The 57,671-nt window shown below is 45.2% G+C and carries 55 protein-coding genes (2 of these 55 running past the window's edge); 16 read left to right on the top strand and 39 right to left on the bottom strand.

What is annotated here, in order from left to right; translation table 11 throughout:
• Positions 1-213 carry the 5' end (the start) of a VanZ family protein gene (locus PGL01S_RS09560; protein WP_127493863.1) on the bottom strand. It extends 726 nt beyond the left edge of the window, so only the first 213 of its 939 coding nucleotides appear in the window; its start codon is at positions 211-213; the stop codon falls past the left edge of the window.
• A 215-nt stretch (positions 214-428) separates the two neighbouring features.
• Complete coding sequence (locus PGL01S_RS09555) at positions 429-869, bottom strand: MerR family transcriptional regulator (RefSeq protein ID WP_127493861.1); 441 nt, start codon at positions 867-869, stop codon at positions 429-431.
• Between the two features lie 168 nt (positions 870-1,037).
• On the opposite strand from PGL01S_RS09555, the gene PGL01S_RS09550 reads away from it, so the two are divergent.
• On the top strand, positions 1,038-1,889 hold the full coding sequence (locus PGL01S_RS09550) for an aldo/keto reductase (RefSeq protein ID WP_127493858.1): 852 nt from the start codon (positions 1,038-1,040) through the stop codon (positions 1,887-1,889).
• Positions 1,890-2,066: 177 nt separating this feature from the next.
• Here PGL01S_RS09550 and PGL01S_RS09545 read toward each other — a convergent pair whose 3' ends face one another.
• Positions 2,067-2,975: a LysR family transcriptional regulator gene (locus PGL01S_RS09545; protein WP_127493856.1), complete on the bottom strand. Its 909-nt coding sequence runs from the start codon at positions 2,973-2,975 to the stop codon at positions 2,067-2,069.
• A 161-nt stretch (positions 2,976-3,136) separates the two neighbouring features.
• Between PGL01S_RS09545 and PGL01S_RS09540 the strand changes: the two genes are divergently transcribed.
• Positions 3,137-3,964: an SDR family NAD(P)-dependent oxidoreductase gene (locus PGL01S_RS09540; RefSeq protein WP_127493854.1), complete on the top strand. Its 828-nt coding sequence runs from the start codon at positions 3,137-3,139 to the stop codon at positions 3,962-3,964.
• 118 nt (positions 3,965-4,082) lie between these two features.
• Here the strand turns inward: PGL01S_RS09540 and PGL01S_RS09535 are convergent, their stop codons facing one another.
• The 4 genes from PGL01S_RS09535 to PGL01S_RS09520 form a co-directional block, all read right to left on the bottom strand.
• A complete protein-coding gene (locus PGL01S_RS09535) occupies positions 4,083-4,961 on the bottom strand; it encodes a class I SAM-dependent methyltransferase (protein ID WP_127493851.1) in 879 nt (292 codons plus the stop codon).
• Positions 4,962-5,396: 435 nt separating this feature from the next.
• A complete protein-coding gene (locus PGL01S_RS09530) occupies positions 5,397-6,311 on the bottom strand; it encodes a phosphotransferase (RefSeq protein WP_127493849.1) in 915 nt (304 codons plus the stop codon).
• 262 nt (positions 6,312-6,573) lie between these two features.
• Positions 6,574-7,107, bottom strand: a complete 534-nt coding sequence (locus PGL01S_RS09525) for a hypothetical protein (protein WP_127493847.1) — start codon at positions 7,105-7,107, stop codon at positions 6,574-6,576.
• A 463-nt stretch (positions 7,108-7,570) separates the two neighbouring features.
• Positions 7,571-7,897: a winged helix-turn-helix transcriptional regulator gene (locus PGL01S_RS09520; protein WP_244935557.1), complete on the bottom strand. Its 327-nt coding sequence runs from the start codon at positions 7,895-7,897 to the stop codon at positions 7,571-7,573.
• A 230-nt stretch (positions 7,898-8,127) separates the two neighbouring features.
• Here PGL01S_RS09520 and PGL01S_RS09515 point away from each other — a divergent pair, with 230 nt between their 5' ends.
• Both PGL01S_RS09515 and PGL01S_RS09510 read left to right on the top strand, forming a co-directional pair.
• Positions 8,128-9,138 carry an LLM class flavin-dependent oxidoreductase gene (locus PGL01S_RS09515; protein ID WP_127493843.1) on the top strand — a complete coding sequence of 337 codons (1,011 nt, stop codon included), beginning with the start codon at positions 8,128-8,130 and terminating at the stop codon, positions 9,136-9,138.
• A 28-nt stretch (positions 9,139-9,166) separates the two neighbouring features.
• Positions 9,167-10,087 (top strand): NmrA/HSCARG family protein, encoded by a 921-nt coding sequence (locus tag PGL01S_RS09510; RefSeq protein WP_127493841.1) that lies wholly within the window; start codon positions 9,167-9,169, stop codon positions 10,085-10,087.
• 154 nt (positions 10,088-10,241) lie between these two features.
• Here PGL01S_RS09510 and PGL01S_RS09505 read toward each other — a convergent pair whose 3' ends face one another.
• The 5 genes from PGL01S_RS09505 to PGL01S_RS09485 form a co-directional block, all read right to left on the bottom strand.
• Positions 10,242-10,622, bottom strand: coding sequence for a DUF6262 family protein (locus PGL01S_RS09505; protein WP_127493839.1), 381 nt, complete (start codon positions 10,620-10,622; stop codon positions 10,242-10,244).
• The gene (locus tag PGL01S_RS09500) at positions 10,615-12,729 is read right to left on the bottom strand and encodes a tyrosine-type recombinase/integrase (RefSeq protein WP_373864153.1); all 2,115 of its coding nucleotides are present in this window, start codon (positions 12,727-12,729) and stop codon (positions 10,615-10,617) included. Before PGL01S_RS09500 ends, PGL01S_RS09505 begins: the two co-directional genes overlap by 8 nt.
• The gene (locus tag PGL01S_RS09495) at positions 12,713-13,867 is read right to left on the bottom strand and encodes a tyrosine-type recombinase/integrase (protein WP_127493837.1); all 1,155 of its coding nucleotides are present in this window, start codon (positions 13,865-13,867) and stop codon (positions 12,713-12,715) included. Before PGL01S_RS09495 ends, PGL01S_RS09500 begins: the two co-directional genes overlap by 17 nt.
• 271 nt (positions 13,868-14,138) lie before the next feature.
• The gene (locus PGL01S_RS09490; RefSeq protein WP_127493835.1) at positions 14,139-15,068 is read right to left on the bottom strand and encodes an SPFH domain-containing protein; all 930 of its coding nucleotides are present in this window, start codon (positions 15,066-15,068) and stop codon (positions 14,139-14,141) included.
• A 3-nt stretch (positions 15,069-15,071) separates the two neighbouring features.
• Entirely contained in the window at positions 15,072-15,497 is a 426-nt protein-coding gene (locus PGL01S_RS09485; protein WP_015846462.1) for an NfeD family protein, read from the bottom strand.
• Positions 15,498-15,759: 262 nt separating this feature from the next.
• On the opposite strand from PGL01S_RS09485, the gene PGL01S_RS09480 reads away from it, so the two are divergent.
• Positions 15,760-16,044, top strand: a complete 285-nt coding sequence (locus PGL01S_RS09480; protein ID WP_127493833.1) for a hypothetical protein — start codon at positions 15,760-15,762, stop codon at positions 16,042-16,044.
• Between the two features lie 542 nt (positions 16,045-16,586).
• Here the strand turns inward: PGL01S_RS09480 and PGL01S_RS09475 are convergent.
• Together PGL01S_RS09475 and PGL01S_RS09470 are read right to left on the bottom strand one after the other, a co-directional pair.
• A complete protein-coding gene (locus PGL01S_RS09475) occupies positions 16,587-17,684 on the bottom strand; it encodes a helix-turn-helix transcriptional regulator (protein WP_164775429.1) in 1,098 nt (365 codons plus the stop codon).
• A gap of 420 nt (positions 17,685-18,104) precedes the next feature.
• The gene (locus tag PGL01S_RS09470; protein WP_127493829.1) at positions 18,105-19,589 is read right to left on the bottom strand and encodes a DHA2 family efflux MFS transporter permease subunit; all 1,485 of its coding nucleotides are present in this window, start codon (positions 19,587-19,589) and stop codon (positions 18,105-18,107) included.
• Between the two features lie 141 nt (positions 19,590-19,730).
• Between PGL01S_RS09470 and PGL01S_RS09465 the strand changes: the two genes are divergently transcribed.
• On the top strand, positions 19,731-20,633 hold the full coding sequence (locus PGL01S_RS09465) for a TetR/AcrR family transcriptional regulator (RefSeq protein WP_164775428.1): 903 nt from the start codon (positions 19,731-19,733) through the stop codon (positions 20,631-20,633).
• Between the two features lie 584 nt (positions 20,634-21,217).
• A complete protein-coding gene (locus PGL01S_RS09460; protein ID WP_244935556.1) occupies positions 21,218-22,054 on the top strand; it encodes an AraC family transcriptional regulator in 837 nt (278 codons plus the stop codon).
• A 72-nt stretch (positions 22,055-22,126) separates the two neighbouring features.
• On the opposite strand, the gene PGL01S_RS09455 is transcribed toward PGL01S_RS09460, so the two are convergent.
• The 3 genes from PGL01S_RS09455 to PGL01S_RS09445 are packed head-to-tail and all read right to left on the bottom strand — an operon-like array spanning position 22,127 to position 25,559.
• Positions 22,127-23,752, bottom strand: coding sequence for a type 2 periplasmic-binding domain-containing protein (locus PGL01S_RS09455; protein WP_127493825.1), 1,626 nt, complete (start codon positions 23,750-23,752; stop codon positions 22,127-22,129).
• A gap of 36 nt (positions 23,753-23,788) precedes the next feature.
• Entirely contained in the window at positions 23,789-24,670 is an 882-nt protein-coding gene (locus tag PGL01S_RS09450; RefSeq protein ID WP_127493823.1) for a carbohydrate ABC transporter permease, read from the bottom strand.
• 10 nt (positions 24,671-24,680) lie between these two features.
• Positions 24,681-25,559, bottom strand: coding sequence for an ABC transporter permease (locus PGL01S_RS09445; protein ID WP_127493996.1), 879 nt, complete (start codon positions 25,557-25,559; stop codon positions 24,681-24,683).
• A gap of 389 nt (positions 25,560-25,948) precedes the next feature.
• On the opposite strand from PGL01S_RS09445, the gene rpmG reads away from it, so the two are divergent.
• The gene (rpmG, locus tag PGL01S_RS09440) at positions 25,949-26,098 is read left to right on the top strand and encodes a 50S ribosomal protein L33 (RefSeq protein WP_015844858.1); all 150 of its coding nucleotides are present in this window, start codon (positions 25,949-25,951) and stop codon (positions 26,096-26,098) included.
• A gap of 235 nt (positions 26,099-26,333) precedes the next feature.
• Here the strand turns inward: rpmG and PGL01S_RS09435 are convergent, their stop codons facing one another.
• The 6 genes from PGL01S_RS09435 to PGL01S_RS09410 all read right to left on the bottom strand — a co-directional run bounded on the left by PGL01S_RS09435 (position 26,334) and on the right by PGL01S_RS09410 (position 34,068).
• Complete coding sequence (locus tag PGL01S_RS09435) at positions 26,334-26,858, bottom strand: hypothetical protein (protein ID WP_127493821.1); 525 nt, start codon at positions 26,856-26,858, stop codon at positions 26,334-26,336.
• Between the two features lie 354 nt (positions 26,859-27,212).
• Positions 27,213-29,210 (bottom strand): YjhG/YagF family D-xylonate dehydratase, encoded by a 1,998-nt coding sequence (locus tag PGL01S_RS09430; protein WP_127493819.1) that lies wholly within the window; start codon positions 29,208-29,210, stop codon positions 27,213-27,215.
• A gap of 23 nt (positions 29,211-29,233) precedes the next feature.
• On the bottom strand, positions 29,234-30,694 hold the full coding sequence (gene gucD, locus PGL01S_RS09425; protein ID WP_174806539.1) for an alpha-ketoglutaric semialdehyde dehydrogenase GucD: 1,461 nt from the start codon (positions 30,692-30,694) through the stop codon (positions 29,234-29,236).
• A 16-nt stretch (positions 30,695-30,710) separates the two neighbouring features.
• Entirely contained in the window at positions 30,711-31,619 is a 909-nt protein-coding gene (locus PGL01S_RS09420; protein WP_127493814.1) for a fumarylacetoacetate hydrolase family protein, read from the bottom strand.
• 98 nt (positions 31,620-31,717) lie between these two features.
• The gene (locus PGL01S_RS09415; protein WP_127493812.1) at positions 31,718-32,473 is read right to left on the bottom strand and encodes an IclR family transcriptional regulator; all 756 of its coding nucleotides are present in this window, start codon (positions 32,471-32,473) and stop codon (positions 31,718-31,720) included.
• Between the two features lie 179 nt (positions 32,474-32,652).
• The gene (locus tag PGL01S_RS09410; protein ID WP_127493810.1) at positions 32,653-34,068 is read right to left on the bottom strand and encodes a family 43 glycosylhydrolase; all 1,416 of its coding nucleotides are present in this window, start codon (positions 34,066-34,068) and stop codon (positions 32,653-32,655) included.
• A 362-nt stretch (positions 34,069-34,430) separates the two neighbouring features.
• On the opposite strand from PGL01S_RS09410, the gene PGL01S_RS09405 reads away from it, so the two are divergent.
• Positions 34,431-36,227: an ABC transporter substrate-binding protein gene (locus PGL01S_RS09405; protein WP_127493808.1), complete on the top strand. Its 1,797-nt coding sequence runs from the start codon at positions 34,431-34,433 to the stop codon at positions 36,225-36,227.
• A gap of 22 nt (positions 36,228-36,249) precedes the next feature.
• Here the strand turns inward: PGL01S_RS09405 and PGL01S_RS09400 are convergent, their stop codons facing one another.
• From PGL01S_RS09400 to PGL01S_RS09390, 3 genes are all read right to left on the bottom strand, one after another.
• Entirely contained in the window at positions 36,250-37,446 is a 1,197-nt protein-coding gene (locus PGL01S_RS09400; protein ID WP_127493806.1) for an acyltransferase, read from the bottom strand.
• A 277-nt stretch (positions 37,447-37,723) separates the two neighbouring features.
• Positions 37,724-38,608: a HAMP domain-containing sensor histidine kinase gene (locus PGL01S_RS09395; protein ID WP_164775427.1), complete on the bottom strand. Its 885-nt coding sequence runs from the start codon at positions 38,606-38,608 to the stop codon at positions 37,724-37,726.
• Positions 38,609-38,754: 146 nt separating this feature from the next.
• Positions 38,755-39,462, bottom strand: coding sequence for a response regulator transcription factor (locus tag PGL01S_RS09390; RefSeq protein WP_127493801.1), 708 nt, complete (start codon positions 39,460-39,462; stop codon positions 38,755-38,757).
• Between the two features lie 193 nt (positions 39,463-39,655).
• On the opposite strand from PGL01S_RS09390, the gene PGL01S_RS09385 reads away from it, so the two are divergent.
• From PGL01S_RS09385 to PGL01S_RS09365, 5 genes are all read left to right on the top strand, one after another.
• The gene (locus PGL01S_RS09385) at positions 39,656-39,910 is read left to right on the top strand and encodes a thioredoxin family protein (RefSeq protein ID WP_164775426.1); all 255 of its coding nucleotides are present in this window, start codon (positions 39,656-39,658) and stop codon (positions 39,908-39,910) included.
• A 24-nt stretch (positions 39,911-39,934) separates the two neighbouring features.
• Complete coding sequence (locus PGL01S_RS09380) at positions 39,935-40,627, top strand: cytochrome c biogenesis CcdA family protein (RefSeq protein WP_127493797.1); 693 nt, start codon at positions 39,935-39,937, stop codon at positions 40,625-40,627.
• Positions 40,628-40,646: 19 nt separating this feature from the next.
• The gene (locus PGL01S_RS09375) at positions 40,647-41,291 is read left to right on the top strand and encodes a peroxiredoxin-like family protein (protein ID WP_127493795.1); all 645 of its coding nucleotides are present in this window, start codon (positions 40,647-40,649) and stop codon (positions 41,289-41,291) included.
• Positions 41,292-41,695: 404 nt separating this feature from the next.
• Entirely contained in the window at positions 41,696-43,153 is a 1,458-nt protein-coding gene (locus PGL01S_RS09370; protein ID WP_127493793.1) for a hypothetical protein, read from the top strand.
• Positions 43,154-43,322: 169 nt separating this feature from the next.
• Positions 43,323-43,928 carry a TVP38/TMEM64 family protein gene (locus tag PGL01S_RS09365; RefSeq protein WP_127493791.1) on the top strand — a complete coding sequence of 202 codons (606 nt, stop codon included), beginning with the start codon at positions 43,323-43,325 and terminating at the stop codon, positions 43,926-43,928.
• A gap of 163 nt (positions 43,929-44,091) precedes the next feature.
• Here PGL01S_RS09365 and PGL01S_RS09360 read toward each other — a convergent pair whose 3' ends face one another.
• The 8 genes from PGL01S_RS09360 to PGL01S_RS09325 form a co-directional block, all read right to left on the bottom strand.
• Complete coding sequence (locus tag PGL01S_RS09360) at positions 44,092-44,664, bottom strand: GNAT family N-acetyltransferase (RefSeq protein WP_127493789.1); 573 nt, start codon at positions 44,662-44,664, stop codon at positions 44,092-44,094.
• Positions 44,665-44,699: 35 nt separating this feature from the next.
• Positions 44,700-45,845 (bottom strand): Gfo/Idh/MocA family protein, encoded by a 1,146-nt coding sequence (locus tag PGL01S_RS09355; RefSeq protein WP_127493787.1) that lies wholly within the window; start codon positions 45,843-45,845, stop codon positions 44,700-44,702.
• A 281-nt stretch (positions 45,846-46,126) separates the two neighbouring features.
• Positions 46,127-47,086, bottom strand: a complete 960-nt coding sequence (locus PGL01S_RS09350; RefSeq protein ID WP_127493994.1) for a HAMP domain-containing sensor histidine kinase — start codon at positions 47,084-47,086, stop codon at positions 46,127-46,129.
• A 145-nt stretch (positions 47,087-47,231) separates the two neighbouring features.
• Positions 47,232-47,921, bottom strand: a complete 690-nt coding sequence (locus tag PGL01S_RS09345; RefSeq protein ID WP_127493785.1) for a response regulator transcription factor — start codon at positions 47,919-47,921, stop codon at positions 47,232-47,234.
• A 108-nt stretch (positions 47,922-48,029) separates the two neighbouring features.
• The gene (locus PGL01S_RS09340) at positions 48,030-48,509 is read right to left on the bottom strand and encodes a class I SAM-dependent methyltransferase (RefSeq protein ID WP_244935555.1); all 480 of its coding nucleotides are present in this window, start codon (positions 48,507-48,509) and stop codon (positions 48,030-48,032) included.
• 401 nt (positions 48,510-48,910) lie between these two features.
• On the bottom strand, positions 48,911-49,216 hold the full coding sequence (locus tag PGL01S_RS09335) for an ArsR/SmtB family transcription factor (RefSeq protein ID WP_127493783.1): 306 nt from the start codon (positions 49,214-49,216) through the stop codon (positions 48,911-48,913).
• Positions 49,217-49,257: 41 nt separating this feature from the next.
• A complete protein-coding gene (locus tag PGL01S_RS09330) occupies positions 49,258-50,022 on the bottom strand; it encodes an SDR family NAD(P)-dependent oxidoreductase (RefSeq protein ID WP_127493781.1) in 765 nt (254 codons plus the stop codon).
• 222 nt (positions 50,023-50,244) lie between these two features.
• Positions 50,245-50,868, bottom strand: a complete 624-nt coding sequence (locus PGL01S_RS09325; RefSeq protein ID WP_127493779.1) for a TetR/AcrR family transcriptional regulator — start codon at positions 50,866-50,868, stop codon at positions 50,245-50,247.
• A gap of 147 nt (positions 50,869-51,015) precedes the next feature.
• Between PGL01S_RS09325 and PGL01S_RS09320 the strand changes: the two genes are divergently transcribed.
• Together PGL01S_RS09320 and PGL01S_RS09315 are read left to right on the top strand one after the other, a co-directional pair.
• Positions 51,016-51,918 (top strand): ABC transporter ATP-binding protein, encoded by a 903-nt coding sequence (locus PGL01S_RS09320; RefSeq protein WP_127493777.1) that lies wholly within the window; start codon positions 51,016-51,018, stop codon positions 51,916-51,918.
• Positions 51,911-52,693: an ABC transporter permease subunit gene (locus tag PGL01S_RS09315; protein ID WP_164775425.1), complete on the top strand. Its 783-nt coding sequence runs from the start codon at positions 51,911-51,913 to the stop codon at positions 52,691-52,693. The genes PGL01S_RS09320 and PGL01S_RS09315 overlap by 8 nt, the downstream gene beginning before the upstream one ends.
• Before the next feature lie 249 nt (positions 52,694-52,942).
• Here PGL01S_RS09315 and PGL01S_RS09310 read toward each other — a convergent pair whose 3' ends face one another.
• The 5 genes in view from PGL01S_RS09310 to PGL01S_RS09290 are tightly spaced (at most 46 nt apart) and all read right to left on the bottom strand, a layout consistent with a single transcriptional unit that may run on beyond the window.
• Positions 52,943-54,058 carry a glycosyltransferase family 2 protein gene (locus PGL01S_RS09310; protein ID WP_244935554.1) on the bottom strand — a complete coding sequence of 372 codons (1,116 nt, stop codon included), beginning with the start codon at positions 54,056-54,058 and terminating at the stop codon, positions 52,943-52,945.
• 46 nt (positions 54,059-54,104) lie between these two features.
• Complete coding sequence (locus tag PGL01S_RS09305) at positions 54,105-55,631, bottom strand: phytoene desaturase family protein (protein ID WP_127493773.1); 1,527 nt, start codon at positions 55,629-55,631, stop codon at positions 54,105-54,107.
• Positions 55,628-56,134, bottom strand: coding sequence for a glycosyl-4,4'-diaponeurosporenoate acyltransferase CrtO family protein (locus tag PGL01S_RS09300; RefSeq protein WP_244935553.1), 507 nt, complete (start codon positions 56,132-56,134; stop codon positions 55,628-55,630). The genes PGL01S_RS09305 and PGL01S_RS09300 overlap by 4 nt, the downstream gene beginning before the upstream one ends.
• A gap of 32 nt (positions 56,135-56,166) precedes the next feature.
• Complete coding sequence (locus PGL01S_RS09295) at positions 56,167-57,564, bottom strand: aldehyde dehydrogenase family protein (RefSeq protein ID WP_127493771.1); 1,398 nt, start codon at positions 57,562-57,564, stop codon at positions 56,167-56,169.
• Positions 57,557-57,671, bottom strand: the end of a protein-coding gene (locus tag PGL01S_RS09290) for a phytoene desaturase family protein (protein ID WP_127493768.1). Its footprint extends 1,382 nt past the window's final position; the window shows 115 of its 1,497 coding nt (coding positions 1,383-1,497); its start codon lies beyond the right edge, outside the window — the gene reads right to left on this strand; the stop codon is at positions 57,557-57,559. The genes PGL01S_RS09295 and PGL01S_RS09290 overlap by 8 nt, the downstream gene beginning before the upstream one ends.

Genomic DNA, 57,671 nt, shown 5'->3' with positions numbered 1-57,671 from the left:
GAGGTTTCCAAATCCTACAAAATCCATCAGGGTAGGATGTAGAAGATCCGATATACTTGGCAACTTAAAGAAATCGTCCGGTAAAAATATAAAGGTGTAGCCCGTCGTTTGCTCTGCGGCGCCTATTCTACCGAAAGCGAGAAATAAAAAATAAAGAATCAAAATAGTATAGAGTACGGTTATGGTAGAAATAATCTTACGGTGTTGTGACATGGTTAACTCCTTTCCATCCTTCACATAGGTCAATAAAAAACATCTCTACTATAAAGACGCAAAAATTTATTGTTTTATAACGTAATCCTGTCCTTTTCTTCAACAAAAATGGCAACTGATCATTGATCAGCTGCCATTTTGCTTACTTATTAATGGAAGACGCTTATTGTATGTCCGAGTTTATTATTCAAAGGGGTTAAGTCTCTTGTGATATCTTACGTTTTTTGCGAGTAAAATACGTCACTATGCATATGCTTGATTTTATCCCAGTTTCCAGGATTCATCGTGTCTGGAGAGCGGTGCTCCAGAATGGCCTGATATAGCAGGGTTTTTTGTTCCAAATGGGCAACGTGCTGTTTGGCTTCTTCAAGCCTAGCGATTGCCTCCTTTTTATGCTCCATCATGAGTGAATAGCGTTGCGAGAGGGTCGTATCCCCTTCAAGACAGAGATCAACGTACATTTTGATAACTTCAATCGGCATCCCGGATTGCTTGAGGCATTTGATGCCATGCAGCCAGTTGATCGATTCATCATCAAACATCCGAATATTGTTTTTATTACGTTGTACACTTGGAACCAGACCTTTATCCGTGTAAAAACGTACTGCGTGCTCGGTGAGTCCCGTTATTTGAACGGCTTCTTTAACTGTATACACGTGAAATCCCCCTTGAAAAATAAATAGTATAACAGCTTGACTTCGTGTAACACGAAGGTTCTAAGCTTAGTGTAACGCAAACGTGTCGTATCTGAAACCTCGCTGCAGCGTCCGATTTAGGAAGAGCGCCGTTTGCTGTTATACATTTGAACACGGGGAGGAATTACAATGCAATCCATAACATTAAACAATGGCGTGAAAATGCCGATCATCGGCTTCGGTGTTTACCAAGTACCTGATGCTGAAGAATGCGAGAAAGCCGTATATGAAGCGCTGATGGCTGGTTACCGCCTAATCGATACTGCCTCCGGTTATCTGAATGAAGAAGCGGTGGGCCGTGCGATCAAGCGCAGCAATATACCACGTGAGGAGCTGTTCATTACAACCAAGCTTTGGGTTCAGGATGCCAACTACGAGAGTGCCAAGCTGGCGTTTGCCAAATCCCTGAAGAAGCTCCAGCTCGACTATCTGGATTTATACCTTATTCACCAGCCTTTCGGCGATTACTATGGAGCTTGGCATGCGATGGAAGAGCTGTACCGTGAAGGCAAAATCAGGGCAATCGGGGTGAGCAATTTCCTGCCTGACCGTTTGATGGACCTTATCGTGCATAACGAAATCGTGCCCGCCGTCAATCAGGTCGAAACGCACCCGTTCTACCACCAGATCGAGAGCTCCGCATTTATGAAAGCGCAGGGAGTACAGCACCAGTCTTGGGCACCTTTGGCTAAAGGACTGAACAACTTGTTTGGGAACGAAGTACTGGTCTCAATTGCAGAAAAACACAACAAGTCCGTCGCTCAAGTCGTGCTTCGTTGGCTTGTTCAGCGTGGAATCGTTGTAATCCCGAAGTCGGTAAAAAAAGAACGGATCGTCGAAAACTTTAACATTTTCGATTTTGAATTGAGCACGGACGACATCGAACAAATTTCCACTCTCGATACGCGAAAAAGTCTTTTCTTATCGTACCGTGATCCGGAAGTTGCAAAGATGATGGGGAACTGGAAAGTCGATCTGTAAACTTGATTAAGCGAAAACTCAACATGCATTATCTTCATCTAAAAAAAGGACAGGGGTACCGTATTAGTTAAGAAATTTCAGCAGCCGGTCATTATTGACCGGCTGCGTTTCTAATTGAGATATCGTTCACCGATAGCTCCAGCTCCAGTCACCAACTTCTACACATTGCACCTCGAATCACTCAACCTTAGCTAGAACATTACCTTGCATTTCTTTTATGATTTCTAAGAATTGATCAACTTCCTGGGATGGATGTAATGGATATATCAAACCATATGGAATCTCTATATCCAAATCACTAGGGATCGTCACCAAAGATGGATGAATATCTGCCCAGGCCTCCAATGTTAGCATAACCGTATTACTTTCCTCGCAGCGATTAAACACATCAAGATCATAGAGACGCGGAACATCCTTAATTCGTATTTGAGGATGATTCATGATCAGGAAATCACGTATGTCATGAATGATCGCACTCTCGCCGCCGTTCACTATAGCCAATCTTTCCCCATACAAATCTTTGACAGAAAGTGTTTTTCTTGAAGCTAGCCTATGTTGCCGAGATACGGCAAAGCAAACACGGTAACTTCCCAGCTTAAGCATACGGTAGTAATCCTTCAAGTTATCTGTAAGAAATGGCCCCGCAATGATATCGAGTGATTGGCCAATCATGCGATAAGTGGTTGGGAGTGTATGTGCGTCATCTTCGAAATGAACGATGTTTATTCCGAATTGCGGGTATAGGGCGCCAATTCCATTCCACAATTCTATCAAAACATTACAGGGGTTAAGCATAGAAGTGCCCACCCGAACCATATGCCGATTGGTCTGTGCGGACTGATGCATACGGATAAGAGATTCTTGAAAATACTGCAGCATAAATTCTGCATCTTTGATAAAAGTTATTCCTGCCTTTGTGAGCCTGACACCGTGGTTGGTACGGATAAATAGTGGGATTCCAGCTTGCTTTTCCAACAAATTCATTTGCTTCATCACAGCGGTTGAAGAAATAAAAAGCTTTTCGGCTGCCTTAGAGAAGCTTCCGGACTCCGCCACTTGAACAAAAGTCTTCAGTTGCTCAATCATTCAGGAAGGCCCCTCCTTTTGTATAAACCATAAGTTAATACCATGCTAACTTATTTGAAATTCCGTATCAAGCTACTAAGCCGTAACATTAGAGGTGAACAAAAGAGAAAACAGAAGCTTTAAAAATACTACACACAGGAACGGCATTGGAGGATAATACTATGGAAAAAAAAGTCTGGTTTATTACAGGAGCCTCTCGCGGATTAGGGCGCATCTGGGCAGAGGCCGCACTCTCTCGCGGGGATATGGTTGCCGCGACCGCTCGCACACCGGAAAGCATCGTCGACCTTAAGGAACGTTTTGGAGACGCTGTTCTCCCCTTAGCGCTCGATGTAACGGATTCTCGTCAGGTCGAGCATGTCGTTCAGCAGGCTCACGCGCATTTCGGCAGGCTGGACGTCGTCCTAAACAATGCCGGTTATACGCTGGTTGGCACGACTGAGGAGGCTAACGAATCCGACGTCCGCGAACTATTTGACGCCAATTACTTTGGTACGCTTCGTGTCATCCGAGCTGCCCTGCCTCTGCTTCGACTACAGGGCAGCGGGCACATTCTCGGCGTATCAAGCGCCATGGGAATTGTTGCGGCGCCGCTCATTGGTTTCTATTGCGCTTCCAAATGGGCAGTCGAAGCGCTGCACGATAGCCTCGCTCAAGAGGTTAAAGGCTTCGGCATTAAGGTCACGTTGCTCGAGCCGGGCGCCTTTGCCACCGACTTTGGAAGCCCCTTGTCCATGAAGACATCACAAGTAATGGAAGTTTACGCTGAGCTTCGAAATCGGGTATCCACTCGTTTATCGACCGAAGAACGTGGCGATCCGAAGGCGACGGCCGAAGCGATTCTTCAAATCGTAGACGCCGAGGACCCACCTCTGCGGTTTGCGGTCGGCGCTGGGGTCTTGCCTTTGGTGCGCGAAACCTATGCCGATCGTTTAGCCACTTGGGAGACATGGGAAGCTGTCTCGAACGGAGCGCAAGGAAAGCCATAAGCCATCGGTAGTTTCGAATTCAACTCCTCTGCCCATTAGTTGAGAAACGTCAGCAGCCGGTCATTATTGACCGGCTGCTGTGAGAAACTGAATCGTACCGAGGGGCTTAATGAGTTTCCTATCTTTCAATGATTCCTGAAGTTATCTTCATACTTGGTGCATACGACAAAAAAACATCATTGTTAAAAGCTACCGACAAGGAAGATTCCAGCCTGTGTTCCTTTTGCGCTTCTTCAAGGGCAGCACCACGGTCCACCAAATTCTTAATAAACGGCTCTTCTTCCCCCGGATCAGCCCCGAAGCCATCTTCTTTTAGAGAGTTGTAAAGTACACTGTTTTTTTCAAAGTCAGAATTGGGATCTAAAAAATTTACCCTGTCGCTGACTCTACATTCGATTTGTCTAACCCCTAACTGGCTTAAATAAATAGGCAACTTAATTCCTATATTGCCGTCTCTCCCACTCCGTTGCGCATCCCTTTCATATAACTCCTGGAGGAACCCCAATTGCACTATATCTGATAGTGCATGACCTTCAAGATGATAGCTTGCCATGCTTGAGATCCAATGAGGCTCAAAGCAAATTATTCTGCCTCGATTCACCAAACTATCTATCATTTTTTGTAGTATTGCCTTTGGATTATCCATATGCAATAAGAAGGCATGGCAAACTACAACATCGTACGTTTTATTAAAATCCATTTCTTGAATATCACCAAGGATAAATTCTGTTTGGAATGGTGCGTTTCGAAAAATCTCTCTAGCTTGATCAATTAGCTTATCACCAGCATCTATACCCGTATACGTAGATCCCATAGGGAGTAGCGACATTAGCTTGGTTCCCAAATACCCATAGCCGCAGCCAAAATCGATGATTCGAACAGGCTTGTTGATATTCCAAACAGAGCTTATAAGGAAGTTTAAATAATCATCATTGTAATACAACCATCTGGTCTTGCTTAAATAATCAAATTTATCGTTCCAATAGTAATCTTCCATTCGGTTATCTCCTTAGGAGCAAAATAAATACAGGGCCTATGAGCAATCATTATCACTTTTACATCGCGCCGCGTTCGCATAATTACAATACAATTAATGCAAAAAAAGTAATAGACTTATGCTATTTTTTTTATAGAGTAGTATATATCCATGGCATTTATAGCAAGTCCTTTTAACCAGCACATAATGGTGTCCGTTTTACTTTTGAATGACCAGACCTATACTACGCAAAAATGGCAGCCGATTAAAAGATCAGCTGCCATTGTTTTGTTCTGAACTAACGTTTCCCATTTAGCACAACGACTTACTCTGTTAAATTTCGTGTTCCTCAACATAAAGCGGCATCAGAGAAGGCAAATCACACCTTATCGCGGCCTTTAAACAACAAAATGGTGCCGATAGCCATAGCCCCATAGCTACAACGAAATAATGAGCCTAATCCGACAGTGCTCGCATGATGTTGGATTTCGCCTCTGCCGCAATGGCTTCATTTCCGTCATCCACCGCTTGCATCAAGATCAGTACGGGGATATATACCGCGATCAGCCGAGCCAACAGCTTCGTTTCCTCGTCCGCTCCTCCGTAAGTTTCGAAAAACACGCCGCGAGCGTAAGGTGGTAAAAAGCTGTAAGCAACGCTCAAATCGCAAGCCGGATGGCCTACGCTCAGATCGCCCCAATCAATGATGCCGGAAACAATTCCGTTCTCATTCACAAGCATATTTTTGAAATGAAGATCGCCATGTAGCAGTACATTCACCGCCTCGACACGGTCCGTTTGTAGCCTGCTAATATACGCTTCGATCACACCGGACTCCTCCGGCGACAAGTGTTCAACCACCTTCGATAGAAAGCCCTCCAATTTCACTTTGCGCGATGCTATGTCCGTCAAGCTTCGATGATCTTGCTGAACTCCGCACTTCAGCGCCGCCTGCACCGGAAACTCATGCAATCTCCGCAAAAATTTCGCCAACGTTTCTGCCGATAAAGCCCGGCGTTCTTCCGTCAAACCGATGGGAAAATCTCCTGGCACGTAGGCATAGCCAAGAAATGGTGCCGGGTATTCCTCACTTTCTTCGCCATAAAATAACGGTCTCGGATAGGGGATGGTCATATATGCCTCCAGCTTCGGCAACAGCTTCCCTTCCATACGAATCGAGCCAACTGCAATCGTTCTTCTTGGAAACCGGAACACGTACTCGTCACCGATGAGAAAAACCGTATTGTCCCAGCCCCAGCCCAATCGCTTCACTTGCTTCGATGACAGCTGAGGGAATTGTCTGCCGATCAGCGTCCGCGCCTGCTCTTCGTTAACCTCCCACTCCGCATCCCATACATTCGTTCCTCCCATAAAATGTCTGCCTCCTCGTTCCTTACTTTATTTAGACGTTTACATTCCCTGGAAGTTACGCATAACTGCCCTTTAATTGAAAAACGTAAGCAGCCGGTCAGTATTGAACGGCTACTGAACTGTTTATGTTGAGCTACCTTCTCCTCCATAATTTGTTGCGTTAACCCTCTTTTACTCCATAAAAACGGCAGCGGATCTATAATCTGCAGCCGTATTATGCATGCTTTGAAACTAATGTCTCCCGTTAGTTGAAACCGTTTACTTATTTCCCTTTTCCGAATCCAAATAAAACCTTGCCTGTCATCGCATCAATTACGGTACTACTAATGTCCAAAGGTTGTTTTCCTGGTCTGGTGTCTGGTTTGTAGTCGTCTGGAAGCAGTCCTTTTAATGTGATTATCCAGACAGGTATTTCCGATATTGACTTTTTATTTTTCAATATTGGATTTGCTTCCATTGCGTCAATTGATAATGCACCTAATCCAACATTAGGCGCCGTTATTAGACCGTATTCAATATAAATACCTTTTGGTTGTATTGCGGTTTGACGCAATAAATCTTCAGCTATTCTACGCACTTCAGTTTTACCTGTTTTAGGGGCTATTTTTGTTGAGTTTAATGTAATACCAAGTTCTTCTAATTCTTTCTCGTCATAAGCAGAAGTATAATAAATGGGAGTAGTCGGTGACGATTCAGAATTGGACGAGGCACTTTCCACTTTACTCGCTTTATTTGCGCATCCTGACAGCGCACAAATTATCATTAAAAGTATAATGAACTTCTTGATACTAATCATCCCCCGTTCACAATTGTGCCTTTTACAATATCTTTTTGACGTTGGTATTATAAGGAAGGTTGCGTTAAACTGCCTATTAGCTGAACTGAGAGGAGTCATAATTATCCTGAATTGAAGAGTAATTTGGTAGGCGGTGTCTTCAAATTTTCAAAAACAAGTCTCCACGCTAAACTGCCCTTAACGTAATGAAGCTGCCGACCAGCGCCAGCAGCTTCTCCAGGTTATTTACTCAACTAACGTTCTCCGTCCCACCCACAGTCTACAACTATATTTTTTCAGTTTATCAAGACCTAAATTTAGATAAGTCAGATAACATAAAGGGTTCCACATATTATACATGACTAATATGTGGAACCCTTTATGTTTAACTATCGTTCAAATATGAGAAACGAATCCCCTAACAGTAACGTTAATCGTGTTTAGCGACTAAAAAACAAGTATATCAAGTAATTATCGAATGGGTTTAATCCTTCAAATTATCTTCCCCCCAATTATTCATTGCCTGTATAATTGGAAAAAATTTTAATCCTAAATCTGTTAATGAATACTCTACTCTTGGCGGTACTACCTTGAATACTTCACGATGAATTAATTTATCCTGCTCCAGTTCCCTCAACTGTTTTGTCAACATGGCCTCAGTAGTCTCTGGGAAACATCGACGGATCTCTCCAAAACGTCTAGGCCCCTCTGAGAGATACCATAGTAGTAAGAGTTTCCATTTCCCTCCTAAAATTTGTTGGACTTTTGTTAAACCACAGTCAGGTAAATGGAACTTCGTATTGTTAGTCACATTTCTCCTCCTAAAATAGCCTAATGAAATCTCATTACTATCAAAATACATAGTACCTATCAAAAATAACAGTACTTGTTATTATCACTCATAAGAAATAAGGTAATAGTACCACGTTTGCCGTGGTTTTAAAATAATTTGTTTCACGATGGAGGAATGGAAATTGAGCATTTAGGGTTCCTTTTCAATATGGACGCGGAAACAATCAGTAGAAAGGAGGTAGGCAGAACGTGGTTCAACGTTTATCTATATTGGATATGGCTCCAGTCGATCATGAGACATCAGCCAAACAAGCTTTAATAAATTCGGTTAATCTAGCGAGCAAAGGGGAAGAACTAGGTTACGAACGCTTTTGGGTCACGGAGCATCATAATCTTTCCTCCGTAGCCAGCGCTTCGCCCGAACTATTGATCGGTCAAATAGCTGCGAATACGCATCGCATACGGGTTGGTTCAGGTGGCGTCATGCTTCCCAATCATTCTCCGTTAAAAGTAGCTGAGAACTTCAAACTACTGGAGACGTTTTACCCAGATCGCATTGACTTGGGTGTGGGCCGTGCACCTGGAACTGACAGTAAAACTGCGCTTGCCTTACGGCGCTCTAAGAATTCATTAAACGCAGATGATTTACAGGAATTGCTTCGTGAATTAAGAGGATATGACCATCTTTCGGAGTCGTTGTCCGATGATTCATTTGCCCAGATCATTGCGATGCCACATGACGCACCACTTCCGCCAATCTGGATTCTGGGGTCCAGCCCTTATAGTGCCCAACTTGCTGCAATTAATGCAGCCAACTACTCTTTAGCATATCAATTTAATCCTGCAGGGGCAAAAGAAGCCATCTCATTGTATCGCAAGCTTTATCAAGCAAATCATGGAGTGTCAGCACCAGATGTTATTTTAGGCGTTTCAGTAATCGGCGGCGATACGGATAAAGAAGTAGAATATCAACAAAAAATCCTAAGTTTAAAATTTTTACAAAGCTTAGGGTACTTCAACGGTTTTGATCCACTGAAGGCACATGAGTTACGGTTTTCTGAGGCTCATCATCAAGCTGCACAATCGTTTTTATCTACGCTAGTAATAGGTACGTGGAGCGAATTAAAGCCGAAATTGGACTTCTTGGCGGATACCCTAGGTGTCCAAGAACTCATCGTGTCAACTGCCCAAGAAGGCTTTGATACGCGATTAAAACTGTATGAGAAACTTGCTGAGCTCTATAATCTAAAACCAAACTAAAAATATACCCAAGAAAGGTGATATCAAAATGAATAATCAAAAATTGATTTTAGTTACGGGCGCTACTGGATTACAAGGCGGTGCAGTTGCAAATGAAGCATTGAAACAGGGATTTAAAGTTCGTATTTTAGTTAGAGATAAAAATTCTACTAAAGCCCAAGCACTTATTCAAAAAGGGGCAGAAGCTGTAATAGGTAACTTCGATGACCCAACCTCTTTGGAAAATGCTATGAAAAATGTCGATGCTGTTTTCTCAGTGCCGATTTCTGGAATAGATACCAATGAAACAGATCGAGAGAGAAAACAGGCATTTGCATTAATTCAAAGTGCAATAAAAAGTGGCGTAGAACAATTTGTGCATACATCCGTTGCAGCCACAAGCAGATATACGCAATTTCCAGAATGGGGAACAGGTTACTGGTTTGAAAAGTATTGGACAGATAAATGGGATATAGAGGAAGCTGTTCGTTCAGCAGGTTTTCCTTTATGGACTATCGTGAAACCAGCATGTATTATGGAAAATTTCACTTCTGAAAAATCTGCATTCATGTATCCTGACTTACAACAAGGGGAAATAAAAACGGTTACGTTTGCGGATACACCTATAGATCACATTGCAATTGAAGATCTTGCTTCTTTTGTTTGTGCAGCCTTTGCAGATCCTAAAAAATTCAATAAACATAATATTGAGTTAGCTGCCGAATCGATTTCATATAAAAAAATTGCCGAGATCATCTCGGAAGTAACAGGAAAACAACTTAAAATCACAACACTTGGTATTGAAGAAGCATTAGAGCAAGGAATACATCCATTAGCTGTACGAGGTGAGCAATGGAATAACGTAGTTGGTTATAATGTAGATATTGATTTATTGAAGACTTACAATATCAAATTAACTTCGTTTAAAGAATGGGCAGAAAAAAATAAAGACAAGTTTAAAATAAATTAACCGCCATTTAGTTGAAAAAAGCAGCCGCCCATTGTGAGCGGCTGCTTTCACATTTGTAACGAGTTAAGGTTTTTCTTCTTTTTAATAAGCACATTTTTATTATTACTTTTCAATTAAACTACCAGTTAGCTGAATAAAGGTAACAGACATTCCCTCAAATCTTTTGATAGACCTCTGCATAGGAAAACTTAAGCTGTTCTCGCAACTTTTTATTTTCATCTTCGAGCTTCTTCATCTTTCGTTTTAACGCAGCAATGATGGCGTCCTTATTGTTTTCATCCATCTCTTGCTTGATTTGTTTTGGTGTCGGTACTAGAGATTGCTGCTGACGAAGCGATTCAATGCGCACACGTATCTCAGGATTGTTATAGAGCGTTGCTTTGCTTACGCCAGAATCAGTTGCTACACTATTAAAATTGATGCCCTCTTTGGCTTTTACAAGCCGTCTAATCGACTCATCCACTCTTTGTATGGTTTTTGCTTTGCGAGCCTCATGAACCTGCTTTAAATGCGCTCTGCGATCGTAATCAGACATGTTTTACACCTTGCTTTCCTTTGATACGCTCCACTCGCCCAAAGACGATGTTGCCTTTCCTGATCGTCTCATAGATGCTGGTCAGACGATCAAGGTTCTTTTGGTTTTTCTCCGCAATTTCGTCGCGGCCGTATTGTTTGGCAACTTCTATCATTTTTGAGGTGGATTGAATATGAATTTCGTACTTAGGTAAGTCCATATCAGAGAGACCTACAGCTAAGTCTTTACAAGGGCTGCCGCCGTTACAAGTTAAACAGGGGGGTTCTTCCGCGTATGGGCAATTTCCGTTTACACGGGCCCGACAAGAGCCGTAGGGATTATCAATCGCATTTAGCTTTTGATCACGCCAGAGCGTTTCCAGGATATCGTATGGGATATCTTCATCCTTATGGATCTCATGTATTTTCCCATTCATATCAAAGCTAAATACGCCTTGTTTGACAACTGTTTCAAACGCCCTTCGCTTAGTATTGTCCAGAAGTTTGGCATAGCGCATTGTCATCTCAGGAGATGCATGCGCCAATAACTCTTGAACGATTAATATATCTGCCCCGCCGTTGAGCATCTTAATAGCATAGGTATGACGAAATTGATGAGTTTTAAAGTAGAATACGTTTCCGCATTCATCAGTGATGTTCGCATTTCTTGCCAGACAATTCAATTTCTCTCCAACCCAGAATTGAGAATATGGTCTGCCTTTTCTGGAACCGCGAAATCGAATAAAGACGTATTTATCCGGATTGTTATCCTCATTGCTGTTCTCAATTGATTTTTTTATTAAAGCCGCTAACATATTAGCTAATTCATCATCAATTGGGATACGATGGCCCTTCACATATGTCTTTTCAATATCAGTTTCAATGTAGTATTTTCCATTGATTCTTACTAAACAATCTTGTGTTAATCCCAATACATCTGAGATACGCAAACCAGTCTTGAATGCTATCCATACCAGAGGTTGGACCTCTGGATGCAAATAATTTAAGTTAGCAAAAAGTTGTTCTAATACATTTTCCGGTATGTAATCAATTTGATCGTAAGGTTTCTTTTTACGTTTTGGTCTGTCTTCGGGAAAAAGCAGTTGTCTTGTATTCGTTTTAGGAGCGATGTCATATTCATAACGCTGAATGTCATCCAAAAACTTACTTACGGCTGATAGATTGTATTTAATGTATGATTCAGGGTTTGAATTACGTCTTGTAAGCTTTTTTGCACTTTGGTGAAGCGATTCAATATATTTTAAAATATGGCTTCTTTGAAGATCTCTTAAGTCATTCCATAAAGGCTCTAAGTTGCAAATGAAGTTTAAGAATCCAGGAATAACATTCATATAAATTACTGCAGTAGACCAAGAGAAACTGTTCTTGTTTAAAAGACGTTGTTTAAGGTACCCTTTAACATTACTCCGTATTAAGGGGTTCCATATTTTCGAGAAGTCAACAAAATGTTGAGATTGTGACTTAATATAATTAATCCCATATGTAGCATGCAAAGTACGGATGTCCCAACGTTCTTTATCCCACTCCTCGCGAGTATCAATAAGTTTAGATATAGTAGAATGCATATGTCTTAAAAAGTTGGTAATTGAACATTTGACTATTTGTTCACCGTATACGTCATGTTTCCTTATGGTTTTTGTAAGAATATTTTGATTCTCCAACCAGAACAACCACTCCTGGTCCGCCTTATCAATGTTCAAATCTAGCAAAGATTCTAGTCGAGGATGTTTTTCATTAAGAAATCTTGTGAGACGGTTTATGTTTGTGAAATTAGTTCCGAATAAGCTTGAAAAAGACCATTCATCACTAAATAACTTATTGAACACAACATACTTCATTTCAAGATTAACAAACGGATTATTAAAATCGAACCGAATGTTTTTATTAGATCGATTATATTTGTTTCGTTGATCCTGAAAATTTGTTATTGAACCTATTATTCCTACAGTCCAAGTATTTTCAGTCAAGAAATAGGGGTCCTCAACTTTGTGAAATGACACGGATCCATCATCATGAACTAACCTCTCTTGATAGCTGGAAATCTCTTGTTCAAGCCGATTATAATGCAACCTAATCGCATTGACTTGTCTTTTATTCTGTAACACCACTGTCAGTTATCTCCTCTGGTTGTATATTGCCAAGCTGAAATGCATGCTGAGCTTTTTCCCAATTCTCACGAATATCTTCTTCCGATGGATGGACATACATGTTCATAGTTGTTTGAATATTGGCGTGGCCTAATCGTTCTTGTACTTGTTTGATGTCTTTCGTTTGACGGTAGTATATTGTTGCATGCGTGTGCCGCAGCAAGTGAGGGTGAATATGCATCCCCGTTTTCTTACGCAGCACTTTAAATAAGGCGCGTACATCACGGTCATTCATCGGTTGTCCCACTCGGTTTCCCCGTAGTTTAACAAATACGAAATTCGTATCGATTTCAAGATCATCAATCACGTTGTATAGGTAGTCGTCGTATAAATCCATGAGTCCCTGCGAAACAAACAATTCCCGTTCACCCGTCTTGAGTTTAGCTCCATTCTCCAATTCACCGCGGTCCGTTAAACGTATTCGATGACCATTCTTATGATCGAATACGAAGTCTTCCATGAAGAGTGATAATGCTTCCCCGATACGTAGTCCCGTTTCAAACAACAGCTGAATCAACAATCGATCACGAACGTTCGTTGTGGACTCGTAGATGTGTTCGACCTCCTCCTTATGCAAAGCCCTAGGTTTTCTTCTGGGTTCTTTCAGCTTTAAAACGTTCTTATTCGTCGGTTTTCCTTCATTGACATGATGTAGGAATCCCTTATATTTACTACGACCTCCTCTAAATACCTGTCTTACCAGTTTATCTACCATATCGTTTTGGATCTCTTGAATACGGAAAAAGTAATCATATAGGTTTGTTACCACTGTGATTAAAAGATTCACTGATTTTTCTGTTCTTTTCGCTTCAATCTGATGTAAAGGAGTAACTTTCCCACTTTCAAACGGATTACGCAACCACCCTACAAAGTCAGCAAGATCCTTAACACCTACTTCTTTATAATCTAACTTCTGCTCTTCAAGATAAGTGAAATACTGTTTTAATGCATAGCAATAAGTCTTAAGTGTGTTGTTACTTTTACCTGTCTGATCCAGGTATTTTAAATACTTCATCACAGGAACAACTGGAACACCTACCTCATCCAACAACAAATATCTCTTTTTATTATCATTAAGAATTACTTCTTGGACTCTCACAGCGCCACTCCCAACGAAAGCATTTATCCTCAATATATTAAACAATTTATATTATTTTTTTAAGCCATAGTTAATAATTCTTTTGAACAAAAAATAGAGGAGATTAGCTCATATAATGAACTAACCATCCTCTATTTACGTTACTACAATTAACATGGTCTAATACTATATTTTTCAGTTTAATACTTTATTTTTTCAAGACAGCAGGTCACAATTGTGACCTGCCATGGCTGTTTTTTGTGTGTTTTGATTGTGAATTTTACACTTACATTCATTTTTGCACATCAAAAATCTTGCTGATCATACCGACAGATCCCAGCGCATTCATAACCTCGGTCGGAACAAAGATCGTCGACGCCTTCCCCTCTGCCATTTGCGCTAAGGCTTCGAATGACTTGTAAGCTAAAATTTGCGGATCTAAGCCTGCCTCTTTGATTGCTTCGATCCGAGCCCGCTCCGCCTGCGCGACATGTCTTATCGCTTCCGCTTTCCCCATCGCTTCAAGCTCCTGCGACTTCTGCTTGGCTTCCGCGTCCAAGATTTGCCGCTTCTTCTCGGCTTCTGCTGCCAAGACGACAGCTGCTTGTTGGGCTTCTGCGCGCAGAACGGTCGCCTGCTTCTCCCCTTCCGCCTGCAAAATGCTGGCGCGCTTCTCACGCTCCGCTCTCATCTGCTTCTCCATCGAATTTTGAATATCCGCTGGAATTCCCAACTGCAAAATTTCTACCCGATCAATCCGAACGCCCCAATTCTCCGATGCATTATCGAGCGCCTGCCGCAATTCTGCTTGAATGCGGTCACGGTTGGACAATATTTCGTCCAGCTCCATCTTCCCTATCGTGGCTCGCAGGGCGGAAGCGACAATATTGTGGATCCCTTCCACATAATTCGCAATGCCATACGTTGCCAGCTTCGGATCGACTACTGTAAAAAAGGTTGCCAGTTCGACGCCGATGGCCACGTTATCCTTCGTAATCACCGATTGCGAAGGTACTGTTTCCTGCTTCATACGAAGATCATGACGGATCCGAACTCTGTCGATAATCGGAATGATGAGATTTACCCCGGCATGCAGCGTGTTTGAATATTTGCCTAACCTCTCCACAATCGCTACCGATTGCTGAGGGATTATGCGAACGCCTCTTGCAATAATGACAACAACAATCACGAGTATGATAATAAATACGATTACGCCTGTCATTTATTATCGGCTCCTTTCTACAATCAGTTTTGTTACGCCTAACCCCTTAATTCGCACTTTCTCCCCCTTGCTTATCGATTCATCCGCGACGGCCGACCATATTTCACCGTTCACGCTGACTAGTCCAATCTCGCCGCGTACAATATCTTGCACGACAAAGGCTTCTTGGCCGATCAGCCTTTCTTTAATCTCTGGCATCTTATCCGTTGAAGTAGGAATGACTTTGCGTATAATTGGAATTAACCATACGTACATCAGAAATGCTGAGCCCACGAAAACAAAACATTGCACTAGAAATGAAGTGTTTACGAACACCATACCTAGCGCGATGAGAGACGAAATGGAGAGCAACAGAAAATAAAAGGTACCTGTATTCAGTTCAATCAACAAGAAAATAGCGAACAGAATAAGCCATCCGATCCAAAGCATAGTCCCCCTCCCTTACATGATTCCATAGTACATGGCTATGTGAGACAGGAATAAAGTATGCAGTAGACTACCTAATCCATCATTGCAAGTGGGATTTCCGGCGAAAACATACCTTTGGACAATATTACCAACATTTTCCTAATCATTGGCATCGGAATGCGCATTACAAATAAACATAACCAGCCATTGACGTCTACTTGCACCCCCTATATAATGGCGTTAAATCAGCAGAGGGGAATGAGTTCATACGAGGGAACGATTAATGAATCTAGAGCAGCGCCTCACGAACCAACATCATATGGATTTATTTTTACACACGAAGCACACGATCAAAGCCATTGATGATTTGTCTGAGCAGCATCGGCTGCTGAGCGCCGCTCATGCAATCAGCGGCTATAAGATTATCGGCGACGAAGAAGTTCTGTTCTACGATACACTAGCGCTAGTGAAAGAGCAGATTTTGCTGACGTTGGAGAGGACATTGGATGACCTTGAGCACAAAGGAGACAAATATCACGAGAAGAATTTTAAAGATGGTGTGGAGTGACAAACACGGAAGTTGTGTCTTGAATACTCCGGCCGTATATCCAGGCGACGATGAAGCATTATTAGAGCAGCCGTGGCAGGTCACATCATGACTTGCCACGGCTGTTTTTTTGTGTCCCTTTGTGAATCACACTTTAAGAGCGCTTCTGGAGGAGATTAATGTGAACCGCACAAAAATCATTGGATTAAGTCTATTAGCGCTTGGAATTCTTGTTTTGAGAAAATAAAGTATTAGACTGCCCCCTAAAAACGGAACAGCAGCAGTCATGGACGTGAAAATAAAGTCCTAGACTGCTGCTGTTTTTGAACTAACGTTCTCCGTTAGGGAGCTTAACGCCGTTGCCTAGTCTAGAACTTTATTCTCACAATCGAATACTTTATTTCAGTCTAATTTTTTATTTTCCCAAGACAGCCGCAGTCTGTGTATTGTTGGCTCGCAATGAACCGAAATTCAAAACAAAAAGCTACCAAATTTCAAGCCGGTAGCTTTTCAGATCGCAGACGGTCTATGCATCACCAATCTCCGTTCTCAGATATACATATCTACTTTACTTTATTTAATAAATTCGTCACCATTCTGCTCAATGTACCTTGATCGACGAAAGGAGCAAGACTTGCCAGCAGATCCGGGCTAAGATGTTCACCTTCAACTCCACCAATCAACTTCTCGAGATTTTCCCTGTCCAGAAAAGGTGCGAGGCTTACGATCCGGTTCGCATCGATGGTGCCATCTACAACCCGGTCTACCAAACGACCTAATGTTTCTCTGCTAATAAAAGGTGCCAGCCCTTGGACGGAATGCCAGCTCAAGCTGCCCTCTTCGGCTACTTGTACCAACCGATCCACTTGCTCCCTACCCAGGAAAGGTGCGAGGCTTACGATCCGGTTCGCATCGATGGTGCCATCTACAACCCGGTCTACCAAACGACTTAATGTTTCTCTGCTAATAAAAGGTGCCAGCCCTTGGACGGAATGCCAGCTCAAGCTGCCTTCTTCGGCTTCTTGTACCAACCGATCTACATGTTCTCTTCCAAGAAACGGGGCAATTCCAACAAGATTGTGCACTTCTAAGGAACCGTCAATCGATTTATCTACCAGTCGGCTTAATGTGTCGCTGTTGACGAACGGAGCGAGTCCAGTAATGGCATTCCACTCAATTTCGCCCTCTTCTGCCTGACGAACCAGTTCATCCAATGTATCTGCTCCAAGGAACGGAGCCAGCCGCATGATCACGTCTAACTTAAGGACGCTGCTGTCTAATCGTTCTGTAACCTTATGCAGAGCGCTTGCCTTTACAAACGGCGCTACTTGTACAAGCTCTTCCACCTTCACCTTTCCGGTATTGACCATCTCTGCAACTTGTACCGGCCTGTTCTCTGCGATCTCCTTAACGATCGTTCCCAGGTGCTGGTGCTCTCGATTTTCTGCGTTGTCTTCTGCATTTAAGATGTCGTCTACTGTTTTGCCGAATAACCTCGCTAACTGCGGAAGCGTTCCGATATCCGGTAGCGAGTCACCCCGTTCCCATTTCGATACCGCTTGATGACTTACATTCAGTTGATCGGCAAGTTCCAATTGGGTCAGATCTTGGTCTTTGCGAAGCTTCGAAATATAAGCTCCAATTTTACGCAAGTCGAGCATCGTATACCTCCGATAAAAGAAAATGTACAGTGCGCACTGTCCAAAACAGCATAGCATTTCCGCAAACCCAATCCTATCAAGCGCTGGTTGAATTGTCACATCCGCTTTATTCAACTGCCGGTAGAATTGTCCAGATTGAAAATCGCCAGAGAGGGTAGGCATATGATTCTGCATCATCTGCGAGATCTGGAATCCACATACCCTACACTACTTTTGTCACCTATCATTTAGTTTTTTCTACAAATCATTTCCGTTATCCTGTCAAATCGTTCAATAAAAAACAACTGCCGATTGATGTAGGACTGTGTAGCAAGATCAATAACGGAGACCGATTATTCTGCCAGCAGGTCGCTAACACCAGATACAAAAAAGGTTGAGCAGAAGGAATTCCTTCTACTCAACCTCTTCGTCAACCAACGATTAGTGACCCATCATCATAGCCGGATCGACTTGCTCAACATCCGGAACTTCCTTCTGTGGCTTCGGCTTGCGAAGGAACAGACTGAACAGGATACCGAACAGAACCAGACAGAACGACAGCAAGAACGTGTCGCTGTATGCGCTGACTGCAGCATCCACTGGATTGCCGTTGGCACCAAGCGTCTTCATATGATCCGCTGCGCGTGTTGTCATGTAACCAGTCAGGCCAGCGACTGCGAACGACGTAACGACTTGCTGCGCTGCTGTCGTAAGCGGCGTAACGCGTGTCACGAGGTGACGAGGCGCCGAGTTCAATACGTGCGTGTTCAGTGACATCATCGACAGACCCATACCGCAGCCGATCATGAACAGCGGAATGAGGACCATGATAAGCTTTGTATCGAGAGCGATGTTGTGGAGCAGGAACATCGCGCCACTTACGAGAGCCAAACCGACAATTGCGAGTGGACGCGCGCCGATCTTATCAAACAGACGACCGCCGATTGGCATGAAGATCATCGAGCCGATCGCTTGCGGAAGCATGATAATCCCTGTTTCCAGCGGCGTGTAATTGCGAATCTGCTGCAGGAATACTGGCATCAGAATCATCGCGCCGAACAGCGCAATTTGAACGATCCAGACCAGAAGCGTGCCGCGAGTAAAGTCCGATGAACGGAACACGCGCAGCTCAAGCAGCGGCTGCTTATGACGCAGCTCAACAAAGATAAACAACAGTAATGCTATGCCGCCGACAATAAGCCCCCACAGCGTGTTTTCCGCTGACCAGCCCACACGTCCGCCCTCGCTTACGCCGTAAGCGAGCGTTGCAAATGCGATTGGGGCAAGAATCATACCAATAATGTCCAGAGCAGGTGCTTTACCTTGCTCGAAATTCGGCAAATACTTCATACCAACGAACAGAGCGACAATACCGATTGGCAAGTTAATCAAGAAGATCCAGTGCCATGATACCGCGTCAATCAGCCAGCCCGACAGAATCGGACCCAATGCTGGAGCAAGCAGCATCGGTATACCTAGCATACCCATAACCGAACCGCGCTTCTCCTGAGGAGCAAGTCGGAAAATAATCGCCATACCAATTGGCATAACCATACCGCCGCCAAGACCTTGAATGACGCGGAAGATGATCAATTGTTCTACCGTTTGTGCCGCTCCGCAAAGAACGGAACCGAGCGTGAATAGCGCAATTGTAATAAGGAATATCCGTTTCGAACCGAATTTATCGGTCATCCAGCCGGCAAGTGGTATTACCGCCGACAATGCAAGTGTATAACCAGTGAACGTCCATTGCACCGTGTTAATCGTCGCGTCAAACTCCGTTTGAAATTTCGCCAGCGCTACGTTAACGACTGTGCTGTCTAGAATAACCATAATCATACCGACGATGACGGCCATGAGCGGGGCAATAATGCTCTTGATCGAGAATTCGGATGATAATGATGCCGCTGCTGTTTGCTTAGACATCTTTCTACCTTCTCTCCATGAAAATTCTTCTCTTTACTTTCATGACCGAAGGTTTTTATTGAAAACTCATCAGTCATGACATACAATATTCTCATCAAAAGACATTCCGTTGTCAATCTTTTTTTGAAGAGGGGAACTACCATGAGCTTGCTTAAAGAGAAAATCATCGGATCGGCCATGCAAATCTTCTCGAAAAAAGGCTACGCGGCCACTTCCATCCAAGATATCGCGAACGACTGCGGCATAGCCAAAGGATCATTATATAAATTTTTTGCATCTAAAGAGGACTTGCTCGTTGAGGTGTATCGTTCCCGGACGCAGGTGATGTTCGAGGAGTCTGATCGAATAAAGTCGAATCCGGAGCTGTCGCCGCGAGAGAAATTCGTGCTGCAGACGCACCGCCAGTTTGAATTTTTTCTGGAATTTAAATACAGCATAAAGGACTTCTACGAACTGCCCATGAAAGAGGATGGCGCCTTCTCCAAATTTCTTCAACAGATGCGCTCGCAAATGCTGGTTAATTTTGCTGAGCTGATGATTAGTGTATACGGGCCGGAAATTGAGAAAAACAAATGGGATTTAATCGCCCTATACACCGGTATTCTCAAGGAATATATGATTATGACCACACTCATCAGCAGCCCGTTCAATTATGCTCGTATGGCGAATTTCGTCGTTGATCGTATGGATGAGATGGTCGCAGGCATTAAGAAGTCCACACACGAGCCGATCCTAGATGCCGAAGTCATGTCACAGTTCGTCGCAAGAGGGATGAAAGGCTGTCACGCGCCAGCCGGCGAGCAGCTGCATGCGACGCTGACCAAGCTCATGACCAGCATTGAAGAGCTCCAAGTGACGAACGCCCGCAAGTCCGAGCTGCACGAAGCGGCCCATCTGCTGCAAGAGGCAGCGGCTGACGAGTCGCCGCGGATGGTGCTCGTTCGCGCTTTGCTCGGCCTGCTGCAATCGCAGCATGAATTGGTCGCAATTGCCTCGCAGCTTGAGAGACTATATGAGTCCAAACATACGAAATTGCTCACATGATGGTAAGCCCATCAAACAGTTGCAAGCCCAGACTCGGGTCAGCCTGGGCTTTCTTGTGCCACTGACATAAACCGAAAAGAAATTTTAAAAAAACTTAAAAGACGCACCCTTCTCTGATTCTGTCTATTTTTGATGTTACTTCAATGAATTTTCATGGTAGTTTAATAACTCGTGCATTCCCGGGGATCATGGGATTGTATAGAAGTTCTTATCCTAATACGGCTCTTTAAAAGGTAAGCCTGGCTATATACTTTTTTACATAGTCTCTTAGTGTTGGATTGTGAAATACTTTCATTGCAACCATTGATGGTAAGCTCTTCTCGATCATTTCATCTATCTGTTTTCGTCTTGCTCCGATTCAGCAGAATTTGTACCAAGGCAACCTGAAGCAGCAATAGGAATTGGTGAAAATTATCTGATCGGATAGAAACACCGTTTGAGATCATGCACTATAACCCGAAAGATGGACACTTTGAAAAGTGACCGTTCTTTCGGGTTCTTTGCTTTGCCCAGCAATTTACGATGTTTTCCCCCTCTTTGTCGAAATGTTATAATTGATCATGCGAAAGGAGGGGCTTACCTATATGATGTACCGCCATTATTTTTTGCCACGCTTCGAGGAATTCGATTTTTTTTGTTTTCCTCTTGCCCTCGGGAAATACACGCGGCCAAGTGATCAGGATGTCAATCGCGAAACGGGGCTTAGAGATTTCAGTTTGCACCTCGTTGTTGCAGGCAAGGGATATATCGAGCTGGACGACACTGTCCATGCATTGAAAAAGGGCGACGTCTTCCTCCATTGTCCGCAGCAGAAAATGCGCTACTACACCTCCGAAGACGATCGTTGGGAAATCTATTGGCTGCAGTTTAACGGAAAAGGACTCGCAGATTTTTTACTGGAGAGAGGATTTCGCGAACCGTCCATATGGTATATGAATGATTTCACGATGCTGGAGCAATCCTGGCTCGAGCTGCTTGATGAAATTGAACGAAACCAGTTCTCGCGGCCGGCCAAAATCTCCGCTCTGACTTACGCCGTGCTGATTGATTTCATGTGCAATGCGATTCCGTTTTCCAATAAGAGAGGGACTCAAAATGTCGACCGGATTATTCAGCTCTTGCCCTCCATGCAAAAAAACGCCCATCTTCCTTATATTCTGGAAGAATGGTCGGATAAGGTAAATCTGACGCCGAACTATTTCTGTAGCCTGTTCAAAAAGGTAACCCGGATAACGCCTCTCGCCTACATAACGAAATGCAGAATTCAAAACAGCAAACATAAGCTTCTCGCCGACCCGCATATGTCTATCAAAGAAATTGCAATCGACTCCGGGTACCCCAGTGTCAGTTATTTCAATAAAATATTTATGGAGATGGAGGGCGTAACCCCGGGAGAATTTCGCAAGACTCACTTAAAATGAAACTAACAAATCTGATGAAAAGCGCCGCAACCGCAAAGAAGGGGCTGAAGTAGGCTTCGGCCCCCGAAATGGCTATTGATTTAATTTATCGTTAAACATCTTGACAACTTCTTCGTAGTCGCCCATCTTCTTCAACTTATTCTGGAAATCATCCCACTCGGAGAATTTCATTTCCCCTTTGATAAACTTAATCATCGATTCGTTCACGTATGTGTCAATAGGAGTCATGATGCTAGCCTTCTTATCGTTTTCGTCTTTCGTAAATACGACACGCGGCGCAAAATCGTTAGGGGAAACTGCATCTTTTGCATAGGTTCCATTTGCGACCCAATAGCTGATTTCCTCTGCTTTCCCATCATGGTAGAACGTAGTAATGCTGCCCGGATCGGTGTATTTGGCGAGTTTGTCTTGAGGTGTCCATACGATACCTGCCCGAGCTTTGTTAGTCGTACCCACACCGTACTTGTTCAATTCTTCATAAATATTCGATGCGTTCAAAATATTTGGTGCTAATTCCTTCTTACCGTCTTTAACCACGTACGTGGTCCCTTCGACCCCCCAGTTCATCAGGTCCATCATTTTTTCGGAGTATTGATGATCGATCAGCTTAGCAAGAAGCTCAGGATGTTTCGCTTTAGCGGAAATCACGATACCGGAATCGTTGTTCAGTCCTTTGCCACTCGGCTCGGCCCACTGCTGCCAGCCTTTCCCGTATTTCGAAGACGGGAACAGAGAATTGGTCCATTTCACTGAGGCTTGGTTGTTCGTATTGAATTCGGTAACATATCCTGAAAAAATATCCGGGTACATAAAGGTTTTGCCGGTTGTTGCTTTCGGTCTGGACTGATCCAGATCGTCTGTCATGAAGGCTGGATCCAGCAGTTTTTCCGAATAAAGTTTGTTTATAAATTGTAAAGCTTCTTTAAAGTTCTCTTCTGTCGGGCCGAAAACGAATTTTTCACCGTTATAGTAAATCCCGCTATTCGCATGGAACGAGTTGAAGAAGCCGTTGTAGAGCAGCCACGGTTGGCTGATACCAACCGGATACACATCGGGATACAATTCCTTCAGTTTTTTTGCGGCATCATAAAACTCATCAATTGTTTCGGGAATTTTGATTCCGTTCTTTTCGAAAATATCAAGCCGATATGCCGGATTAAATTGGGACGGTTCCAAGTCTGTCGGATTATTGTAGCCGTCGAAGAAGGCATATATCTTTTTATCCGCGGAGTAAAGATACTTCTCCGAATCAGGCGTTGCTTCTACGAAGGTTTTATAGTTCGGATTTTCATTAACGTATGGAGTAAGGTCTGCAAGAAGCCCTTCCGCACCGTAATCATCGATCTGATCCTTTCCTTGAACAAGCATGACATCGGGAATTTCTCCGCTCGCCAACATCACCTTCGATTTTTCGGTGTATTCATTTCCCCATTGCAAGCGGTTCCACTTAATGTTCAATTTGACTCCCAGATAGCTCTCCATTTCCTTTTGCCATTCTTTTTGAATCAATGTGTCCGCAGGATCGACACCGAATTTAGGAATCATGACTTCGAAGCTTAATTCTTTGACGCTGTTGTTATCCTGTGTATTTGCGCTTTCCTTCGTGGTACCAGATTCAGAGCTATTATTATTGCTGCAGCCAGCCATTAACGTTACTGTCATCATAAGTGCAATTACGATCATCCAACCTTTTTTCACTGTTCAACCCCCCTGTTTACTTGTTAATAATGATGGTCATCCCTTAATAGAACCAACCAATGCGCCTTTGACGAAGTACTTCTGCACGAAAGGATACATACATAGTATCGGTGCCAGCGTCACGATAATCGCAGCCATCTGGATATTCTTGGGATTCACTTCCCTGCCGATTACCATTTTTTGAATGTCCTGCGACGAAGCTCCGCTATCCTCGATGATAAGACTGCGTAAAAACATCTGAAGCGGATACTTACTTTCATCTTTCAAATAGAGCAGCGCATTAAACCACTCGTTCCAGAAAGCGACAATAGAAAACAATGCGAAAGTGGCAAGCAGAGCTTTCGATAAAGGCAAATAAATGCGAAATAGTATCGTAAAGTCGTTAGCCCCGTCCATTAAGGCGGATTCGCGCAGTTCAGCAGGGATATTTTGGAAGAATGATCGGTAAATGAAAACATTGAAAGCGCCGATACAGCCGGGAACAACCATAACCCAAAATGTATCCAACAAGTGCAAACTTCTCATCAACATGTACGTGGGTATCATTCCGCCGCCGAAGAACATCGTCACCGCAAGAAAAACCGTAATGAATTTCTTCAATCGAAAATTTGCAATCGTCAGCGGATACGCCATCAGAGAAGTCATAAGCAACGTTAGCAAAGTTCCCGCTGTTGCGTAAACAATCGTGTTTTTATAGCTGATGTACAAATTGGGCTTCTCCAATATCACTTCATACCCCACGGTGTTGAAGCCTTTCGGAAACCAACCCACATCCCCAAGATCAATATGATCGGGAGAGCTGAGCGATATCGCGATAACGTTCATGAGCGGGTATACCATAACGATGACCAGCAGGATCATGAAGCCATAATTCGCTACGTCGAACAACCGGGAACTGAAACTTTGTTTGTAATGCATCGTTAATCACCTACCATAGACTCGAATCGGAAAATTTTCTTGCTATTTTGTTCGTAATGAAGATGAGACAGAAAGCCACGACGGACAGCATCAACCCTACCGCGGTTGCATACTCCAGTCGTCCGCCCTGCAAACCTTCACGATACACGTAAGTTCCGATCACATCGGCAGTTTCATACGTAGCTGGATTATACATAAGCATGACTTTCGTAAAATCGTTCCCGAGAATACCGCCTACGGCCAATATAAACAAAATGATGGTTGTCGGTAATATGCTGGGCAGTGAAATGTGCTTCATCTTCTCCCAACGATTCGCCCCGTCGATAGACGCAACGTCGTACAGGGTAGGATCGACATTGCTTAATGCAGCCAAGTACAGTATCGTCCCCCAACCGATCCCTTGCCAAATACCCGAACTTATGAAAATGGTTCGAAAATATGGCGATTCCGACAAAAAATTGATGGGCTCCATTCCGAAGAATTCGGTAATATGATTCACTAGTCCGTCCACTGAAGTGAATTCCTTAATCATCCCGACGACAATCACTGTTGAAATGAAGTGCGGAAAGTACGATACCGTTTGTACAAACTTCTTGAACTTCATACTTCGCAGTTCATTAAACAGCAGCGCCAATATGATTGGGGCGGGAAACCCCCACAGCAAGCTGTAGACGCCAAGCAACACTGTGTTCTTAACGGTGCGAATGGCCATTGGATTATCCCAAAATTGCGTAAAATACTTAAAACCTACCCAAGGGCTGTCCCATACCCCTTTGGCCACACTGTAATCCTTAAATGCAATAAGAATCCCATACATGGGAAAGTAGCTAAAGATCAAGACGAGAAGAAAGCCTGGCAAAACCATCATGTATAAATATTTCTGACTCATAAGCGACCGCGCCAAAAATATCCCCCCCTCTCTAAAGAACGAAAATACCTTCCGGCCGGAATGGTAACGTAATATTACGCTCTTTAGGTGAATTGTATACGTTTGCATTATGCATATCAATAAAAATATAAAACGATCTATACAACAATATTACGATTTATAATCGAATAAAAAAATGACTGTAACGCATTTTTTCGTAATGTAAAAGGAGTATCCTTCGGGACGAAGGATACTCCTAAAAATTGTATAAACCTTTCCGCGTTGACTGCCCAGTTGGGCATAAATGAAGTAGTTGATGCTTTTTCATGTCCTAAATAAAAAATGATGATGTGCTGATCACGTGGTTCAGCTCATACATAACATGGTGATAAAGGAAGGTGATAATCATCATGCGAGTGATCATTACTTTAGCATGTACGGAATGCGGTGCCCGTAATTACACGACAATGAAAAACAAGAAAAATAATCCGAGCCGCCTGGAGCTTAGCAAATATTGTCCTTCTCATAAAAAGATGACGCTTCATCGAGAGACAAGATAAATAAGGAAGGGAGCATATCCCTCCGATAGTAACTTAATCAGAATTTGCGTCCTGCTCGCATCAGCATGACCATCATCTCTTCACGGGCCGCTCGGGTCGAACCTGGTTGTGCGCTTGTCGCTTATGTATAGAAGTTCTTGTCTTGAGCAGACGACAAGGACTTCTATACAAAAAATAAAAAAGCCGCAGTTTATGCGACTTCCGTTGTAATCACTAACCTCGTAAATGAAATCCTTTATCCATTATCCGTGAGATTCAGATATTTTCTTACCTTCTCGACATTCTTTCCATTACCCGCTCCAGCAAGCGAATAGTGCCAAACTTTATCGCCAAAGTAATCATTAAAGGCAATATCTAAATCATTTAGGATACGGTACGCATACTGTATAGCTTTCAGGTCCTCACGCATGACACCGAATGTAAGAAGGTCTTGTGCATTTTGTAAATCCTCTCTTAAAAAGTCACTTGAAAGCGGCGGAACGCCATCCAATTTGTCCACGGCATCCTTTAACTGTTCCTTATCAGAATCCGTAAATTGAAATTCCTCATCCGCACCCCAGCCGAGTAAATCATCTAATATTCCATGAACTTCTGCGATAGTTGCTTTAACCTCTAACGGCACCTCATTTAACATAGGTTTACTTTCAGCTCTGATGACTACCCCATCATTCCCATAGTAGGTGCGTTTGGTGTATTGGACGCATAAAACAACGGATACAACAACAATAGCAATAACGGCCAATTCCCCTAGTTTAGACATCTTCACATTCTATCACCAGCCTAATATGTTTCATCGTTTCTATTTAGATTTAATCCACATTTTACCATAATCAACACAAGGCTTAAATAAGGTGTCTTCTTTTTAAATATATTGCGACGAGTTCATCCTTCTTCTGTGGCCAGTGTTATGGAAACTAGACGAAGCAGATTCACTTCTGGGCAATAGCTTAACGACAAAAAGAGCAGCTGCCGCGGCGGCAAACTGCTCCAGGATTATCAGCCATTCTACATGACATGATTTACTATTCGCTATCTCGTTTATCACTTCCGAATCCATTGGTCCCGGAGTTTCCGCTGCCTGCTGCCGTCAACGAAAACAAAGTCGTCTATGGCCTCAATCTGCATGCGGTCCCGATTTTACCTTTGTAAGCGCATTCATTCCGGCCGAGAGGACCTCAAGGATCCGGTCCACATCATAGACGCAGCCCTTCCAGGTGCCTCCGCTTACAGCCTGAAGCGCAGCCCACAGCCGGGTATCATCCGGCAATGCGGGATCCTCAGCCAGTTCGGGATGCTGCGGCCTGGAGGCAAGTATCAAATTTCCCGCCAACTCGGTCTCCGGCTTGTCGCCGCAGCCGACCATATGGACGGTGCCGTCCAGCCGGCGAGTATCAATCCGGATATCGATCCAGTCGCCGGTGCGCAGCCGACCTACTGGCCCTCCGGCGAGAGCCTCCGGTCCGATATGCCCGATACAGGCTCCGGTGGATACGCCTGAGAACCTGGCATCGGTGAGCAGAGAGACATGCTTGCCGTAAGGCAGATGTTTCAGAGCCGATGTCAGCTGGTAGGTTTCTTCCATCCCCGTACCGGAAGGTCCGCGGCCGATCAGCACCAGTACGTCGCCTGCTGCGATCCCGCCCGTCTTGATGGCGCGGATGGCCGAACGCTCGGTTGTGAATACCTTGGCTCGCCCGACATGTCGGAAAATGCCGTTACTGTCGATGACAGCCGGGTCAATGGCCGTCGATTTGATGACCGCCCCTTCCGGCGCCAGATTGCCGGTCGGAAACGTCACTGTTGAGGTTAGTCCCGCCTCTTTGGCTCGCTCTGGGCTGTAGATGACACTGTCCGGATCGATCCCGTCCTGCTCCAGCAGATAGCTGCGCATCTGGCGGCGGCGTTCCGAGCCCTCCCACCAATCGAGCACTTCGCCCAGCGTTGATCCAGTCACAGTGAGTACCCGGTCGTCAATGACTCCGAGCCGTCTCAGATGAAGCATGACCTCCGGAACGCCGCCTGCTAGAAACACGCGGACGGTCGGATGGGGGATCGGTCCGTTCGGCAACACGCTGACAAGTCGCGGAACACTGCGGTTAATCGCGGTCCAGTCGCCTGCGTCCGGTATTGACAGTCCTGCAGCGTGCGCGATCGCCGGAATATGGAGCAGCAGATTCGTAGAGCCGCCGAATGCGGCGTGAACCGCCATCGCATTCCGGATAGCGGCATCCGTCAGCACATGGGCCGATGTAATGCCCTGCTCCGCCATAGAAACCGCAGCTCGCGCGGATTGGCGCGCCATCTCTTCCCAGACGGGTTGGCCGGAAGGTGCGAGTGCCGCGTGGGGCACCGTCAAACCAAGAGCCTCTGCGACCACCTGCGCCGTTCCTGCAGTTCCGAGGAATTGGCAGCCGCCGCCCGGCGTCGCACAGGCGCGGCAGCCGAGGTCCGCCGCTTCCTCCAAACTGAGTTCCCCGTGGGCATACCGGGCGCCAATCGTCTGGATCTTGCCCGCATCCTCCCCGGATGTCGGAGGCAGCGTTACGCCGCCGGGTACAATAATTACGGGGAGATCTCGCATGCTGGCCAGCGCCTGCATCATGGCTGGCAGTCCCTTGTCGCAGGTTGCCACTCCGATGACGGCGGAACGGGTAGGCAGCGAGCGCACCAGCCTCCGAACCACAATCGCCGCATCGTTACGGTAAGGCAGCGAGTCAAACATCCCCGTCGTTCCCTGGTTGCGCCCGTCGCACGGATCGCTGACATAACCGGCGAACGGGATGTGGCCGGCACGGGTCAGCTCGTCAGCGGCTGCCTTCATAAGCATCCCAATTTCCCAATGCCCGGTGTGATAGCCCAGCGCCGCGGGGCTCCCATCCTCGTTCCGGATGCCGCCCATCGTCCCCATGATCAGCACCTGTTTCCCGCCAAGTCGGCTTGGGCTCCAGCCCATGCCGACATTTTGCGTTAGTCCGAACAGATCGCCGCTTGGCGCATGAAGCAATAAGTCTGGCGTCAGCGGGAGCTTGCCCGCAGGCCCAGGCGCATGTGTCTTCACGGAGAAGAAGGTCCCGTTGTCTCCGCCCATTATGGTTCTAATCTGCTCATTCATCCCGAATTGCCCCTCTCGAAGGCCTATGGCTTAATGAAAACGGTCTTGATGGAGGTGAAGAATTCAATCGCAGCCTGCCCCTGCTCGCGTGAATGCGAGCTGGACTGCTTCATCCCGCCGAACGGAGCCTGAAGCTCAACGCCAGCCGTTTCGGCATTAACCCTGACTAGCCCCGCTTCCATATCTTGAACGAAAGTCAATAAATTGCCGATATTGCGTGTATAGATGGAAGCGCTGAGTCCGTATTCGGTATCGTTGGCTACCCGGATGGCTTCTTCCAGACTGTCTACGCGAATGAGCGACAGTACGGGGCCAAAGATCTCATCTTTTGCAATGGCCATATCCGGCTTCACGTCGTCGAATACGGCAGGCGTTACATAAAAGCCGTCGGCGAGCTCAGGCTGGCTCGGCCGTTCGCCGCCGACAAGAAGCCGCGCTCCTTCCTCTTTGCCCTTGCCGATATAGGACATGACGGTATTGAGCTGGCTTTCGTTAGCGCACGGGCCAAGCCAGGTACCTTCCTGGAGTCCGTCGCCGACTCGCAGCTCCGCTACTTTGGCCACCAGCTTTTCCCTGAAAGCTTCGTAAACGTCGCTAACGACAATGACGCGGCTGGTCGCCGTGCACTTCTGGCCGGTGGAGCGCAGCCCGCCGCTGATCGTAGCTTCTGCGGCAAGCTCAAGATCGGCATCCGCAGCCACGATGACCGGGTTCTTCCCGCCCATCTCGAGCTGGTATTTCGCTCCGCGCGCAAGCGCTGCCTGCCCGACCCGCTTGCCGACCGCGTTGGAGCCGGTGAATGTGACGCCGTGAACGCCGTTGTGCGACGCAATCCCGCTGCCGATTACGCTGCCGCTGCCGACAATCATGTTCACCGCGCCGGCCGGGAATCCTGCATCATGGAAGCATTGCATAACTAGAGCAGCTGTGACAGCGGTTTCAGTAGCCGGCTTCCAAATGACCGTATTTCCGTAAATAAGCGCGGGAGCCATTTTCCAGACGGGAATGGCAACCGGAAAGTTCCAGGGCGAGATAACGCCAACGACGCCAAGCGGTACCCGTGTCGTAAACATAAGGGCTTCGGCATCGGTTGAAGGGATGACGTCCCCAACCTTGCGCATGCCTTCGCCTGCATAATAGCGAAGGATCGCCGCGCCGCGCACCGTTTCGCCTTTGGCTTCAGGCAACGTTTTTCCCATCTCGCGCGTCATCATTCTTCCGATCTCTTCTTGCCTCGCCTCGAGCAGATCCGCAGCCTTGAACAGCAGGGCCCCCCGCTGCGCACCGGTCAGCTTCCGCCAGGGAACCCGGGCCGCTTCGGCGGCGGCTACGGCATTCTCCAGATCGGCATCAATCGAATCGGGCACCTCGCCGACAACCTCTCTCTTATTTGCCGGATTGATGCTCGGCAGCCGCTTGCCGGACAGCGGGGCCGTCCATTCTCCGTCAATATAATTGTCTATGATTCTTGCTTGTTCATTCATGAACACTCACCCTTTCCTAATTGGTCTGATAAAACGGCTGCGTCAGTTCATGCTTATAGACAGCCGTATTGGCCAGGATGCCGATGCCTTCGATTTCAATCTCAATCCGGTCTCCCGAATCGAGAGTAAACTGATTAGGCGGTACCAAGCAGGTGCCGGTCAGCAGCACCGTACCGTCATAGAGCTCGTTATCCCGCTTCAGGAACGTTACCAACTCCTCCAGCCTGCGTTTCAGCATGCCCGTGCTTGCCTGTTCGTCGACCAGCTTCTCGCCGTTGCGGTAAATCCGGCATATGATCTGCAGCGCATACGGATCCGCAACCGTTTCAGCCAAACGGATGGCTGGCCCGATCGAGCAGGAACGGCTCCATACCTTGGCCTGCGGCAGGTACAGCGGATTCTCGCCTTCAATGTCTCGGCAGCTCATGTCGTTGCCGGCCGTATAACCGATGATAGTCCCTTCTCGGTCCAGCACGAGACCCAGCTCGGCTTCAGGGACCTGCCAATTCGAATCGCTGCGGAGACATACCCGCTGTCCCGGTCCAACGGTGCGTGCAAGGGTTGATTTGAGGAACAGCTCCGGCCGCTCCGCCTCATACACCTTGTCGTAGAACGTAGTGGCATCCAGCTTACCCCCGGTTGCCTCATAATTCCGCGCTTCCTTGCTGCGCAAATAAGTGACGCCGGCTGCCCATACTTCCGGCGCATCGACCGGTGTCAGCAGTTCAAGCTCTTCGAGAGAAAAAGCAATAGGCACCTTCCCAGCGATCAAGCCGGTTACATGCTCGGACGGAGATAGTCCTTTAGCTCGCGCCTCGGCCACCAACTCCATCAGGTCCGACGCTTCCAGCTGATAGACGGCCCCTTCCTCCGTTAATGCGCCTAATCGTGAAAACGATGCTTCCCGGTAACGAACGATACGCATACGCTCAACCCCATTTCAGTTTTATATTATAAAACCACGTTCTCATATTTGAGCAGTCATCCGTACATGCCTAACGGCATGTACGTGAGAACACGGACTTATAATCGGCCAAGCCCTTTAGAGATACTGTCTGCCGTCCGAACGACCAGCGCGGCGAACTTGGCGAACTCCTCGTCGTTAACAGTGGACACCATTGTGGAGATGCTGACAGCGGCTGAGACATGACCGCTGTGGTCGTACACCGGCGCGGCCGTGCACCGCACTCCCGGTTCATTCTCCTCACGGTCGAATCCGACGCCATTTGCCCGTATGCGCTCAAGCTCGGCGCGCAAATCGGCTTCGTTCGTTATCGTATGCGGTGTCTGGATCTGGTAGTGATACGCTGCAAGGATCCGGTTCAGTTCCGTTACCGGCAAATAGGCAGCGAGCACTTTGCCGACTGCACTGCTGTGCAGCGGGACGCGTTTGCCTATTCGGGAATATCGGATGGCTGCTTTCGCACCTTCCACCTTGTCGATATACACCCCTTCCGAGCCGTCTTGCACGACCAAATGCGTCGTTTGCCCCGTCTCCTGCGACAGCTGCTCCAGATGGGGACGCGCAATCTCCCGGATATCAAAGCCCTGAAGCAGCAGCTGTCCCTTCTCGAGCAGCCGCATGCCCAGCCGGTATTTGCCCGACTCCGCGTCCTGCTCGATATACCGGTGCAGTTGAAGCGTCTTGAGCAGCGAATGAACGGTGCTCTTGTGAAGCTGCATTTGTGCGCTGATCTCGGTAATTTTCAGCTCTCTATTCCGCTCGTCGAACAGGTCCAGAATGGACAGCGCCCGATCGAGCGATTGGATGATCGGCATGAGTTCGGTCTTCTTTCAGTTTGATATTATAGAACTCTATTCTACAATATCAATTTTACCTTTTTTTTCTTGATGCTGTCTACTACTTTGTTTGAATAGCCTAACAGCGTTACCCGGTCTATCGGCAAAAATGACAAAAGGAGCTGCCGCAGCATGCTCCTTCGTTTTTGCTCGCTATGTTAATTTAAAGTAAATGATGCCAGGCTTGCGTTACCCATTCCCACATACGTGAAATATAGGGCTTGCTTGCCATCCGGTATAACGATATCCGCCGAATATTCGGTCCATACGTTCGTAAAGTCAACTGGAATTCTGCCGAGCTCCGGTCCGTCCCATGCCGTCTTCACGGCAAAATAACCGCGGCAGTAGCCACGAACCTTGATTTTAACCTGACGGATTCCTTGGCAGTCGAAATATTTGAACCCTGCCGTCGCGGAATCCCGCATGTTGGCAACGTACCCGATTTCTTCGTCTCCGTCCTTACCGTCCTGGGTAATCTTCGGGAACCGGCCGTCCATCCAAGCTCCGTGTGTGCCCGTGTATACCGCTTCGTCCTGGCAAAATAGATTGCAGGCCAGATAGGCCGGGTATTCCCCGCGGCCGATCAGCGGCCCCCCATTAGCCCCGCAAGAAGTCATCTCGACTTGAGGAATCGTCCCGTCCTCCAGGAATGCAATCGGCTCGATGCAGCCTTGCCTGGAAAAGCTCGTACCGTTGGTATGGCGGTGATAGAAAATATACCATTGTCCTCGTATCTCCACGATACCTCCATGGTTGTTACCGCCGTAATACATCGGTTTGTCTGAAGGCTTGTAGGTATCGATATGGAGATCGTTATTGCTGATAATGACGCCTTGGTAGACAAAGCCCCAGATCGGATGCTGGCTTGTAGCATAACAAAGTTCATGCATGACGACAGAAGAATAGATGAAATAATAGGTATCGCCTATTTTGCGAATGGAAGGCGCCTCGAAAAACTCATGCCCTTCGTACCCGCTGCCCTGACTGTAAGGCTCGCTTGGGGCGATGAAAACAGGCTCTTCCACAATGGTAAGCATATCGGGACCGAGCACCGTTGCCATAGGCCCCATGCGGGACTTATCGCCGATTGCGCAAAATCCGGTGTACAGATACGTCCGGTCTCCCTCTGTCAAGACGCCTGGGTCGAATTGAGGTTGATCGCCTTCCCGCTCGCCAAGACGCGTGCCGTCGGGATACTGTACGTAACCATAGAACTCGAATTTGCCGGCAGGCGTATCGCAAACGGCGACCGAAACGACGGAGACCTTGTCCAGTACGTAGTACAAATAATAACGGCCATCGGAACCCTGCGTAACGTCTGGCGCATAAAGACACATCCGGCCATCCGGATTGAGCGGATCGTCCGTTATCCGATAAATTACGCCTTCATACCGCCAGTCTGCCAAATCATCCACCGGTGCCGACCAGCAGACATAGTCGTTCAAGCAGAAGACATGCCCATTGAAGCGGTCATGCGAACCGTAGACATACACTCGGTCATGATAGACATGCGGCTCCCCGTCGGGAATGTATTCCCATGAAGGAAGATAGGGATTTAAACCTTGCTTTTTCATTTTTCGGATCTCCTCATTGGTAAATGTGAATGCTTTACAAGGCTGGTTTGAATCTTCATTGCTAGTCTTCGTTGCTGATCTTCATTGTCTTTTTAAGAAAGCGCTTTAAACTTCGATTCTATCGTAGCACACTTTGTTTAATTGGTAAACAAAGTGTGCGTAATCGTTTCCATTTAACCTTGAATTCCGTCCGCGGGTATAAGAAAAGAGTAAAAAGTGAATAATTCGCTCAATAGATTTCTCTTTTTTTGCAAGGAGTCTGAGTTTATGCTTGTTACTATAATGAGAACAACTAGTAATCTTGCGGGCTTTTATAGTTATAAGCTTCGAAGTTTTAACGATGTTGGAGATGACAATTAGGCATGAAGATACTCGATTATTATGAAAAACTGCGTGACCGCTATGCGGCAACTGCAGATTGTCAAACCCTCACGGTATCGGTTGATGAGATTGCAAAGGTGCTCGATTGTACCCGCCGAAATACGCAACTTGTGCTGCAGCGAATGTCGTCCGAACAATTTATTCAATGGAAACCAGGCAGAGGCCGGGGAAATCAATCGGAAATTAAATTTCTCGTACCAAATCGGGAATTGTTGCAGCGCAAGGTGCAGGAATTGATTGGCAAGGAAAGCATACAGGAGGCTTGGCAGTTAATAGCTTCACTAGATGAGCTGCAAAAACATGAATTTATGAGATCGATCAACATGCAGTTTGGTATTCAAACGGATGAAGATGAGCTCGACGTATTAAGGTTCCCCTACTATCGTCAGGTGCCGCTTCTGGATCCCGCGCTGGTGCTGCGCAGCTCCGATTTAAATTGGCTCCGGCAATTGATGAACAAACTTGTGGAGTATTCAACCAAGGAGAAAAAACTGCTTCCGAAGCTCGCTCATCATTGGGAATCTGATGCTGACTGCAAAAGATGGACTTTTTATCTGCGAAAAGGCGTCCGCTTTCATGATGGTCATATCCTTTCTCCCGACGATGTCGTTCATACGTTTAAACGTATAATAACGAAGTCCCCTTCTGATTGGCTTAGCTTGGTCATTGCAGATGTATATAAGTCCAGCAAGCATAGCGTTACTTTTGAACTTAACGAATCGATCGGTGCATTTCCAAATATGATAGGTACCGATCGCTGCTATATTGTTCCAACAGGCTGGGATGGAGAACATCCGGGCATGCCTGTTGGGACAGGCCCGTTCCGCATAGTGAAGAACAATTCCTCGATACTTGTCCTTGAAGCAAATGAGCATTATTTCGAGGGACGGCCGCATCTGGATCGCATTGAAATGTGGGTATGGCCGAATTATGAAGGTGTACCTGCGGAAACAGCCTCGGAACAGAATGTACAATTGCTTTACAACGAAGCACATTTGAACCACGAAGCAGGCAAGGATGAGCTTCATACCCTGCAGGAGCTTGAGCATGGAAGTAACTATGTTATCTTTAATCAAGTTAAACCGGGCCCTCTTCAGGATATTCGGCTGAGACAGGCCATTCATTTCGGGCTTGATCGTTGGGACACCGTCGAAGAGTTAAATGGAGGCAGAATTATACCGTCTAACGGATTTATCTTTACAGACGGAACGGACCGATCCTGCATGCAATCGCCATACAATATGACCAAAGCAACAGAGCTTCTAGCGGCATCCTCTTATAAAGGCGAACTTTTGCAGCTTTATACCTACGATAATTCCACCAATAGAGAAAACGCGATTTGGCTGCAAAAAGCCCTTGGCAAATTAGGCATACAGATCCAAATAAGTTTCCTCCAGGCGAAGGAGCTCATTGATCCAGAAGTGATGATACAAGCAGACATGATCTCGGTTGGCGAAGTACTAGGCGAGCAGCCAGATATGACACTGATGGAAACCTACCGCTCGCGGAATAGCTTAATTCGGAATTTGCTGCCCTGCAGCTGGCAAAAAACATTAGATGACCGGATCTCGTCTTGCTTGCGTATGCCTGAACAATCGGACCGTCTTGCGATTCTTCGCGAACTTCAGGATGAGCTCGTGAAAAACTTCTGCCTGCTATTTCTACACCAGCATATACGAGTGATCGGCCATCAAAATTCACTTAGTGGAATTACTATGAATGTATGGGGCAAGGTTGACTTCAAAGACGTATGGTGCCGCCCAAAAAGTCTGCAATAGATACTCACCTTCTAAGGAGGGATTACATCTCTTGTTGTCTTGCCGGCGTAACCAACCGAGAAGGCCGTTTATCGGTTTTGGGCAGATTGCCGAAAGCGATCCAGTTAAATGGCACATAACGGGCGAAGAAACCAACGACGATCCAGGATGCGATCAAGGCAAGCGCGAAGCCGCCGAGATACCAAAGATGAAGCAGCCATGCCGTACCCGTAAGAAGCGGGTATTCCCGATACAGAAGCAGGAAGAACGGATGAATCAGGTATACGCCAAACGATAAAGCGCCGAGTCTCGAGATAACCTTAGTAAGGACCTTCGGCAGCTTCTTCGACATCACAAACGCTAATTGCAATAATACCAGCGCCGTCAGCAACCCATGAAGATTCCACACCAGATCAAACCATGTAGTGTTGAACGATTTCAGGTGAAGCCGGGTCTCGTAATACAAATACACATGGGCTAAGCCCGCCGCGAGCCATGATGCCCAAAGAGCAACCCATGCTGCGACGCGAGCGTTAGTAATATGATTTCTTGCAATAATAATCCATTCTTTGATTTTCGGGTAATAGATGCCTAGAGCAGCGCCAAGCAAGTAATAAGAGAAATAAGAGAACGACCAGCTGCCGCGGTTAGGAACGCCGGGAGCGGGAAGCACATGCTTATTGATGATAAAAAAAGCCCATTGAATGGCAATCCCCGCGGGAATGGCCCATTTAATCGTGCGCGGATATTTTTTCATCAGCCACAGGAACAACGGAAACATCAGATAGAACTGTATGTTTATATACACGAAATATAAATGCGTATAAGCTTTGCCGGTAAGTGCTTTATCGATAAAGTTCTCGATTTCCGTTGATAGTGAGCGGTCCGGATAATAGAGGAAATGCAAGACCGCAAGATAAAACAATGAGAAAACCAAATACGGAATAATAATGTACAACAGCCGTTTCTTATAGAAGCCTCCGAGCAGCCGCTTGTCCAACGGCCGGGTATAGTAATTGTAGAAAAGGACAAAGCTGCTCAGGAAGATAAAGGTTGTGGTTCCCATCTTCATGAAAATATTGAAGAAGTTATAAAGAAAAAAATAGTTGGAATTCACCATATCAACGGTGGCAAACGAAGTGGAATGGACGGATAGGACGCCTATGATAGCCATTGCCCGTATGAGCAGCAGTTGAGGAATATTGTCCCTTTTTTGCAGGGTTGGTGAAGCCGTAGTCATTCTCGTCGTACATCCTTCCTTGAATTATACTATAAGGCAACTGGTCCTAACTGTGGATTTATCTTATCCTCTTCTTGATTGAAATGTATTCATGGGTTTCATTATATACAGAGATTATTTCGATCTTTTTTCGCGCCTGTAACGAACCTGTAAATATTTTTAATTAAAAATGCCTCTTCAACCAAAAAACCTCCGATCCTACACGAATGTTCGTGCCCGAATGGAGGTTTCGTTCCTGCTCTTGAACAAAAATTGTCGTAAGTATCTTGTCTGCCTCTTAACCCCGGACCAAGGTAACCTTAAACACGCTGCCCGATTCGGAACTCGACTCGAGCTCAACGGTACCCTGGGAGATTGCCAGCAAATGGCGAACGATTGACAAGCCTAGCCCAGCCCCGCCATGACGACGTGCCCGTGAGGAGTCAAGCCGGTAAAACCGCTCGAAAACCAGTTCCTTTGATGAAAGGGGTATCCCCTTTCCCGTGTCCGAAACCCGAACCACAATCCGTCCCTCTTCCTGCGATACCTGCAGCGTAACGTTCCCATTTGGCCGATTATACCGTATCGCATTGTCGAGCAGATTGCGAAAGACCAGGAATAAGAAGCTTTCTTCCCCCTTAACAAGGGCATCGCAGGGCTCTACCAAATAAAGCGTCACCCCGTATTTGTCTGCCATCGGTTTCATGAAGGAAGTTGCGTCCGCAAGAATGTCAGCAAGCTGCGTAACCTTGTGCATGTTATTTTCCCGGTCGTAAGTACCGTCAGCCAACAGCAATAAATCCTCCGTTAAGGATTCCAGGCGCGCAAGCGTCCGCTCTGTTGTCGCCCTATAATCTCTCCATTCGCTTGAATCAATGCTGTCACCGTCTCCGGCCACTTCCAGATTCGTTCGAAGGATGGATAGCGGTGTTCTTAATTCATGCGCAGCCGCGGAAACGAAGCGAGCTTGTTGAGTGAAAGAGTGTTCCAGCCCATCCAGCATCGTATTGAATACAATCCCTAGCTTCTTCAATTCATCGTGAAGCTGGTCAATCTCCAGACGTTGATGCAGCGTAGCTGCCGTTATTCCCGCCGCGGTTTCACTCATTCGCTTGACAGGCTTCAGGATAATCACTGCGAGCCATTGCGCGCTGAGAACCATGCCTCCCAATACGACAAACAAGCTTAGGAGTCGCCCCTGCATCTCCGGTAAAAACTTGTAAACGGATAATACAGTATCTATCCCTACATATAGAGTGATCAAGATTCCCAAAAATAAAATAGCGAATAACGTCAATCTTGCACGCAGTGAAAGCCGGTTCCATGGTTTCATGTCGTTTCCTCTTTTTCAAGGCTCTGAGCCCATTTATACCCATAACCTTGAACAGTCTGAATATATCGTTCTCCTGCCTCCGGATCATGGTTCGAGAGCTTTTTGCGCAAGGAATTAATGTGAACCCTCACTGTTGAAGAAAGAGGATCCGCGAAGATATCCCAAACATGCTCAAGAAGCTTTTCCGACGAAATGACCTCGCCTGGATGCAGCATTAGATATTCAAGCAAACCAAATTCTTTTTTCGTTAATGGGATAAGCACATTATCCAGCCAGACTTCCTTTGTCTTTGAATCAAGAGTAAGCCGCTCGAACCGCAGGACGGGGCTTTTCACGGACGTGCTCCGGCGAAGAAGCGCCCGGATGCGGGCAAGCAATTCATTAAACATAAACGGTTTGCGGAGGTAGTCATCCGCACCCGAATCAAGCCCTTCCTCCACCTCATCCGGATGGTTGCGAGCTGTAAGCATGAGAATAAAAACATCGTTATACTGCGAGGACTGGCGAATTCGTTGACAAAGCGAAATCCCATCCAGCTCCGGAAGATTGATGTCAAGGAGAATCACGTCATAATCATTGGTATCTGCGAGCTCCCACCCCGTTAGCCCGTCAACGGCGATATCCACCGCAAAACCTTCCCGCCTTAAACCCTTGGCCAATGCGCGTGAAAGATCCTCCTCATCTTCGACAATGAGGATTCGCATATCACCAACTCCTTCCTTCCATGACAATGAAAATAGGATATCACACATTTTTTGGCGAAACGAGGAAAAAGATGCATTCTTACGAAGCTTCGCTGACTTAACAAGGATTTAACAGCGTGATCTTTATAATCAAAACAAATCTTCCTTTTGCATGGTGGATTTTTATGAAAAAGGAAAAGAAGGAGGAGATCTATTGTTAATCGAGGTTGTAACAGCTGGACCGGGGTGTTCCGTTTGTCGAAAAGCGATGAAGGCAGTGAAGCAAGTCGCGGCCGAGTTTCCGCAAATCGACATTCAGGAATTGCATGTGGTTGATCAGTTTGAACGTCTCCAGGAACTGAACATTTTCAGTGCCGGAGCGATTCTTATCAATGGAAAAGCGGAATTTGCCACTTTGCCCTCACTGCCTAAGCTTCGTAAACGCGTGTATGAATTACTTCATCAATAATCCACTAGATAAAAGGAGAAACAAATGGAAGAATTATATCATTTTACGATTACAGGCGGAATTTCCGCCTCTACCTACATTCTTGTGTTCATCGTCGGAATCGTAAGCGCGGTATTGGCCTGTTATTTGCCCGTGCTTGCTATGTTTGCAAGTTATGTACAGAAAGGGGCTGCCGGAGAGAGAAGAAAAGCCATCCGGATCGCTGTCAGCTTTATCTTGGGTATGGTTGTCACTTCGGTATTGTTTGGTTTGATCATGGCACTGCTCGGCCACCAGTTCCTGCCCGCTGTTGAAAAATATCGTTTGCTAACCTGGGTTCCGCCCCTCTTTGACATTTTCGCCGGGCTCCAGCTGCTTGGTGTCATTTCATTTGCAATGCCTGCGTTTCAAAAGCTGAACCGGCCACAGCACCCTCAAAACCATTTGGCTGCTTTCAAGCTAGGAATTCCTTACGGGCTTGTTATTTCGCCTTGCGCGATTCCCATCTTTTTTGCGCTGATTAGTTATATCGCGCTTCAAGGGAGTCCGCTGCACGGTGCGTTGCTCATGACAACCTATTCGTTAGGGAAAGGCGTGATACTCTTGGCCGTAGCCGTCTTTTCTATTTCCATTCTAAGCAAATTAGCAAGATGGGGCGGTCCTGTAAGGAAAGTTGCCGGTTACCTATCCATCGCGATTGGCATCGTTTTTCTGGTTATTGGGTTTATGAAAATATAAAAATAAGAGGAGAATGACAATGACCTTAAATGAAGAACTAGCGCAGATGAAGAAGACGTTTGACCCTCATACGCCGATGGAAGCACAGGCCGCTCTGTCGCGGCTAATCCGGGAGCAACAGGAATCGGCAGACCCGTTTGGTCTTCCTGTTGGACAGAAAGCTAAGGATTTCACCCTGCAGGATGCACTCGGCCGGGCAGTTCATTTATACGATGAACTGGCCAAAGGCCCTGTCGTATTAACCTTTTACCGTGGAGGCTGGTGCCCTTACTGCAGCAGACAGCTCAAGTCTTATCAGCAAGTGCTGCCCGAGATCGAAAAGCTTGGCGCTCAACTGATCGCAATCAGTCCGCAAAGCCCCGATGCCACACTGTCCCAAATAGAAAAGGAAGAGCTGCGTTTCCATGTTCTAAGCGACCGGAACGGTTTGGTTGCGGCGAGGTATCGTATCCTATATGACGTACCCTTCTACGTACAGGACATATTCCAGCAAGGCTTAGGTCTCAATCTGGCTGAATACAACGCCACGAGCCGTTGGATTCTTCCCGTGCCCTCGACATTCATGATTGACGAGAGTGGCTTCATCCGTTCGGCATACTTTAACCCGGACTTCATAAAGCGGTTTGAGCCTGAGGATATAATAAGCGAATTACGCAAGCTGTAACCGCCAGCGTTCCTGAGATAGGCAAAAAGGGGAAATTAATTCCTTTGAGCATCAAAGCACTCGCCTGCATCATGCCGGGAAGTACAGACCATTTCTGCACAGCGGACGATAATGAATACGAAGCTAGTCGTATAAAAAAGAAGGGCTGCCGATCGGCAGCCCTTCTCCATATTTCGCTTCCCTTGACAGTGACTTCTCACTTCGCGACCTCACGGTGAGCCAAGTTGTCCACCGTAACCAGCCTCACGGCTTCTAGTTTTAAAAGATAACTTTTGTTTGTCTTCACTAATCAAATTAATAATTTATTAAGAACTTATTGTTATAGTTGAACTAAGAAAAAAGAAAGGAGATTTGAGTATGATTCACCTCTCACCACTAGTCCCAGAGGTGTCCTCAAACAAAATATGCACCTAACAAAGGTAACACATTGGGCAATTCCTGTTTTTTTCACACTGCTTGTATTGTTTCTGTTTCCAACAAGCAGCTATAATGATTCGGATACGTTTTGGCATATCGAAAACGGCAGATATATGATAGAACACAAAACCATTCTGCATCATGCCATTCATACGTTTTATGGGGATCGTCTTCCTTATATCCCACATGAATATGGCTTTGAAATAATCGAAGCAACTCTTTACCTTTTATTTGGCTGGCCGGGTATCTATCTGCTTACTGCTGTCAGCTTTGGAGTTCTTATGCTCGGGCTATACCGGCTAATAAAGATATCCCGACAAGAGACTGGCTTTTGGGATATGCCGTTTACTTGCACATTAATATTAATTCCAGTCGGTTTTTGGGTTTATTACGTTTACTTTACAAGCCGTCCGCAAATGATATCGGCCTTCTTAATCGTCTGGTATTTCGTTTGGATGAGATCCTTCAAAATGACCGAGAACTTGCGTTACGGTGTGTTGATGATCCTTTGCTCCTGTTCTATTGCCAATATACATGCGGGCGTATGGCCGGTTATTGCTGTTTTTTCCGGGATGCAGATCTTAGCAGACTTATGGGAGAGGGCTCTTCGGCTACGTCACCTCATTGTTTATGGTGCAACTGCTCTTATTGCAATTGTGAACCCTGGAGGGATTCGCAGCATAACCTATTTGTTCGTTGTCACCCAACACAATTACAACCATCTAATTAATGAATGGAAACCTATTGATTTTTTCGATTGGGAAAACACCCCAATTGTGCTGATGCTAATATTTTTTGCTTATATCATTCCATTCTCCATACATAACAAAATGTTCAGACTTATGATGATAATTGGTATCGTCTATCTGGGCGTAACCAACTACAAACAAAACTTATTTCTGTGGCTATTCGTTCCTTACTTTGCAGCAACGTCCATTTCTTATGCTCCTGGACTTCGTTATCTAGCCAAACTGAAAATGGCTATTAATCCGAAAAGCGTTGCATACGGGTTTGCAGCCGGGCTTGTCCTGAATAGCGTTATCGTATTTGCACATCCGCCTCGGGTAGATGATAAGGAGTATCCGGTAGACGAAATGAACTATATTCTCGATCACCAGAGTAATGGAACCAGGCCAAAGGTTCTCTCCACTTATGGAACATCCGGATATGCTATGTACCGTGGTGCTGACATTTTATGCGACGGCCGCGAGGATCCTTTTATTACGGATGCTTCCAAAAGTATATTCGGCTGGACAGCTTTCGAACGTTCAATGTATGGCTTCTCGGACAAACTTCCCGAGATCGTAACTGCTGATCACCCAGATTATCTTATCATTCCAAACTATTCATCTTCCCAACATCAGAAGCAATGGAAGAACGCCTTTGGAGAACCTGTATTTTCAGGAAAATACGGAGAAGTTTTTGATCTCCGTTCTAAGCCTTAAACATGGCTGGCTATATGGAATGGGCAACGAAACTGCTTCGCTGCATAGTTGTAACTCTAAGCCTGAAAACTCGCTTGGAATATTTTCACACAGCTTACGAATAAGACAAAAGAAATAACGAAAATAAGGGACCAAAAAAGAAGGTAACCGTTAGGAGAAAGTCAGAGTAATGAAGCTTTTGAAGCCAGTTTTATTTTCCGTTTATGGGTTATTGATAATTGCACTCCTCATGAATAAGGAACAGTTCCTTCTATGGATCCAATATAACAACAATTTTATTATTCTTTTTAGTGCTGCCGTAATGCTCGCGTTTATTCCTGTCATACCATATGGCATAGTCGCAGGAATTATGGGATTAAAATACGGACCTTTTATTGGCGGTACGATTAATGTTCTTAGTTCAACCATTGCTGCTGCTTTATTATTTCTCTTAGTTAGATTCCTGTTTCAAGAGCAAGGACTCAGCTATTTAAAAAAATTCAAAAAAATGGAGCAGTTCACCGGGCTCATGGAAAGGAATGCCTTTTTTGCCGTTTTAATAGCCCGGCTGATTCCTTTTGTACCCGCAGCTTTTGTGAATATTTATTCGGCTATTAGCCGAATGCGTTTTGTTACTTTTATTGTCGCAACTTTTGTTGGTAAAATACCAGTGATGTTTGTATTTGCTATTGTTGGCAATCAATTTTTGTCCAATATTAGTAATGTGTTATGGATCACATTATTTTATATGATTTTTTTATTTCTGGTGTATCTTGTTTATCGACGTCTTCAATAAGCTAATAATAAGCTTTGACGTATTGCCCATTATAAAGTTACTGCGTAGATGGTATAATCTGCTTCGCCTGCGTTGCGGTGGACCAGCTCAGCTTCGCGAATGCGCCGCCGGTTTTCTCGTAATAATCCACTCGAAACTTTGACCCCATCTTTTCCTAGCCTGCTTATGGTTTGATTTCCATTCTCGTTCCTTCCTGAACAGCGAGAATGACACGGTTAAGCTGTTTGGCAAGAGCAACCCACCTGCCGAGATGACTGTCGTCGGCCAGCTCAGGGATAAATCCTAAATCAAAGTAGGTTTTGATCGCAGGAATTCTAAAGTCATCTGTATGCAGCACGGCTCTTGTTCTGCCTTCCCTTGCCATATGATGCAAGGCTGCGAGACTTACAGCATAACCAAGCTTCTTCCCCGCATGCTCAGGAAGAAGACCGACCATATGCAAATAACCTGTATTCTCTTTACATTGCGGCCGATACCAAGCAGAAGCGGTTGCCACCGGCTCACCATTCTCGATGGATATGAATCTTACGCGCTCCGGCTTATAAGAATCATCTGATGCCATTTCCTTGTCGAAATGATGTTCTCCCCCGAAAGAGGCCATGATAATACGTTCCCACCCATACTCGTCTCCCGAACGCAGACTATGTTCAACATAACCTTTAGGCAGTACAAGATCGGGAAGCATGCCGAGATCTTCCCGTAACATGAGCAATTGCGTCTGTTGTTGCTGTTCCATTGCATCATTCGCTCCTTCTATTCTAGGATTATTGGTTACAATTTGATGATTTGATTCGCACGAGACTTACTGTTGCGGAAGTCCGGCATATCCATTGTACGACCGCCGTTCATAACGGATAATTCTGACAATATCGCAACAGCTGTCCACTCGCATGCATCATAAACATCGATCACCGGCTTGCGAAGTCCTTTAATTGCCGTTACGAAGTCTTCGATAATGAAATAATCGCCTCCCCAGTGACCCGCTGCCCGTTGTTCCTCCGTCACGTTCTTATAACGCTCGGGGAGATATTCACCATAATCACTCAGTGGACGCCATTGCTCGCGATCTTCAGGGTCGCCCATACTATCAAGCCAGATCTTGTGCGTATCTCCCAGCCCTCGAGGTGCCTCGTAACATCCTTTAGTCCCCTGCAAAGTGTAGTAGTTCATATTGTGCGGCCGCTTTGAAATACAATCCACTCGTAATTTAATTAGCTTGCCACTCTCCATTTGGCAAAGCGTTATCGAAGTATCCTCCTGGCGGAATCTTTTGTCAGTATGCCATCCCGATCCGAAGCACGATACAGACCGAATCCGGTCACCGCCGAACCACTGCATGACTGGCCCTAAGCTGTGTGTCGGATAAAAAGCACCTCGCTTGCCTAACTGCCAGTAGTTGCGCCAGGTCGGTGCGCCTGTTCCGGCGCCCTTTCGATTGTGGCGGAACGCCAAGCTGCGAATATCATGCAGATATTCGCCTTCTCCAAAATAGACGTCGCCAAACATGCCGGATTTCACCATCTGTAGAATTTGCTGGTTCTGTGGAATATAACAATAATTCTCCGCCATCATGTAAACCTTACCGGAAGCCTCAACGGTCTCCTTCAACCACCAAAGTTCGTCCATTGTGACGCCGGCGGTTACTTCGCTCAGTACGTGCTTACCCGCTTGAAGCGCCGCAATCGTCTGCGGAACATGAAGCTGCATCGGCGTCGATACGACAACCGCGTCAATATCGGTATCGAGCATGTCCTCGAACACCCGGTACGTATTTGGAATGCCATGGCTGGATGCCGCCTCCTTCACATAATCAGCATCCAGATCGCACAGCGCGGTGATCTCGACGTCTGCCATACAACGGAAGCCCTGAAGCGTACTCAGCCCCCTTGCCCCTACAATGCCTACTCTAATCGTCATTGAAATGTCCTCCTGAATGCTTAAATACCAAAATAGAAATCATATCTCCAAATCAACGGAGCATGCCTCCGCTGCAATGACAGGATTCTTGAACTCAATGTCCTTTATATGTTATATGAAAACCTTATTAAGCTAAGTGGGATTTCTGACTGATCTTGGTTAGAAAATGGTTAGCCATTTCCTTCACCCATTCCCACATGTTTTTGCACTGCAAAAAAACTCGTGATTAGGTAGAAATAACCTAAACATGACAACAAAAAAACAGCCACACTTGGAACGTTTTAACGTTGTTCAGCATGACTGTTTTCATTTTTCATATGCCGTAGGGGCAATAGAAGAGTAAATGCATAATGACCAGCTTTATGGACAAGCTCGAGTTTTCCGGATTGAAGTTCTGCAAGTTGTCTCGATATCGCAAGTCCCAACCCCGCGCCAACATGAATGGCAGGATTCTTGGTGGCATGTTCCGTTTTATAAAATCGTTCAAAAAGCTTAGACTCTTGCTCTTGCGTTATACACTCCCCTTCATTTTCTATCGTTAAATAAATCCAAAATTCATCGCATTCCAGTGTAACATCAATAACTTTTGGAGCGACTGCATACTTTAAAGCATTCATTAAAAGATTGTCAATAATTCTTACCACTTGTTCGGGGTCGATATATACTATAGATTCCGCAACATTGATTTGAGATGTGATCATGGAATTTTGTTCGTTTGCAATGGGTACAAACTCAAATAATATCTGCTCAAGGAGCGCTCGCAAGTCAACTTCCTTCTTAATTAACTTCAAATTTCCAGAGGAAATTCGCGTATAAACGAACAGATCATCAATAAGCTTTTTAAGCTGTTCAGCTTTCCTATATGCATTATTCACGAAACGATTGTATTCTGACTCGTTTAGAAACGAATGGTTCCGGAGCAAATCAAGGTAACCAATCATACTTGTCAGCGGTGTCCGAAGATCGTGGGATATACCGGTAATTAAATTCATTTTCAATTCTTCATTTGCTGTCTCCTTCTCCTTCTGATTTCCAAGTTTCTCTGCCATTTCATTCATGTTTATGGCTAAATTACCCAACTCATCCTTCCGGTTGACTGGAACTCTGTAATTTAAATTACCTTTTGATATGATACCCAGCCCTTCAGCTAGAAGGGAAATGTATTTAATAATTCTTCTTGTAAAAAAATAGAATGCAATAAGAAAAAAAACCAAAAATATGATGGGAATTATATAGACCATGAAACGATAATATTGTGATCCTATTGTTGTCCGAGCAGTCGAATTTATTGCTCCTCCTATAATCGAGGTTATAACTGATGCAATGAGAATAGAAAAAATTGTGGCCCACAGAAAGGAATAACGCACACTATGTTTTCGTAATAGTCTAATATTTGTCGATTTTATAACCAACACCCCATACCGTCTTTATATATTGCGGCTCCCTTGGCACTAATTCAAGCTTTTCCCTTAAATTGCGTATGTGGACCATCACCGTATTATCTGAGTACCCTGTACGTTCTTTCCACACTGCTTCATATATGGCATCAGCGCTAAAAACTTGCCCAGGATTCGCTGCAAGCAACTTTAAGATCCCGAATTCTAGAGGGGTCAACATCACCTCTTGTCCCCTAATTGATACATAATGTTTTGTCTCGTCAATAACAAGATCTTGAATACAGATGGTCTTAAATTCCGATATCTTAGGTTTAAGCAAGGATTGACGCCGCAACTGTGCTTTAACCCTTGCAATTAGCTCCATAGGATTAAAGGGTTTCGTCATGTAGTCGTCTGCGCCAGTAGTAAGCCCTACAATCTTGTCCATATCTTCTTCTTTGGCAGAAAGCATAATAATTGGTGTGGCATATCTTTCTCTAATTTTCATACATGCCTGAATACCATCCATTTGTAGCATCATTATATCGAGTATGATTAGATCAACTTCACATTTCATTAATGTATCAAGCGCCTCTAATCCATTTTTCGCCTCAAGAACCTCGTGTTCTTGTTTTCGCAAATAGATGTGAATCACGTCCCGGATTTCTGAGTCATCATCTACAACAAGGATTAAAGCCATTAGATTGCTCCCCTCCTACTCCTCATCGCATATTCGTTTTCTACAAACATAAACAAAAGCGGGGGGAAAATTCAATGGAACAAGAGATATCTTCTCTATATCGAAGTACTATGAAAGCAACCTTCTCATTTGTAATGAATATTGAAAGGCAATTAAATGACCTCCAGGTTTAAGAGCATCAACGCATTGCCGAATAAGGTGATGACGCATCTCAGCGGAAAAATTAAAAAAAGGAAGCCCACTAATAATACAATCCACCTTGTGCATGTTGTGTTTTTCTAACTGCCATAATAACTGCATCGCATCCCCTTCACAGATCCACTCCGAATAATTATTTTGTATCCTTCCCCTCATCTGTTCATCTTTTTCAAATATCATTACTCTTGTTTTGGGATTTAACCGCTTCGCCATTAGTCTGGATATAGCACCAGTCCCTGCGCCTAATTCAATAACCGTTTTTATTTGCTCCCATGATACTTGATCAAGCATCCGATTTGCCAAAAATCGTGAACTCGGCACTATGCTACCCACGTATTTAGGATTCTGTACATATTTTTTCAAAAACAATATCGATTGATTCACGCCCATCAATTTTCACGTCCTTTTCTTACGTATAACTGCTTGTAAACTCAGAATAAAACATCCGGCGAGTGTCCATCATAACTGCTGGGATTATCCTCACCTCATTCCTGTCCGGCGTATTCAAAGAGTCCCGGTAAAAAATCTGGCAAAAAAATATTCTTCACATTGATAACTATAAGAATAATTTCTTAGCTGCCACTAAGGATTTTTCTAAAGAATTTCTAAAGAAAACTCAAAAATCTTCAGCATTCGGGGTCACTTAAACATTCGTAACAAAATAAAAAAAGGCACTACAGATTATAACTCTCTGTTGTACCGGTTGAGGATTTATGTCAGTTAAATAAAGAGCTTAAAAAAGCTAAAGCTGCTGCTAACTGTTCCGGAGTCAAGATATTTACATATACGTATTACAAAATGCAATCCTTCTCTACAACGTCAATCAACTGTTTAAGCTGTTGTACGCTATATTCTAATGAAAGTGAGTAATAACGCAGTGTTCCTTTTTGTTCGTTTTTAACGAGATGATTATCGCGCAGTATTTTTAAGTGATGGGAGATTGCGGGACGGGAAAGGTTCGAATGCTCAGCAATTTCATTCACGCTTAACTGCTCCCGTTCAGCCAATAGGAGGATGATATCCTGCCTTGCCGGATCACTTAAAGAGTTAAATAACGGTATGCATGCTCGAAAAATATCGATCGCTTGTTGGGACATATTTCAAGAAACCTCCTGTTCGACAAACAATTGAGGGAGTATTATTTTTCCCCTGCGACATACTTGGCAATTTTCGCCGCCAGACTACGCGGCAAGAATTTTGCCCCAAGAGCACCTGCCTTGTTCATGCCGCCGGTTATAACCACTCTTTTCCCCTTCATCATTGCATTATAACCTATTTTTGCAACTTCCTCAGAATCCATTGCTCGACTAAACATTCTCGTATTCTCTACAGCAGCAACGGTACCGAAATTGGTTTTCGTAGCTCCCGGGCAAAGAGTAGTAACCGAAATTCCAGTTCCAGACAGCTCTTCTACAAGCGCTTCTGAGAAGGAGAGCACATAAGACTTCGTTGCATAATAAATGCTCATCATAGGCCCCGGTTGGAATGCGGCTGTACTTGCTACGTTTAATATTCTTCCAGTGTTCCTTTTTTTCATGTTCTGCAGAAAATAGTAAGTTAGTTCCGTTAAAGCAGCTATGTTTAATTGAATCATGTCTAATTGCTTTTGGATATCCAACTCGTCAAATTTACCTAATAAACCAAAGCCGGCATTATTGACAAGTACATCAACGGTAATGGCTTGTTTTTCTACCTCATCAAATACTTCTTTGGCGGCGCCAGGCTTACTCAAATCTTTTTGAATGACAGTTACCTGAATGTCTTTATACGTCTTTTTGATTTCCTCCAACTTTTGGCCGCTTCTTGCTACAAGAACAAGATGATAACCATCCTGTGCAAATCGTTTTACGAACTCATAGCCTAATCCGCTGTTGGCTCCCGTTATTAATGCTGTTTTTTTCATTATATAGATTCTCCATTCATCATCCTATTATGTTTATATGTTTAAACATTTAAACGCATTATACATGTTGATAGAAAATACGTCAAATGACTAGGTACATATAGAATCGTTTATAAACCAATAGGCTGAACAGGTTATCCCCTGTACAGCCTATAAAATAACAAATCACCCCCTTATGAAGGTATGGAGGTTGAATTGCAAGTAAGTTACCAATTATGGATACTAGCGGTGAAAGGGTACAGTTGCTTCCACTGAATCAGATTTCACCTGTAAAGCGATTATTTTCTTCATCACACCATCATTCAAAAGCTCGTTCATGAGTGCGAACAACTGCTCCAGAGGTGGTTTATTAGATTGGGAAAACCAATAGTGAAAGATGCCGATCATGGCGTTCAGTGTATATTCGACCGTGTAGTCCAACTCAAACCCTTCCTTAGCGCCATCTCCCGTTAGTCTGGCCATCAAGAGGGGCTTGAAGCTGTTTTTAATTTTACTGAGGAAAGCCGGATCGCCCTGATCTCCAAGCAAAACCATGTAATAATCATTCAGTTCCTCGAGACTTTGAATTAACAAGACGACTTGCATGGAAATATCCATTATCGCTACATCTGTTTGAAGAGGGGTCAACATCCGCTCTTGCAGTTTGACGAGCAAATCGTTCTCGATTTGTTCCAGCACGTCATATGCATCCTTGAAGTATTCATAAAAGGTTCCCCGATTGTATCCGGCCTTGGCCGTAATCTCTTTAATGGAAATCTTCTCGATTCGCTTCGTTCGGTATAGCGACCAAAAAGCGTCGGTTAAGTTTTGTCTTGTCTGAATAGTCGTTTGCGACTGCTTTTTCATAATACAATTAGCTCCTTAAGACGCAACAATATCCGACATTTGAACCAAGACTGTCGGTTGAAGCAAGTTAGGGGACTCCCTTACACTTTAAACATACGACAAGTTGTTGGGTTTTTCAATTCAGAAGCCAGGAAGGGAATATTAGGAATGAGCATTATACAAGTTGAGAAGCTAACCAAGTCTTTCACTACAACAAAAGGCATCTTCAATCTATCTCTTACAGTTAATCAAGGAGAAGTTTTCGGCTTTATCGGTCCGAACGGCGCGGGCAAGACGACCACGATTCGTCATCTGCTTGGCTTTACAAAGCCACAGAGCGGGAAGGCTTCCATACTAAATCTGGATTGCTGGAGCCAGTCCCAGCAAGTTCAGCGGCATCTTGGCTATTTACCGGCGGAGATTGCATTTCCAGAGAACATGACTGGTATGCATCTGATTCGGTATTTATCCGATCTGCGCAAGCTTCGGAATATGAAAAAAGCTGAAGAATTGATTCACCGCTTCGAGCTTGACCCTTCAGGAAAGCTTAGCCGCATGTCCAAGGGAACCAAGCAGAAGGTTGGCATAGTCTGTGCATTCATGCATGATCCGGAAATTCTAATTTTGGATGAGCCGACTACCGGGCTCGATCCGTTAATGCAAGCCGTCTTCATCAATCTTGTCCAGGAAGAGAAGCTGAAGGGCAGAAGCATACTGATGTCCTCGCATGTATTCGAAGAAATCGAGAGTACTTGCGACCGAATCGGGATTATCAAGCAAGGCAGAATCATCTCGAATATGCGTACGGAAGAAATCAGGAATAGCTCCAAACGAACGTATGCGATCGAGTTTTTCGAGCGAACGGACATGGCATTATTTGAGAACGATGCTTTCAAGCCGAAGGAAGTCGATTCGGAAGTAGGCCGGGTAGTCATTGAAATTGAAGATTCTAAAATAAATGAACTGCTTCGAGCATTATCCACCATAAATGTTAAGTCGATGCGCGAAGTTCCATCCTCGCTTGAAGAACATTTCAGAGGCTACTATAAAGGAGAGCAAATCGATGTTTAATTCAACGCTATTCAGGCAAATTGCTGCTTCTAATCACAAGCTGTTCATTGTTATCACAGCGATACTGAGCGCATTAATAACGGTGATTATGAGCGTATTCGTCCCGTCCACCATCAGTCAAATCGCAGAGGCGAACAAGAACGCAGGGCTCAATCCATTAGGGGATATTTCTACGCTTAGCGACTTTGTGGGCAACCAGTATTTCGGTATGTTCGCGCTTATTCTGTGCATTATATATACCGTAGTTCTAGGTAATAGAATGATCGCAGGGCAAGTTGATAGAGGCAGCATGGCTTACCATCTTGCTGCTCCGATTTCACGTACGACATTGACAGTTACCAGCGCCATCTATCTCGTTTCCTCGCTTGCCGTCATGTTTGCGATCGTCTTCGGGGTCGGATGCGGAGTCGCTGAAATTGCACAGCCGGGAAAGCTTGATATCTCGACCTTCCTTACGCTCACCTTCGGATTCTTCTTGCTGCAAACAGCGCTTAGCGGAATTGTCTTTGTCGCTTCCTGTGTGTTTAATCGTTCATCGCAATCGCTTACTCTCGGTGCTGGAATATCGATCTTCTTCTTCGTGGCGAACCTTCTTTCCGGCTTGAGCAGCAAACTAGAATCGTTGAAGCATATTACCATAATCACGCTGTACGATTCGAAGGCCATAATCAATGACGGCAGCTATGTGAGTGGACTAATCATCTTGATCGTAATCGGAATCATTTTTTTTGCGGCTGGAATCGTTACTTTCAGAAGAAAGGATCTGCCTCTGTAAATGAATGGTCTACAATGAAATCGCTCTTCTAAGCGTACTCTAGATACACGTCAACCAGATACCGGGAGTCCCAGGACGTTGATTGCAAAAAACCCCCGTAACGCTAGTTACGGGGGTTATGCTCATGATGGATAAACTCAGTTCGCTGTATTGCCGAAGGACCCAAGGAGTCAAACACTTTATTTTCACAGTCTACTGGTATCAGTTTAGGTTGCAATCTCCAATAAATGGATTAACAAAGCAAGCGCATTATACATCGATTTTACGGCCCTTCCAGTTTACCGAATGCAGAACATGTGCTCGGAATAGGGAATATACGTGAATGGTCACAAAGAATAAAAACAATAACGGGTACATCAAGAAGATGCCCCGATTGAAATTGCCGCATCTGCGTGCAAATAGCATCGTCTGTAAAGCATACGCCGTGTACAACAGAGCACTGAGCACCATGGCACCTTTAGGGAATGCCGTAATAGAGGAAATGAGCGCCGCAGTGCTCATAAAACCACCTGTAATCCAAAGGATAGTCATTAGCATCACGACCGGATGGGTAGACTTTGAACCAACGGCAAAGCTTTTGCACCATCCTTCTATAAGACTTATCAAACCTTCCGGATACATGCGAAAATTGATTACACCGCTCCCCCCGATACAATAGACAGGAAGGTTGTTATCCATGAAAGCCTGTCCCAGCGCCAGATCATCCATTACTGCGCCTTGGATTTTGTGATGCCCCCCTGTCAAAAAATAATCCTCTTTATTACATATAATGCAAGGGCCAAAAGAGCCTGCTGCTTTAAATCGAGACCCCCAGCATGTGAATATATTCATTCCAACAATTACAATTACGTTAAAAATGGCCGATAAATTCTCATATAACCGATGCGCGGTATGATAAGGCTGCAGGGATAGAATCCCTTTAGCACCTATTCGTTGGTAGAAACCGAGTAACTTAAGCAGGCTATCCGCATCAGTTAGAGATGTATCTGCATCCAAGAAAAGGAGCCACTGCCCTTTAGCATGCTCTGCTCCATGCCAACAGGCCCTAGATTTCCCTGACCCTGATTCTACCGCTTTGTTTTGCAGAACCTTGGCACCGTATCTTCTGGCGATCGCTGAAGTCTGGTCTGTCGAATGATCGTCAACAACAAGAACCTCGAATGACTGGTAATGCTGCTGCTGTAATGAACGCAGCAACGGGGAAATCCGACCAGCTTCGTTTCTGGCAGGAATAATGATGGACAGCAACGGAAAATCGGCGTTCGTATCGAGATTCTTAATAACTGGAAAAGACCAGAACATGACAATTCCGACTAGAAGAGCCAATAAGCCAATTGCAAGATTGATCCATTCTGAAACGGGCACTGCATTCCCTCCTTAAGGTAGAACCGGAATCGCATGGATCTCTGCTTCATTTCCCGGAATAGTCGAATATAATCCCTTGGTCATCCTGTATCAGTTCCTGTACGGTAATTCTAGCCGATAATAACACGATCGGAACACCCGCGCCCGGATGTGTGCTGCTTCCGGTAAAGTACAGATTGTCGCAATGCTTGGCCTTGCTTTGCGGACGCAAATGGTTGCTTTGAGACAAGATCGGCATCAGACCGAAAGTCGAACCGTTATAGGCATTGAACTTGGACTCGAAGTCACGTGGGGTAATGCAAGTTTCAGTGACGATCTCCTGTTCAATATGCTCAAAACCGCGAATCTTCTTTAAGGTGTTTAGAATATAGGAACGGTAATCCTGAATCGTCTCCTCATTCCATTCGTAATTCGCCGCGGCAACATGGGAAACCGGCATCAGAATGTATAAACCGTCTTTACCCTCGGGGGCAAGCGAAGCGTCCATTTTGGAAGCGATATAAACATAAAACGAACCATTGGTCAGTTTATTCCCGGCAAAAATGTCATGCAGATTTTTTTTCAGATCCTCGGTAAAAATAAAATTATGAACGTGCTCGATTTCCTCGTATTTTCTATTCATGCCCAAGTAAAGAAGAAAACAAGAGCAGGAGTATTTCATTTTATCGATTTTTTTATCCGTGAATTTCCCTTTTGCCACCCGGTCTTTCACCAAGTTTTTGATGGCGTACGGGAAGTCTGCATTACATACCACGAAATCCGCCGGCACTTTCTGCCCGTCTACAAGGATGCCTGTTGCTTTACCATTATGTACGTCAATTTCCTGCACACTTTTGTTATAGTGGATGGTCCCGCCCAGTTCTTTGAACAGCTTTTCCATAGCTAGAGCCATGGTATACATGCCGCCTTTAATAAACCAGACGCCATACATAAATTGTATCATCGGGATCATGGTGTAGAACGATGGACTTTTGAACGGCGAAATGCCAATGTACAAGGTCTGAAAGCTTATCATCTGCTTTAACCGTTCATTCTTCATATATTTGCTCATAAAACGATCTGCCGTGTCGAATGTTTTTAGTTTTAACGCTTTCTTCAGCATCGAGAAGTTATAGAAATCTCGGGATTTACGGAAAGGTCTTTGGATAATGTTGTGCTTGGCGACCATAAATCGTTTATAAATTTCGTGCAGATAGAGAAAGAAGCCCTCCATATCCTCTTCGCTAATTTTTTCTATCGTCTTCGTCAATTGCACAAGATTGGAGGAAATATCGAAAGGCGCGTCAGGAATATCTTTGTAATAAACCCGATACATCGGGTCTAATCTCTCCATGGGGATGTAATCATCCGGATTCCGGCCGCAAAGTTCAAAAATTTCCCTGTACAGTTCCGGCATCATGACGATCGTTGGCCCCAAATCAAATTTGTAGCCATCCGTCTCAATCCGGTTCATTTTCCCGCCCGGAGAGGCTTCTTTCTCATAGATTTCGACCTGATATCCGGCATGCTGTAGTCTGATAGCGCTGGCCAGCCCTGCGACACCTGCGCCAATAACAATAACCTTCTTGCTCATGAGAATGCCCTCGCTCCCGTTTTATTCGCACTTGATGTAATGGCCTCTATTCGCCCGCGATTGTATCTCTGCACAATAATGAATGGCAAGTTAAACACCACCGCATACAGAATCATGAACCAGCCCACCCATATGGGGTTCCATAAGAAAAATAACGGAGCAGGCACCATCGACAACCAGTGGGTCAGCTCCGCTCGTTTGGTTTCCGCGGCGAATTCGTTCAAGTCGCTTATTTGGGTACCATGCAATTTTTTCTTACCATACCCTTTTTTTAGAATCGCCGTACCGTCTATCAGACGCCCTTTCCATCTTTTTACGAGAAACAACTGTTGCCATAAACTTCCAGACTTCTCCCAAGCGAAAAGCCGGTACCAGACACTGTCTTTCAGAAAATACGACAAAGGAAGCTTCAAGCAAAAGACGGAAACGATGACATGAAAAAAAGCCCAAGCGAATATGTCGATGCTGACAGTCCAAAAGATAGGAAAAGATAAATAGGGCACGGCAATCCTCCTAGACGATCTCTATTGTTCCTTTACAACAGCCATTTCCTAAACTTGTGCACAATGCGCATGTCTTGATCCGAGTACGGCGGAAATTTATCGGACACATGGAAGTAGCGATACGCTTTGTATTCCGTTTTCTCATAACTGAAACTTTGAAAGCCCGCTTTACCATGATAGCTGCCATGTCCGCTGCGCCCCACGCCACCGAAAGCAACTCGGGGATTGGCCCCATGATGGATGACTTGATTCACACTGACAGTAGTTGATCGCATGTAGTTTTTGACCAATTCAATGTGTTGCTTATTCTTGCTAAACATATAGGCGACCAATGCATCACGCGGAATCGCCTTCAGTTCTAATAAGTCTTTCAGATCGCGAAAAGGTATAACAGGCAAGATTGGGCCAAAAATCTCCTCCTGCATAATCGAGCTTTCTGGTTGTATATCTGTTAATACAGTCGGGGCGATGAATAAATCATCCGCATCAAAGGCGCCTCCATACCAAACCTTGCCTTGCGCGAAAAAATGCATCAGTTTTTGAAAGTGTCGATCATGACAAATCCTGGCGTAGTCTCTGCTATCGCTTGGGGACTCCCCATAAAATGCTAGTAATGCCGAGGAAACTTCGGAGAGTGTTCTTTCATACACGGACTCATGTACGAATAACGTATCAGGAGCAATGCAGGTCTGGCCTGCATTCAGAAATTTTCCCCAGACGATTTCCCGGATAGCTTCAGGCGAAAAACCCGATTCATCCAGGATACAAGCGTTCTTGCCGCCGAGTTCCAAAATGACGGGGATATGCTGCTCGGCAGCCTGCTGCGATACGGCCCTTCCTGTCTCTTGGCTTCCTGTAAAAAACACGAGATCAAATGGCATCGTCGTTAATTGCTTGGCAAGATGCCTATCCCCCGTCACAACAGTTAAAACTTCAGGCGGAAACGTTTGGCTGACAACCTGTTGCAGCAGCTCGCTTGTTGCCGGCGCGTATTCCGATGGTTTGATCACGCAACGGTTTCCTGCAGCGATTGCACTAATGGCTGGCATCAATGCGAGCTGCAGCGGGTAATTCCATGGGCTGATGATGAGAACACTGCCATACGGACTTCGCTTTTTGCGAACCGCTTCTATGTAACCGAATTTGAACTGATAGGATCGCTCGAATCTCGCCCATTGCTTCAACGACCTGCATACATACTCGATCTCATTCAACAGAATTGCGATTTCGAATGCAAAGGCTTCAAAAGCGGGTCTTTTCATATCGGAAACAAGTGCTTCGATAAATGCCGCCTCATGGTCGATTAGCATCTGCTTCAGCCTCAGAAGTGTATTCGTACGCTCTTTCACCGCAGGGAACTGGCATTGAATAATAGCCTCCTGTTGCTTTTCCAATATCGCACGCAGCGCAGCACTGCCCTTATCACCCATGATTCGTATCCCTCTGCACGATTTTGTCCCGCACCTGTTGACCGCTTAATGTCACCATGGGCATACCGCCTCCCGGGTTTACCGTTCCGCCGACAAAATAAAGATTG

This window comes from Paenibacillus glycanilyticus NBRC 16618 (assembly GCF_004000805.1).
In the GTDB taxonomy this organism is placed as follows: domain Bacteria; phylum Bacillota; class Bacilli; order Paenibacillales; family Paenibacillaceae; genus Pristimantibacillus; species Pristimantibacillus glycanilyticus.
The sequence above is the reverse complement of the archived record's forward strand: the minus strand, read 5'-3'. Positions and strand labels throughout refer to the sequence as shown.

Bases quoted from the DNA above. Each gene is read 5' to 3' on its own strand.
- PGL01S_RS09480 (WP_127493833.1), top strand. From the start codon at position 15,760: ATGAATCTAGAGCAGCGCCTCACGAACCAACATCATATGGATTTATTT.
- PGL01S_RS09340 (WP_244935555.1), bottom strand. From the start codon at position 48,509: ATGGGCGTGAATCAATCGATATTGTTTTTGAAAAAATATGTACAGAAT.
- PGL01S_RS09335 (WP_127493783.1), bottom strand. From the start codon at position 49,216: ATGTCCCAACAAGCGATCGATATTTTTCGAGCATGCATACCGTTATTT.
- PGL01S_RS09540 (WP_127493854.1), top strand. From the start codon at position 3,137: ATGGAAAAAAAAGTCTGGTTTATTACAGGAGCCTCTCGCGGATTAGGG.
- PGL01S_RS09390 (WP_127493801.1), bottom strand. From the start codon at position 39,462: ATGCGAATCCTCATTGTCGAAGATGAGGAGGATCTTTCACGCGCATTG.
- PGL01S_RS09415 (WP_127493812.1), bottom strand. From the start codon at position 32,473: ATGCCGATCATCCAATCGCTCGATCGGGCGCTGTCCATTCTGGACCTG.
- PGL01S_RS09445 (WP_127493996.1), bottom strand. From the start codon at position 25,559: ATGAGTCAGAAATATTTATACATGATGGTTTTGCCAGGCTTTCTTCTC.
- PGL01S_RS09365 (WP_127493791.1), top strand. From the start codon at position 43,323: ATGAAGCTTTTGAAGCCAGTTTTATTTTCCGTTTATGGGTTATTGATA.
- PGL01S_RS09475 (WP_164775429.1), bottom strand. From the start codon at position 17,684: ATGCTCGACTTGCGTAAAATTGGAGCTTATATTTCGAAGCTTCGCAAA.
- PGL01S_RS09400 (WP_127493806.1), bottom strand. From the start codon at position 37,446: ATGACTACGGCTTCACCAACCCTGCAAAAAAGGGACAATATTCCTCAA.
- PGL01S_RS09345 (WP_127493785.1), bottom strand. From the start codon at position 47,921: ATGGCTTTAATCCTTGTTGTAGATGATGACTCAGAAATCCGGGACGTG.
- PGL01S_RS09315 (WP_164775425.1), top strand. From the start codon at position 51,911: ATGTTTAATTCAACGCTATTCAGGCAAATTGCTGCTTCTAATCACAAG.
- rpmG (WP_015844858.1), top strand. From the start codon at position 25,949: ATGCGAGTGATCATTACTTTAGCATGTACGGAATGCGGTGCCCGTAAT.
- PGL01S_RS09510 (WP_127493841.1), top strand. From the start codon at position 9,167: ATGAATAATCAAAAATTGATTTTAGTTACGGGCGCTACTGGATTACAA.
- PGL01S_RS09330 (WP_127493781.1), bottom strand. From the start codon at position 50,022: ATGAAAAAAACAGCATTAATAACGGGAGCCAACAGCGGATTAGGCTAT.
- PGL01S_RS09470 (WP_127493829.1), bottom strand. From the start codon at position 19,589: ATGTCTAAGCAAACAGCAGCGGCATCATTATCATCCGAATTCTCGATC.
- PGL01S_RS09380 (WP_127493797.1), top strand. From the start codon at position 39,935: ATGGAAGAATTATATCATTTTACGATTACAGGCGGAATTTCCGCCTCT.
- PGL01S_RS09490 (WP_127493835.1), bottom strand. From the start codon at position 15,068: ATGACAGGCGTAATCGTATTTATTATCATACTCGTGATTGTTGTTGTC.
- PGL01S_RS09435 (WP_127493821.1), bottom strand. From the start codon at position 26,858: ATGTCTAAACTAGGGGAATTGGCCGTTATTGCTATTGTTGTTGTATCC.
- PGL01S_RS09430 (WP_127493819.1), bottom strand. From the start codon at position 29,210: ATGAATGAGCAGATTAGAACCATAATGGGCGGAGACAACGGGACCTTC.
- PGL01S_RS09370 (WP_127493793.1), top strand. From the start codon at position 41,696: ATGCACCTAACAAAGGTAACACATTGGGCAATTCCTGTTTTTTTCACA.
- PGL01S_RS09420 (WP_127493814.1), bottom strand. From the start codon at position 31,619: ATGCGTATCGTTCGTTACCGGGAAGCATCGTTTTCACGATTAGGCGCA.
- PGL01S_RS09375 (WP_127493795.1), top strand. From the start codon at position 40,647: ATGACCTTAAATGAAGAACTAGCGCAGATGAAGAAGACGTTTGACCCT.
- PGL01S_RS09410 (WP_127493810.1), bottom strand. From the start codon at position 34,068: ATGAAAAAGCAAGGTTTAAATCCCTATCTTCCTTCATGGGAATACATT.
- PGL01S_RS09360 (WP_127493789.1), bottom strand. From the start codon at position 44,664: ATGGAACAGCAACAACAGACGCAATTGCTCATGTTACGGGAAGATCTC.
- PGL01S_RS09405 (WP_127493808.1), top strand. From the start codon at position 34,431: ATGAAGATACTCGATTATTATGAAAAACTGCGTGACCGCTATGCGGCA.
- PGL01S_RS09325 (WP_127493779.1), bottom strand. From the start codon at position 50,868: ATGAAAAAGCAGTCGCAAACGACTATTCAGACAAGACAAAACTTAACC.
- PGL01S_RS09320 (WP_127493777.1), top strand. From the start codon at position 51,016: ATGAGCATTATACAAGTTGAGAAGCTAACCAAGTCTTTCACTACAACA.
- PGL01S_RS09545 (WP_127493856.1), bottom strand. From the start codon at position 2,975: ATGATTGAGCAACTGAAGACTTTTGTTCAAGTGGCGGAGTCCGGAAGC.
- PGL01S_RS09460 (WP_244935556.1), top strand. From the start codon at position 21,218: ATGATGTACCGCCATTATTTTTTGCCACGCTTCGAGGAATTCGATTTT.
- PGL01S_RS09550 (WP_127493858.1), top strand. From the start codon at position 1,038: ATGCAATCCATAACATTAAACAATGGCGTGAAAATGCCGATCATCGGC.
- PGL01S_RS09525 (WP_127493847.1), bottom strand. From the start codon at position 7,107: ATGATTAGTATCAAGAAGTTCATTATACTTTTAATGATAATTTGTGCG.
- PGL01S_RS09530 (WP_127493849.1), bottom strand. From the start codon at position 6,311: ATGGGAGGAACGAATGTATGGGATGCGGAGTGGGAGGTTAACGAAGAG.
- PGL01S_RS09485 (WP_015846462.1), bottom strand. From the start codon at position 15,497: ATGCTTTGGATCGGATGGCTTATTCTGTTCGCTATTTTCTTGTTGATT.
- PGL01S_RS09350 (WP_127493994.1), bottom strand. From the start codon at position 47,086: ATGGTCTATATAATTCCCATCATATTTTTGGTTTTTTTTCTTATTGCA.
- PGL01S_RS09535 (WP_127493851.1), bottom strand. From the start codon at position 4,961: ATGGAAGATTACTATTGGAACGATAAATTTGATTATTTAAGCAAGACC.
- PGL01S_RS09505 (WP_127493839.1), bottom strand. From the start codon at position 10,622: ATGTCTGATTACGATCGCAGAGCGCATTTAAAGCAGGTTCATGAGGCT.
- PGL01S_RS09305 (WP_127493773.1), bottom strand. From the start codon at position 55,631: ATGAGCAAGAAGGTTATTGTTATTGGCGCAGGTGTCGCAGGGCTGGCC.
- PGL01S_RS09465 (WP_164775428.1), top strand. From the start codon at position 19,731: ATGAGCTTGCTTAAAGAGAAAATCATCGGATCGGCCATGCAAATCTTC.
- gucD (WP_174806539.1), bottom strand. From the start codon at position 30,694: ATGAATGAACAAGCAAGAATCATAGACAATTATATTGACGGAGAATGG.
- PGL01S_RS09450 (WP_127493823.1), bottom strand. From the start codon at position 24,670: ATGCATTACAAACAAAGTTTCAGTTCCCGGTTGTTCGACGTAGCGAAT.
- PGL01S_RS09355 (WP_127493787.1), bottom strand. From the start codon at position 45,845: ATGACGATTAGAGTAGGCATTGTAGGGGCAAGGGGGCTGAGTACGCTT.
- PGL01S_RS09295 (WP_127493771.1), bottom strand. From the start codon at position 57,564: ATGGGTGATAAGGGCAGTGCTGCGCTGCGTGCGATATTGGAAAAGCAA.